A 57,671-nucleotide genomic window follows, 5' to 3' on the forward strand; every position below is an offset into this window, starting at 1 on the left:
ACCACACAGGCGTTGGTAATACTGGCCCGCAAGCTTGCTCGGGTGGTGTTCGCTCTGCTGAAAGGGCAAAGCGAATATCAGCCAAAAGTTGGTTGAGGGTTGCCCCTCAACCATAGAATCTCCCACATTTGGATTTGTGGTGTTTACCAGACCCCGATCTTCACCACTTTCTCTGCCTCTGGCTCACCATAACGAAACCATTGCCCGCGCACCTCAACCTCCGTGTGGCTGATGGTGGTGCGCCGTTTCAACCCGCGCAACCAGTCGAACAGATAACCCAAGTGCGTCTCGCGCACCTCGGCATAGGCAGGATCGCTGCCCAAGTCGTGCAGTTCTTGCGGGTCGTTTTCCAGGTCGAACAGTTGCGGGCGAAAGCCGTCGTACGCCAGGTACTTCCAGCGCTCGCTGCGCACCATGGTCATGCGGCAACGGTCGATGGGTTGCTCCAGGCGCTCGCGAGCGGGGGCCTGGAAGGCGTAGTCGTATTCGGCAATGGCGTAGCGGCGCCAGGCGGGTTGCGCGCCGTGCAGCAATGGAATCAGTGAGCGACCTTCCAGGCGATGGTCGGCGGCGGGCAAGCCCAAGGCGTCGAGGAAGGTGGGCAAGGCGTCGATGGTTTCCACCAGACGCTCATCCACGGTGCCGCGGCTGACATCGGCGCTGGCACGTGGGTCGCGCACGATCAGCGGTACACCCACCGCAGGCTCCAGCAAGAATTCTTTTTCACCGAGGAAATGATCGCCCAGGAAGTCGCCGTGGTCGCTGGTAAACACGATCAGCGTGTCGTCCCAGCGGCCAGCGCTTTGCAGAAAGTCGAACAGCCGCCCGAGTTGATCGTCAATCTGTTTGATCAGGCCCATGTAGGTCGGAATCACCGTGAGGCGCACCTCGTCACGGGAGAAATTCTGGCTCTCCTGGTGTTGGCGAAATGCCTGGTACACCGGGTGATCGCTGGTGTGGTCAGGTTGAATCGGCGCTTGCACATGCTCGGTTCCGTACAGCGCGTGATACGGCGCCGGCGCGATGTAGGGCCAGTGCGGCTTGATATACGACAGGTGCAGGCACCAGGGCTGTTCACCTTGTTCGTCGATAAAGTCGATGGCGCGGTCGGTGGTGTAGACGGTCTCCGAATGTTCTTCGGCCACCCGTGCGGGTTTGCCGGCGTTGCGCATATGCCAGCCGCTGAGCACTTCGCCGTTCTCACCTTCGGCGGCGTTGGCCCATTCGTGCCAAGGGTTGCTGCCGTGGTAGCCGTGATCACGCAAGTATTGGGTGTAGGGCGCGGACTCGCGCTTATCCTCGAACAGCGGGCTGTCGGGGTAGATGCCGTCGTGACGCAGATACGCGTCGAAGCCGACCTCATTGAGTGGCTCGGCCTGGGCACTGTCGGGGTCTATCTGCAGGCGCTGCAAGGCCTCAATATTCGGCGTGGCGTGGGTCTTGCCCACCAGGGCGGTGCGGATGCCGTGGGGGCGCAGGTAGTCGCCGATCGTCAGCTCTTCGAGCGGCAGCGGCACTGCATTCCACGCCACCTGATGGCTGCTGACATAGCGCCCGGTGTAGGCCGACATGCGCGACGGGCCGCAGATGGTGCCTTGTGTATAGGCCCGACTGAAACGCACGCCAGCGGCGGCCAGGCGGTCGATATTCGGCGTGTGCAGATGGGCATGGCCGTAGCAGGACAGGTAGTCGCGGCGCAGTTGGTCGCACATGATGTAGAGCACGTTGCGCAGGGGTTTGGGGTCAGACATAGGAATTTACCGAACGGAGGACAGGTGGGTTTTTTCGCCGTTCGAGGGGCGCTCTGGCAAGTGCATTTGGGGACTGGGTTCTATGCATTGAGTGCATGGGCTTGCCTGCGATGACGGCCTGACAGCAGATACATATCTACCTGCCACCCCGCGATCAAATGGTGGGAGCAGGCTTACCCGGCGAAGGACCTGATGTGAGCGGCCAATCCTGCCAGCGCTTTATCATCTGCCCTGGCAGCGTCATGGGAGGAGACATAGCCTTCATAACGCTCAAAATATTTGTCCTGGGACGAACTGATTTTTTTGAAGGCGCTATCTTCCCCGGTCCCGTGCATCGGGAATAATTTGGCGTGCAGATGATCGACGCCATAACCCTCCAGAATCATGCCCGTTCTAGCCACACCTTTTAGCGCTTTGTCCAAAAGCTTCGCCGTCTTCTTGGCTGCGATGACCAAGTCACATAGCACGGTGTCCGGTTCGGCAAACGCATAGCTGCCGTGATGGGTTTTGGGGATAACCACACTGAACCCCGGCGTATTGGGAAATATGGAGAGAAAGGCCATGTGGGTCTGGTCTTCCCACAGGAGGTGGGAGGGTGCAGTACCGCGGGCAATGCTGCAAAAGATACAGTCCATCAAATGCGCTTCCTCGTGCGGGTCAAAAGGTTATAGACCCTCTTGTAGGTGATCTTTGTTATCTAATGATGACTTCACTGACGTTGCGGGCCGCTGTTCACCGCTTGGTCAGACCGCAATATTTTCCAACGCATAAGCATCCTCGTCTCTCTCATCAATCTCCTTGATTTGCTCAATCATCGCCTGCGCCAGCGGCGACAACCGATACCCTGCACGGCTGACGATCCCGTAGCGGGTGTAGCGCTCCTCCAGGTTTTCGTCCAATCCCTCAATCTGCAAACACACCAGTTCGCCGCGGGCCATGTGCAGCACGTCGCTGTTGGCGCTGACGATGCCGATGGCGTCCGAGCGCAGCACCACGCCCATCAAGCTATAGCCGTTTTCGCATTCCACATTGGGCTGGTAATCCGGCCGGCCGCTGAGGTCGACGATGACTTTGCGCAGGTTCGGCGGGCGGATGGTCACTGCCAGGGGGTAGCTCATCAGCTCGGCGGCGCTGACGCTGTTGCGCACGGTCAGGGGGTGCCCGGCGCGGCAGCAGAAGTGCCAACGGCGCGGGCGCAGACGGTGGGTGTAGTAGTCGGGGTTGGCTTCGAAGTGGCGGGTGTCGGCGACGAAGAATTCGAACTCTTCGCTGAGCAGGCGTTTGCCCAGGCTTTGCCAGTCGTCCACCTGGAACTGCACGCGGGCCTTGGGGTAGCGCCCGATAAAACTACCAATGGCACGCGGGACTAACCCACCGGCCGGCGCGGGGCCGCAACCGAAACGCAGTTCACCGGCTTCCAGGCCATTGAACTGGCTGATTTCGTTGGCCAGTTGTTGTGCGCCACTGACCAGGCGGCGTGCATGTTCGAGCAGCACCTGGCCTTGCTTGGTGGGCGCCAGGTCTTTGCGGCCACGGTCCACCAGTTGGCAGCCGGCGCTGTGTTCCAGGGCCTGGATGCTACGGCTGAACGCCGACTGCGACAGGTTCACCGCTGCGGCTGCCGCGACGAAACTGCGCTGTTCGGCGAGGGCGATGAAGTGGCGAAGCTGGCGCAAGTCGATATGCATTTTTCACATCAAAAATATCCGGGAAATGCATTGGCTATGCATTACGTCGACTCCTTATAAAGGCTATCTCTTATGCAGTAAATGTTCGTAAAAACATAAATAAATAACCTTTAGGAATATGAGGCGACGAGTATTCCGGGGTTTTGGAGCCGCTTATGAGTTTGTTCAAGTCCTTGCCCCTGGCTGTTCTAGTGGCCGGTAGCAGCAGTTGGTCGCCGGCCCAGGCCGCTGAAACACCCGCGCCTGCCGGCAAGGGCGAAAGCGCCAGTGGCCAACTGGAAACTGTCACGGTGACTGCCCGGCGGCGTACCGAAAGTGCCCAGGCCGTGCCGACGCCCATGAGCGTGCTCGGTGGCCAGGCCCTGGAAACCCAGCGGGTGTACCGCATCCAGGATTTGCAGCAACTGGTGCCCAGCGTCAACGTCGCCTATATGCATGCGCGCCAGTCCAGCGTGTCGATCCGCGGCCTGGGCAACAACCCGGCCAGCGATGGCCTGGAAGGCAGCGTGGGGCTGTATATCGACAACGTCTACCTCGGGCGCCCGGGCATGGCGGTGTTCGACCTGATGGACATTGAGCAGCTTGAAGTTTTGCGCGGCCCCCAGGGCACGTTGTTCGGCAAGAACACCACTGCCGGGGTCATCAACATCAGCACCCGCGCACCGAGCTTTACCCCGGAGCGCAGCATCGAAACCTCCCTGGGCGAGGACGGTTATTTCCAGACCAAGGGCACGATTTCCGGCCCCCTGACCGATGACCTGGCAGGGCGTTTCTCGGCCTATCGCACCCGCAGCGACGGCGACATCAAGAATGAACACGACGGCCATGATCTGAACGGCGGTTCACGCCAGGGCTTTCGCGGGCAACTGCTGTACAAGCCCAACGAAGCGTTCAACCTGCGCTGGATCGGCGACTACAACGAAGAAGACTCCAGCGCCGGCACCCGCGTGCTGTACAGCACCGGGCCGACCATCAATGGCACCAACCTGTATCAATCCCGGGCCAACGCGGCAGGCGCCACCCTGGTGGACGGCACCCATCGCAAGGTCAACCTGGACAACGACCAGCACGTCACGGTGTTCCAGGGCGGTACCTCGCTGGAAGCCAATTGGACGCTGCCCAGCGACTTCACCCTGACCTCGGTGAGTGCTTACCGCTGGTGGAATTTCACCCCGCGCAACGATGATGGCCTCAACGTACCGGCGTCGTATAACGCTGGGGTTTCGGTGGAAGATAAGCAGTGGTCCCAGGAATTCCGCTTGGCGTCGCCCAGCGGTGGTTTCTTCGATTACGTGCTCGGCGCCTACTACTTCGGCTCCGACCTGGATAACAAATCCTTTGCCTACTACGGGCCCAAGGCCGATATCTGGAACGGCACGCCCGCCGGTGCGTTGAGCAATGTGAGCAGTGTGGGCAACGGGCATATCCGCACCGACAGTTTCGCGCTGTTCGCCCAAGGCACCTGGCACCTGACCGAGCGCCTGGATTTCACCGCCGGTGTACGCGGCACCTACGAAGAAAAAAGCGCCTGGGTCACGCGCAATGCGCCCTTCGGTGGCGCGGCGGTCAGCGGGGCCGCCGCCATGGCGCGGCGTGGGCGTACCGGGGCCTATGACTCGGGCGACCTGTCGCAATACAGCGCCACGCCGTCGGGGCTGCTCAATCTCAGTTATCACTTCAATGAAAACCTGCTGGGCTACGCGACACTGTCCCATGGCGAGAAGTCCGGCGGTGTGAACCTGGCGGTGGGGTCTGCGCCGACAGCCGGAGCCGACTCGTTGTTGATCGGCACCGAGCGCGCCAACAACGCCGAGCTGGGCTTCAAGAGCACGCTGTGGGACCGCCGCCTGCAACTCAATGCCAACCTGTTCTGGACCCAGGTCAACGGCTACCAGACCAACGCCTACGACCAGGACAACCGCGTGCAGTACCTGACCAACGCCGGCTCGGTGCGCTCGCGGGGCGTGGAAGTGGAAAGCACCCTGGTGCCGATCAAGGGCCTGACCCTGAACATCAACGGCTCCTTCAATGACGTGACGTACCTGTCTTACAAGGATGCGCCATGCCCGCCGGAAACCAGCCTGCGTCCCGGTGCGCCGGCGTCCTGCGACTTGAGCGGCCACCAGGTGGTGGGCGCGTCCAAGTGGATCGCCAACGCCAACGGCGAGTACAAGTGGAACCTGGCGAACGGCTTCGAACCCTACGTCACCGCCAGCTACGCGTTTCGTTCCAAGGCGGTGGGCACGGTGGAGGATTCCGACTACGGGCAGATCCCGGCGTATGCGGTGGTCAACCTGTCTACCGGTTTGCGCGGCGACTATGACCAGGGGCAGTGGGATGTGTCGCTGTGGCTGAAAAACGCTTTCGACAAAACCTACTACACCACCCTGTGGACCGGTGGTAACGGCGGTTACGAGGGCCTGCTGGGCACGCCGCGCACCCTAGGCGTGACTGGGCGCTACGACTTCTAGGTCGGTGCGATAGGTGGCCGGGCTGAACACCCGCGTCACCAGCAGCATCGCCACCACCGTCACCGTCAGCACCACCCATGCACTGACAAAGTTGCCGGTAAGCTCGCGCAGCCAGCCGGTCAGCCACGGCGAAATCGCATTGATCAAAAAGCCTACGCCTTGCACGAACGCCGCCAGTTGCCCCGCTTGGCGTGGGTCGCGATGGTGGTCGAGGGTCAGCAGCAGGCTCAGGGCAAAGCACGCCCCTAACCCGAAGCCGCACAAGGCCACCCACAGGTGGGGATATTCCTGCGGCGCAATGATCAGGCCGAGGTAGCCGATGGTTTGGGCCAGCAAGCTGATGCTGAGCAATGGGCGGCGGTCGATACCGCGTTGCGCCAGCACCGGCATCAGCAGGGCGGCCGCCACCTGAAAGATCGTCATGAATGCCAGCAACGACCCGCTGGGCAGCACGCCCCAGCCCAGTTGCTGATAGTAGGCCGGCAGCCACGCGACCATGCTCATGTAGCCGCAATTGACCAGGCCGAAATACAGCGCCAGCAGCCAGGCGCGGCGGTTGCGCAACCCTTTGAACGCAGGCGCCTGCAGTGGATTGCGCGCGGCGCCCAGCGGTAGCCAGGCCCACAGCAACAATGCCCCCAGCGCCGGCAATAACCACACACCCAGGCCTGCCTGCCATTGCTGGAAATGCGTGGCTATCACCGGGCTGAGCAGCGCCGCCAGCCCACCGCCGGCCATCAGCGACGCCGAGTACACCCCCATCGCTACGGGCACACGGTGATGGAATTCACGCTTGATCATCGCCGGCACCAGCGCCTGGATCAGCGCAACACCCGCACCGCCAAGCAGCGCGGTAACCAGCAGTGCCGAGGCTTCGCCTATCAACCAGCGCGCCAGGCACGCCAGCAGAATCATCAACAAGCCCAGGGCGATGCCGCGACGCTCGCCCAAGCGAGCCTCCACGCGCACGCCCACCAGTGCCACCAACCCCATGCAGATCACCGGCAGGCTGGTGAGCAGGGCACTGCTCTGAAAGCTCAGGCCGGTGGCCTGGCGAATCTCGCCGAGCAGTGGGCTGATGGAACTGAGGATCGGGCGCAGATTCAGGCCGAGCACCACCAGCAGGCCCCAGCCGGCGAGGGATTTATTCAGGGTCATGCAGGGTTTTCCACTGGTGATACAGCGCAGTCATTGCGGCATCGGGCAGGTGCTGAATGGGCAGGCGTTGCGCGTCGATGGGCAAGCCAACCTGTTGGCTGATGGCTGCGGTCGACAGGCCGAACGGCTCGGCCATTTCGTTGCTGGCGGCAAACACTACGCGCTCGACGCCGCACAGGTACATGGCGCTCAGGCACATCGGGCAAGGCTGGCCGCTGGCGTAGATCACGCACCCCTCCAGGCGTGCACCCAACTGCCGGCTCGCTGCGCGAATTGCCAGCAGCTCGGCGTGGGCGGTGGGGTCCTGGGTCAGGTGGATCTCATTCACGGCTTCCACCAACATCTCATCGTTGCGCGTCAGCACCGCACCGAAGGGGCGGCCACCTTGGGCGACGTTGGCGCGGGCCAACGCAATAGCGCGTTGCAGGTGTGGTTGATCGTTGGTCATACAAGGCCCCAGGGTGCGATGAAAGGTGAAGTATGGTCAGCCAGCAAGGTATGCTGAAATTAAATATAAACATGCCAATCAGTGGCAAACGAAATGGTGATGACGTTGTTCGATCCTGTGTTGTTGCGCAGCTTTGTCGCCGTGGTGGACTGCGGCAATTTCACCCGGGCGGCCGAGCGCCTGCATTTGACTCAATCCACCGTCAGCCAGCAGATCCGCCGTCTGGAAGACGCGGTGGCCTGTCAGTTATTGGACCGCGATCAGCGCCGGGTAGTGGCCACCGCCGAGGGTGAGCGTCTGCTCGCGTATGCGCGCCGTATTCTCGCGTTGCACGAAGAAGCCGCCGACGTGCTGATCAACCAGCAAAGCGACGGTGTGTTGCGCCTCGGCGTGCCGGAGGATTTCGCCGCCGAGCGCCTGATGCCGCTGCTTTCGGCGTTTGTGGTGGCCTATCCACGGGTGCGTCTGGAGGTCACCAGCGGTCTGGGCCCTGAATTGCAGCGCCAGTACCGGGGCGGCGAGTTCGATGTGTTGCTGGTCAAGCAGATGGGCGACAGCGACGACTGTGTGGCGTCGTGGCCCGAGCCCTTGTATTGGGTCGACAGCCTGAGCACCCCGGCCCTGGGCCGCGACCCGCTGCCGCTGGTGGCTTTCCCCGTGGGCGGCCTGTATCGCAACGACATGCTGCACCATCTGGAACGGGCCGGCTGGCGTTGGCGCATCGGCTATTCCAGCGCCAGCCTGGCCAGTGTGTGCTCGGCGGTGGCGGCAGGCTTGGGCATCAGTTTATTGCCAGAACGGGTGTTGCAACCGGGCCATCGCATACTCGGCCCAGAGAGTGGCTTGCCACCTGTTCATGGCGTGCGGTTGGCCCTGTATGGCCGCAGTGGTTTGGGCGCAGCGGGCCAGAGTTTGCTGGGTGAATTGCTGGCCTTGTGCAGTGGAAACCCGCACTGAGTTCATACCTTTGCCGAATATTTTGTATGCCTTTAAGGCATTGAAAAACAACGGCTTGAAGCCAGGCCACGGACCCCGTGGCTTTGGTGTGATCGGCTGTTTTGTTTATGCGTTTTTGTTCTATCTATAACTTTAAAGATTACTTTAAGAGATAAGTGTCTGGCACCGATGATTCAGCCCTCGACGGGCCTTCACGCTGGCCCGTCGGTTTTTCAAAACCGCAGGGAGTGAATCAATGGGCAAAGTCCAGGCCGCCGCCAGTGCATCTGAGGCGCAGTGGCGTCAGGCACCGAATGGTGAGTTGGTCGACCTTGGCCGGCCGCATCGCGCGCCGTTGGGTCAATTGCGCCTGCAGAAGACCCCGAAGCGTTTTTCCAGCCGCCGCGAAGGGGTTTTGCTCGGGTTGCTGGTGTTGGCGCTGCACGGTGCAGTGATCTATTGGGTGAGCCAGAAACCCACGCCGGTGCTGCCGATTGTGCCGCCGGAAATTCCACCGATGACCATCGAATTTTCCCAGCCGGCGCCGCCGGTGGTTGAGCCGCCACCGCCTGTACCGCCACCACCGCCTCCGCCTGTGGTCGAGCCCCCGCCGCCGCTGGTGGATGAGTTGGCGGCCAAGCCGGCGCCGCCCAAACCCATTGCGAAACCCAAGCCCAAGCCCGTGCCTAAACCTGAGCCCAAGCCGGCCCCCAAGGCCGTCGAGCAACCACCTGCACCACCGACGCCAGCGCTACCTGCACCGCCCGCACCTGCGGCGCCAGCGCCGGTGACGCCTGCTTCGGCCAACGCCGCGTACCTGAAAAACCCGGCGCCGGAATACCCGTCACTGGCTCAGCGTCGCGGTTGGGAAGGCACGGTGTTGCTGCGGGTGCAGGTGCTGGCCAGCGGTAAACCGGGTGAGATCCAGGTGCAAAAAAGCAGTGGTCGCCAGCAGTTGGATGACGCGGCATTGGCGGCGGTGAAGCGCTGGAGTTTCGTGCCTGCCAAGCAGGGCGATGTGGCCCAGAACGGCTGGGTGAGCGTGCCCATCGATTTCAAGATTCATTAATTATTCAGCGGCGCAGAGGGAAAACATCATGGCATTGGCATCTCCACTTGAATCCATCGAAAGCACGGTGATCTGGCTGCTGGTGGCCTTTTCGGTCGCCACTTGGGGCCTGGCCTTGCTCAAGGGCGTGCAGTTCGGTCGCCTCAAGGCCCAGGATCGCAAGTTTCACAAACAGTTCTGGGCGGCATCGAGCCTCGACTCGGCCGCCGAACTCGCCGAAACCCAGCCTGGCGCCGCCGCCCGTGTAGCCCAGGCCGGTTATGCCGCGATCCAGGTGGGCGATACCACCCACGCTGCGGATTTGAGCCAGGCGATCAATCACCAGGATCGCCTCGAACGCGCGCTGCGCCAGCAAATCGTGCGTGAACGTCGCTCCCTGGAAACCGGTCTGGCTGTAGTCGCCAGTATCGGCAGCACCTCGCCGTTTATCGGCCTGTTTGGCACCGTGTGGGGGATCATGGAAGCGCTGAAGGGGATCAGTGCTGCCGGGTCCGCCAGCCTGGAAACCGTGGCCGGGCCCATCGGCGCGGCACTGGTGGCGACCGGCGTGGGGATCGCCGTCGCGGTGCCTGCGGTGCTGGTCTACAACTACTTTTTGCGCCGCCTGAAGCTGACGGCGGCAGACCTGGATGACTTTGCCCACGACTTCTACAGCCTGGCGCAGAAAAACGCGTTCCGCGTGCTGCTGCACCCGGCGCTGACCAAGGCCGGCGCCGGCAGCCCGCAGAAAGTGAAGGAGGCGTCCTGACATGGCCTTCTCCACGCAAGACAGTGATGAGGTGCTGAGCGAGATCAACGTCACGCCGCTGGTGGACGTGATGCTGGTGCTGCTGGTGGTGTTTATCGTCACCGCGCCGCTGTTGACCAACTCGATCCCGATCAACCTGCCCAAGACCCAGGCCGTGGCGCCGGTTGAGCAAAAAGACCCGCTGGTGGTGAGCATCGACGGCGCCGGCAAATTGTTTATCAACAAGGACGAAATCCAGCCGGATCTGCTGGAGTTCAACCTGCAGGCGGCGAAGGCCAAGGACCCCGATGTGCGGGTGCAACTGCAGGCTGACGATGGAGTGAACTACGGCGAAGTGGCACGAGCCATGGCGTCGATTGAGCGTGCGGGCATCACCAAGTTGTCGGTGATCACTGCACGTTAGTTTCAAAAAGTCTCGACAGTTTTTGGGCCGCTTTCCTTGGCAGGGTGCGGCCCTTTTTTTATCTAAGCATTGCATGTTTACAGATGTTGCACAGGAAAAGAATTTACATGTATCCGAGCGTGCAATTTTCGGCTGCATGCTTATTCTGGTCGGCGCATAGAGTGATTTAATTAATGGAGTAATTGCATGTCTATACGCGTTCCTGTCCAAGTCGTGAATACGTTCGTTAATCCCCATTTAACGGTTGAAAAACCTGAAGAAAAGCCTGCGGTAATGGCATCTTCGAACGATCGTATGGCCGGCATGAGACATCCATCAGCCTGTATTTTGCCCACGCTGGCTGACTATAAGAGAAAACAGAGTTTACTGCAGGGTGCTGAAGCAAGCCCTACGCCAAGAGGCGGGAGCAACTCGGCATTCAAAAAAAATGCTCGTTTAGAATCTTATATCAGCAAGCAAACCGCCGACTTTGTAACGCCCGAAAAAGAAATTTCCACTATTTTATCTGCAAAGATAAAGCAGCAATGGGGTGTGGATATTGATCCAGATAAAACCTATCTAGTGACATTTAAAGATGACAGTGAGGATGAAAAAGAGGTGGTAGAAAAAATCACCCTGACACAAGCGGCATTGAAAAACAGGCAAGATGTAACAATTAAGAAAGATGAAAGCTGGTTTGTAAAGATTGGCAAGTACTTTTCGCCAGCGATATATATTTACAACCAGATTGACGGTTGGGTGCAGGAGGCAAACACTCGACAAGGTATTTATCGGGAGCCCAGTGCGCCGGGCGATGCCCCCTATAACGCCGACACCCGCGTTTCCATACCGGTGGATGACTTCAAGGCATTAGTCTGGGATACAGACCGGACCCAACTGTATAAGAAGACCCTTGATGGGTTTTGGGACAAGCACAGCGAATCTTATACGGCATTGAGTAAAATCTCGTTTGTCAAAGCCATCAATCTGCAGCGCCTGGAAGGGAGCCTTGGCCCTGCCGAGGCGGCACTCGCCCAGCGAGCGTTGGGGCCTGTTGCGCAAAAGGATTGGTCCAAGCTGACGGTCCAGGATTTTGAAGGGCCTGCCGTGAAGGACCCGGATCTGGACATCGGCCTGCTGAGCATCAATGGGTTTGAGTCGACCGACTTGATGTGTGTGACCGATCGGAAAACCCAGTTGACGTTGCTTTACATCCCTGGCAACTCCTCGCCAATACATCGCTTCGATAATCCGCAGCAAATGACAACGTGGCTGGCCGGGCAAGCCTCGGACCCCGTAAAGCGCGCGTCCTTGTTGACGCACTTTTCCCTCAAGGATCAAGCTGACAGAACGTTTTCAGACGGCGTACGTCAGACCCTGCAAGGGATGGGAAACTGGTCCGATGCGCAGGCATCAGGCAATGCTTTCCTTGCGAGCCTCAACGGTTGGGTGCCGGATCGTTTCATCGCTGTTGAGCAGTTGCACGGCGATCCTTTCGAAGCGGTCAAGGTTCGGCAAAAAGCACGGTCCTATTCGGACGCCGACAATGCGATTGTCAGTGACGGGGACTACACCAAGAACCAGGTGCTGCATGTCGTGGAAGAGGCTACCAAGGTCGCCATGTTCATGACGCCGCTGGCGCTGGTGATGCCCGAAGTCGCTATAGGGCTGGATGTTTTCTTCCTGGCCGCCGGGGCTGCCCAGACAGGTATCGGTATTGATGATGCCGTCCAGGGAAAAGCAACGGCTGCCGACCGCATTGTGTTTGGCGTGTTGAACGCCGTACCGCCGTTGGCCACTCACGCGGGGGCACCACTGGCGAAAGCGCTGACAGAGAGGGTGTCCGGCGGTGGCGTTGCAGCAGGGATTGATGCTGCAACCCGCACACCCACCCAAGTGACTGAACAAGCGCGCCCATTCTTCAGGCCACCACAACGTGTCAATGGGCATATCGGATACCCGATGGGGCCCGTCTCACCTCCAGTGATCCTTGAGGAGGTCAGGGTTCCCATGGATGACGTGAGGCGCATGATCGGGAAAGACTATATGGTTTATGTCGGTCAATACGGTACCAAAGTTACGTATGACGTCGAAGCGGGTCTTTGGCGCGGGCTCCAGGCCAATGGTCAGGTGAACGACATCTTTTATTGGCGTAAAGGTCAAGGACGGTGGCTGGGTGGCACTCAAGCCGAAGCGATTGAGGCCAGTAAAAATGCGCCTGCTTCGATGACAACCAAAGTACTGAAACTACCGAGAATGCCGGTACTGCCGTCCGGTGCTACAGACGTGCCGAAAGTGATCCACTATTTTTGGGCCGGCAATGAAATGCCGGAAAATCTACTCAATAATATTATGGAAAATTCCCGGAAAAGCCCCGGGTATAAGTCGATTGTTCACGTCGATGCCAATGACGCGGATACTTTTCAGAAAATACATTCAGCATTGGATCATAAAGTGGGTGGGCTTGAAGTTCATGATTTAAAGGCCGATGAAAGTTTTCAGGCTCTGAATGCAGGTCAATACGGCGAGATGTATCAGTTTTTCCGTTCAGGGCGTGGGCAGAATTTAGCGGCGTCATCGGACGTCATGCGCGCTGTGCTAATGAAAAAGTACGGTGGCATCTATCTGGATACGGATGATGCGCTGACCTTTAATGTGGGCGAGGTCACATTGAAAGCCACGCCTAATGATATCTTGATGAACGTGCCGGTTACTTACGAACCTACGGACTTCAATGGCTTCAACACCAGTAATTTTGCCAGTCATCCAGACAACCCTGTATTTGACGAGATTTTGGAGACGGCGTATGAGCGATACAAGGCAAACGAAGAATGGCTAAACGCTAATCGTCCCTTTCTGAAGGAAAACTCGACAGCCGCAGAGCGGCAAATTTATAACGAGTATGAAAAGAAAATTTTCGAAATCACTGGGCCGAGAATGTTTGGTGATGTATTGGCGCAAAAAGAATATGGGTTTTTTTCAGAAGTTGAGGAGCTGACGGAACTGTTGGAAGCGCGTATTTTACTTCCGCAAGCGTATGCGGAAAAACTTACACAAGTGCGTGATTATTATATGGCGATGAACCATAAGCTCGGAGTTGCGATCGGCTCGGAACACTCTATGCATCATTCTCGCTGAGTTTGGCTCGGTCATCGCGCCGCGGTTGCCGGGGCGCAATGGCCGGTTTTAATGAAGGGGCGGGGACAAGCAAGTTCTGAAAAGATGTAAATTCCTTTTGGTTATTAATAAATTCTTTTTTATTCCTTATTGGTGCGTGAGCCTCACCCTATACTGACCAGCAACGTTAAACGCTGCAGGAGGGCACACCCATGCACAGCGAGTCGATTCGTTATCTGATCGTGCCGGGCTGGCAAGGATCGCCAGAAGATCATTGGCAAACCCATTGGCAAAACAGCTTGCCCAACAGCGCACGGGTGGAACAGGCCGATTGGCTGACGCCGCGTCGCGAGGATTGGGTCGCCGCACTGGCCGAGGCCATCGCCGCCGACAGCACGCCGGTCATCCTGATCGCTCATAGCCTGGGTTGCATCACCGTGGCCCACTGGGCCGCCACTGCCCCCGTGCACTTCTTGCGGCAGGTACGCGGCGCATTGCTGGTGGCACCGGCGGATGTCGAGCGTTCTGCGTGTGCCCCTGCACTGCGCAATTTCGCCCCTATTCCAACTGACCTGCTGCCATTTCCCAGCCAGGTGGTCAGCTCCGACAACGACAGTGCCGTAAGCGCCCCCAGGGCTCTGGAACTGGCGCGTCAGTGGGGCGCCGAAGCCGGCATCTTGTCGGGCGCCGGGCATATCAATGTGAAGTCCGGCCACCGGCGCTGGGAGCAAGGGTTTGCTTACCTCTATCGCCTGCAACATCGCCTCGAGCACCACGCTCGGCGCAGCGCCTAATATTTTTTCAACGCCCCGTCCCTGAGTGGATTGGGGCGGGAGCCTGCCATGAGTCTGCATGAAACCTTCGGCCAGCCGCTGCTGACCTTTCCCGATGCTGAAAAAAGCCCGTTGAGCATCCGCGCCAAGGCGCTGGTGTTCGTCGACCCACGCTCACGCCAACTGCGTGAAGAGTTGGAAAGCCTTGCGCCGCGCGCCTTACCCGTATTGATTCGAGGAGAAACCGGCAGCGGTAAAGAGTTGCTGGCGCGGCACATCCACCGTGGTAGTGACCGTACTGGCCTGTTTGTCTCGGTCAACTGTGGCGCCATCAGCCCCACCTATGCGGATGCCGAGTTGTTCGGCTATGCCGCCGGCAGTCACAGTGGCGCGGCGAGCAGCCGGGCGGGTTGGTTCGGCTCGGCCAATGGCGGCACCTTGTACCTGGATGAGATCGGCGACTTGCCGCTGCCGATCCAGGTGAAATTGCTCGCGGCTTTGGAAAACCACGAAGTCACCCGCGTTGGTGCCCACCAGCCCAGCCCGGTGGATGTGCGCCTGGTGGCCGCCACCAGTATCGACCTGGCCCAGGCCGTGGCCGTGGGCAAGTTTCACGAGCGTCTGTTCCATTATTTGAGTGAGGGCCGGTTGGACCTGCCGGCGTTGCGCGAGCGGGTGGGGGATATCTTGTCCCTGGCCGAATATTTCCTCGGCATCTACAGCCAGCGCCTGGACCTGCCGGTGCCACTGATCAGCGACGCCGCCCAGCAGGTGCTGGAACACCACACTTGGCCGGGTAATACCCGCGAACTGGAAAACGTCATTCACTTTGCCTTGCTGGTGAGCAGCGGCGATGAAATCTTGCCCGAGCATTTGAACTTGCCAGCGGCGGGTTCGCCGCTGGAGCAAGTGCGACGAATTTTGGCCAGCGCCAGCCCGGCCGAGCAGGAATCGGTGCGTAAATTTCTGTATGAGCAAAATGGAATATCAACGTGAATAAAAGATATTGTTCGGGAATAAAAAATCTAGGTATTGTCCTTTCCACGCCGCGATAGCACTTCGCTGGCACCTCACATAAAAACGGTCGTTAGAAGGACATTGCATGAAAAAGGTTCTGTTGTTTACCGCTCTGGCGGCTGCCCTGACTGCTGGCTTTGCCCAGGCCAGCGAGAAACTGGTGGTGGCTGCTACGCCGATTCCCCACGCCGAAATCCTCGAGCTGATCAAGCCGACCCTGGCCAAGGAAGGTGTGGACCTGCAGATCAAAGTCTTTACCGACTACGTACAGCCAAACGTGCAAGTCGCTGAGAAACGCCTGGATGCCAACTATTTCCAGACCCTGCCGTACCTGGAAAACTTCAACAAGGGTAAAGGTACCAATCTGATTACCGTGGTGGGCGTGCACGTTGAACCCTTCGGCGGCTACTCGAAAAAGATCAAGAAAATCGAAGATCTGAAAGATGGCGCCACCGTGGCGATTCCGAACGAAGGCTCCAACAGCGGCCGCGCCCTGTTGCTGCTGCAAAAGGCCGGTGTGATCACCCTCAAAGACCCGACCAACGCCCTGGCCACGCCGAAAGACATCGCCAGCAACCCGAAGAACCTGAAGTTCAAAGAGCTGGAATCGGCCCTGCTGCCACGGGTGCTGGACCAGGTTGACCTCGACCTGATCAACACCAACTACGCCCTGGAAGCTGGCCTGAACCCGGCCAAGGACGCGTTGATCATCGAAGACGCCAAATCACCTTACGTAAACTTCCTGGTGGCCCGCCCGGACAACAAGGACAGCGATGCTATCCAGAAGTTGGCCAAGGCCCTGACCAGCCCGGAAGTCAAAGCTTTCATCGAGAAGAAGTACAACGGCGCGGTGGTGCCAGCGTTCTGATGTAAGCCAAAACCCCCTTCAAGGTTTCAACGCCAACGGCTACTACAGCGTCGGCGTTTTTTTATCTGAAATACAGTCAAAACTGTGCGATTGCTCGTTCCCACGCTCCGCGTGGGAACGTCTCCTGTGACGCTCTGCGTCACGACTTTAGAGCGGACGCAGAGCGTCCTGGGCTGCATTCCCACGCAGAGCGTGGGAATGATCGACAGGCAAGCCACCTCCCACAGAGGTAAGTTTTTTGGTGATATGAATATGCTATCTAGGTATTTAAACTTTGATTTTTATACCTTTAAAGTTCGCGCTAGCTGACGTTATCCACGTCAGCACGGACTGCGCTCGCGGCATTACCCATGCGGCGATATGGACTGCACATGACCTTCGATTTCGCTTTTATCCTCAGCACGCTGCCGGCGTTTCTCAAGGCTGTGGGTGTGACGCTGCAAGTCGGCCTGATCGCCATTGCCACGTCCTTGCTGGTGGCGCTGATCAACGCTGCGCTGCTGGTGTTTCGCACGCCTTACCTGTCGCGCCTGGTGGCGCTCTATGTGGAGCTGGCGCGTAACACGCCGCTGTTGATCCAACTGTTCTTCGTCTACTTCGCGCTGCCTGCCCTGGGTTTCAATATTTCCGGGTTCTGGGCGGCGATCATCACCATGACCTTTCTGGGCGGCGCCTATCTCACCGAGGTGCTGCGCGCTGGTGTGGAAGCGGTGCCGCTGGCGCAAATCGAGTCGGGCAAGTCCATTGGCCTGTCCGATTGGCAGCTGTTGCGCCATGTGATCCTGCCCCAGGCCGGCATCCTCAGCCTGCCGGCGCTGTTCGCCAATTTCATCTTTCTGCTCAAGGAAACCACGGTGGTTTCCGCCGTGGCGGTGCCGGAAATTCTCTACACCACCAAGAGCTACATCGCCCTCTACTACAAAACCTACGAAATGCTCGCTGTGCTGACGCTGATTTGCGTGCTGTTGTTCTTGCCGTTGTCGCTGTTGCTCAGCCGCCTGGAAAGGAGGCTCCAACATGGCCAGTTCGGGTCTTGAGTTGCTCTGGGTGTCGTTGCCGCAACTGGGCAAGGGCGCTGCGCAAACCCTGTCGATTTCGTTTTTGAGCATCGCCTTCAGTACGGTTGGCGGCGTGCTCTACGGCGTGCTGCGCACTTTGAATAACAAAGCGATCAACGGCGTGCTGCGGGTCTACCTGGAACTGTTCCGCGCCATTCCGGTACTGGTGTGGTTGTACCTGCTGTTTTTTGGCGTGCCGATCTTCTTCGGCCTGAGCATCCCCAGTTTCTGGTGCGCGGTGCTGGTGCTGTCGTTGTGGGGCGCCAGCGAGGTGGGCGAAGTGGTGCGTGGCGCGTTGCATTCGCTGCCCCGTGGCCAGCGCGAAGCAGGCTTGTCGATTGGCCTGTCCGGCCCACAGTTGTACGGCTATGTACTGCTGCCCCAGGCCCTCAAGCGCATGACGCCGCCGACCATCAATGTGTACACGCGCATCATCAAGACTAGCTCCCTGGCGGTGCTGATCGGCGTGGTGGATGTGATCAAGGTCGGCCAGCAAATCATCGAGCGCACCTATGAGTCGGTATTGATCTACGGTGCGCTGTTCCTGTTTTTCTTCTTTATCTGCTACCCGTTGTCAGCCGCCTCCAAGGTGCTGGAACGGCGCTGGGCCCAAGCATGAGCGCATTGATCGAGTTCCAGGGTTTCAACAAATTCTTCGGCGAGGCGCAGGTGCTCAAGGGTATCGACCTGAGCGTGCAACGCGGCGAAGTGGTGGTGATCCTCGGCCCCAGCGGCTGTGGCAAAAGCACCTTGCTGCGTTGTTTGAACGGGTTGGAAGTGGCACACAGCGGCAGTCTGCGGTTCGCCGGCAAAGAGCTGCTGGATAAAACCACCGACTGGCGCCAGGTACGCCAGGACATCGGCATGGTGTTCCAGAGCTACCACCTGTTCCCGCACATGAGCGTGCTCGACAACATCCTGCTCGGCCCGCTCAAAGTGCAAAAGCGCGACCCCTGGGAGGCCCGTGAGCAGGCGGAAAAATTGCTGGAGCGCGTGGGCCTTGCCGACAAGCGCGACGCCTTCCCACGCCAGCTTTCCGGCGGCCAGCAGCAACGCATCGCCATCGTCCGCTCGTTGTGCATGAACCCCCAGGTCATGCTGTTTGACGAAGTCACCGCGGCCCTCGACCCGGAGATGGTCAAGGAAGTGCTGGAAGTGATCCAGGACCTGGCCCGCGATGGCATGACCCTGCTGATCGTTACCCACGAAATGGCCTTCGCCCGCGCCGTCGCCGACCGCGTGGTGTTCATGGAGGCCGGTCGCATCCTCGAACACAACACCCCCGAGGCATTCTTTACGAACCCGCAGACCGCGCGCGCGCAGCAGTTCCTGGAGAAGTTCTCCTTTGTTTCAACACTGCCCAAAAAGATCAAGGAACTGGAGCTGATATGAAAAAGTTACTGCTGCCACTGTTTGCCGTCGCCTTGCTGGCCGGCTGCGATAAAAAGGCCGAAGAGCCGGTAAAACCCGCGGCTGTGAGCTACATCGACAAAATCAAAGCGCGGGACAAGCTGATTGTCGGCGTGTTTACCGACAAGCCGCCATTCGGTTTTGTGGACGAAGCGGGTCGTTATGTCGGCTTCGATACCGACATCGGCCGTCAATTCGCCAAGGACCTGTTGGGCGACGAAAACAAGGTGGAATTTGTCGCCGTGGAACCGGCCAGCCGCATTCCGTTCCTGCAAAGCGACAAGGTCGACCTGATTCTCGCCAACATGACCGTGACGCCTGAACGCAAGGACGCGGTGGACTTCACCAACCCCAACCTGAAAGTCGCGGTGCAGGCTCTGGTGCCGAATGACAGCGCCGTCAAAAGCCTGGATGACCTGGCAACCCGCACGACCATCGTCACCACCGGCACCACGGCGGATATCTGGCTGACCAAGAACCATCCGGACTGGAAGCTGCTCAAGTTCGAGAAGAACTCCGAGTCGCTGCAAGCTCTGTCGGCCGGACGTGGTGATGCCTATGCCCAGGACAACCTGGTGCTGTTCAGCTGGGCCAAGCAGAACCCGGGTTACCGCGTGCTGGAAGAGAAGCTGGGTGATGAAGCGCCGATTGCCCCGGCGGTGAAGAAGGGCAATACCGAGCTGCGTGACTGGGTGAATGCCGAGCTGGCGAAGTTGGGCGAGGAGAAGTTTCTGCTCAAGCTTTATGACCAATATGTGCGAAAAGAACTGAGCGATGACACCAAGCCTGAGAGTGTGATTGTTGAAGGCGGTAAGTGGCAGGGCTGAAATAGCTATCGCAGGCAAGCCAGCTCCCACCTTTGAATGTATTCACACATCAACATGTGGGAGGGGGCTTGCCCCCGATGAGGCCGGTGCAGGCAACGCCTACTCCGGCCAGTGCCAGGCCGGCGCATCCAGCATCCCTTGCCCCACAATCCGTGTCTCCCCCAACACCTTCTCCAACACAATCGAGTTACACCCCTCATCCTGCTGCAACGCTGCAGTCAAGCGGCTGGCATGGCTCACCACCCACACCTGGCACTGCTTCGACGCCTGGATAATCAAGCGCGCCAGTGCCGGCAACAGGTCGGGATGCAGGCTGGTCTCCGGTTCGTTCAGCACCATCATGGTCGGCGGGCGTGGGGTCAGCAGTGCTGCGATCAGCAGCAGGTAGCGCAGGGTGCCGTCCGACAGCTCCGCCGCCGACAACGGGCGCAGTAAGCCTTCCTGATAGAACTCAATGGCAAAGCGTCCGCCCTGCAACGGTTCGATATGCAACCGTGCGCCGGGGAAGGCATCACTGACCGCGTGCTGCAACGCCTCGACATCGCCCACTTCGCGAATCGTCTGTAACGCGGCCGCCAAATCCCGACCGTCGTGATGCAGCACCGGCGTGCGCGTGCCTAATTGCGGCTGGCGTACCGGCGCATCCACATCGCTGCGAAAGTGATCATAAAAGCGCCAGCCACGGATGCTTTCGCGCAGCAGCAACACTTCCGGCGAACCGCGCAGGCTGCCGACCTGATCGAACAGGCTGTGATAGTTGGGCGTGTGTTGGGCCAGCACGTCCCAGGCGCGGCCATCACGGGCGCGTACCATCGGTCCCGAGCGCTGAACCAGCAGGCTGGCCGGACGGTAGAGAGGGCCGGCCCAGATACATTCCTTTTTAATCTCCGGGTCCAGTTTGAACTCGCTGCCGGGAACCGGGATGGGCATGCCCAGGGAGATGGCGTAGCTGAAGTCCTCCCCGGCAAAGCCCAGGCGCAAGCGTTTGACGCCTTGGGCGACCACGGCCTCCACCGGTACTTCGCCATTGCGCATGCGCCGGCTGATGTTTTCCGGCCCGGCCCAGAATGTGGAATCCAGCCCGCCTTCGCGGGCCAGCGCATTGATCACCCCACCCTGGGCAGTTTCGGCCAGCAGGCGCAGGGCGCGATACAGGTTGGACTTGCCGCTGCCATTGGGCCCTGTCACCAGGTTCAGCCGGTCCAGGGGCACCACCAATTTGTTGATCGAGCGGTAATTGGCCACCGCGAGGGTTTTAAGCATGTGTATTTAGTCAGCATGGGAACCATTGGAGTATGGGATCCTCCATGCAGATAAGGAACCCTGATCTAAGCTCACAGTCGCATACACACTTGAACGTCGGCATCACGCAAAAGGAGCCTGCATGGGCGGTCGCACCTCGACATTTATTTTCAGCCTTGGCCTCCTGGCGCTGCTCAGCGGCTGTGGCCAGGACAAAGCCGAGCCCAAGCAGCATTCACGGGTGTTCGTGCAAACCGTGCAGTCGGCGGATTTCGCCGCGGCGGTGACGCTGACCGGTGATATCCAGGCGCGGGTGCAAACCGATCTGTCCTTTCGCGTGGGCGGCAAGATCATCCAGCGCATGGTCGACGTGGGCGACCGCGTCACAGCCAGGCAAGTCCTGGCCAAGCTCGACCCCAAGGACCTGCAAACCAACGTCGATTCGGCCCAGGCCCAGGTCGTGGCCGAACAGGCGCGGGTCAAGCAGACCGCCGCCGCCTTTGTGCGCCAGGAAAAACTCCTGCCCAAAGGCTATACCAGCCGCAGCGAATATGACGCCGCCCAGGCCGCGCTGCGCAGCAGCCAAAGTGCCCTGGCCGCCGCCCAGGCGCAGTTGGCCAATGCCCGCGAACAATTGGGCTACACCTCGCTGATTGCCGATGCCCCGGGGATCATCACGGCGCGCCAGGCCGAAGTCGGCCAAGTGGTACAGGCCACCGTGCCGATCTTCAGCCTCGCCCGCGATGGCGAACGTGACGCCGTGTTCAACGTGTATGAGTCCTTGCTGGTGGAGCCGCCGCCCGACGCGCCGATTACGGTGAGCCTGCTGGACAACCCGAGCATCAAGGCCGTGGGCAAAGTCCGCGAAGTCACGCCCGCCGTGGCCGCCAATACCGGCACCGTGCAAGTGAAGATCGCCCTGCAAAGCCTGCCCAAGGGCATGGAACTGGGGTCGGTGGTCAGCGCCACCGCCAATGGCCCGGCCAAGGCGAGCATCGAGCTGCCTTGGTCAGCGCTGACCAAAGACCTCAACGAGCCAGCCGTGTGGCTGGTGGACGGCGAAGGCAAGGCGCAGTTGCACAAGGTCACCGTGGCGCGCTACCTCACCGGCAAAGTGATCATCGGCGAGGGCCTCAAAGGCGGTGAAAAAGTCGTGATAGCCGGTGGGCAATTGCTGCACCCCGGCATGGTCGTCGAGATCGCCCAACCCGGAGCGCAGCCATGAAGCAATTGACGCTCATTGTCGCCGCCAGCCTGTTGCTGATGGCCTGCTCCAAGGAAGAGGCGCCGCCCGAACCCATACGCCCGGTGCTGTCCATGGAAGTGAAGGCTGAAGACCAGGAAAACCTCGGTCGTTTCGCCGGCACCATCCAGGCCCGCTATGAAAGCAACCTGGGTTTCCGTGTGCCGGGCCGCATCGCCCGTCGCGCTGTGGATGTCGGCGCCGAAGTGGAGAAGGGCGCCCTGCTCGCCGTGCTTGACCCCACCGACCAGCAGAACCAATTGCGCGCTGCCCAGGGCGACCTGGCGCGCGTACAGGCGCAGTTCATCAACGCCCAGGCCAACGCTCGGCGGCAACAGGAGCTGTTCAACCGTGGCGTCGGCGCCCAGGCCCAGCTGGATGTGGCCCAGACCGACCTGAAAACCACCCAGGCGACCCTCGACCAGGCCCGTGCTTCGGTCAACCAGGCCAAGGATCAGCTCAACTACGCCGAACTGCGTACCGACCATGCCGGCATCGTCACCGCCTGGAATGCCGAAGCCGGCCAGGTGGTCAGCGCCGGCCAGCAGGTAGTGACCCTGGCCCGTCCGGACATCAAGGAAGCGGTGATCGACCTGCCCGCCGGCCTGGCTGAACGCTTGCCTGCCGATGTGGTGTTCCTGGTCGCTGGCCAACTGGACCCCAGCGTGCACACCACTGCCGTGGTGCGTGAGATCGAGCCTCAGGCCCAAAGCGCCACGCGCACCCGTCGCGCACGCCTGAGCCTGGCCGAAACCCCGCCGGCGTTCCGCCTGGGCACGGCAATCAGCGTGACTTTGAGCACCGCCATCGCCCCGCGTATCGAACTGCCCCTGAGCGCCTTGCAGGAAGTCGACGGCAAGACCCGTATCTGGCTGCTCGACACCCAGAGCCAGACCGTGCAATTCCGCGAGGTCACGGTTATCAGCCGTGATGCTCACAGCGCCTTGCTCAATGGCAGCGTCAAACCCGGCGAGCGCATTGTCACCGCCGGCGTGAACAGCCTGAAACCTGGGCAAAAAGTCAAAATCGACGAGGACAGCCCGCGATGAAAGGGAGCTTCAACTTATCCGACTGGGCCCTCAAGCATCAGTCCTTCGTCTGGTACCTGATGTTCGTCGCGCTGCTGATGGGCGTGTTCTCGTACATGAACCTGGGCCGTGAAGAAGACCCGTCGTTCACCATCAAGACCATGGTGATCCAGACCCGCTGGCCGGGCGCGACCCAGGAAGAAACCCTCAAGCAGGTCACCGACCGTATCGAGAAAAAACTCGAGGAACTCGACTCTCTCGACTATGTGAAAAGCTACACCCGGCCCGGCGAGTCCACGGTGTTCGTGTTCCTCAAGGACACCACCAGTGCCAAGGCCATCCCGGAGATCTGGTACCAGGTCCGCAAAAAGATCGATGACATTCGTGGGACCTTCCCCCAGGGCTTGCAGGGGCCATCGTTCAACGATGAGTTCGGTGACGTGTTCGGCTCGGTGTATGCCTTTACCGGCGATGGCCTGTCGATGCGCCAGTTGCGTGACTACGTGGAACAGGTGCGCGCCGAAATCCGTTCGGTACCGGGGCTGGGCAAGGTCGAAATGATCGGCCAGCAGGACGAAGTGATCTACCTGAATTTCTCCACGCGCAAACTCGCGGCCCTGGGGATTGATCAGCGCCAGGTCGTGCAAAGCCTGCAATCGCAGAATGCGGTAACGCCGGCCGGGGTGATCGAGGCTGGGCCGGAGCGGATTTCGGTGCGCACCTCCGGGCAGTTCGCCTCGGAGAAAGACCTGGCCAACGTCAACCTGCGCCTCAATGACCGTTTCTACCGGCTGGCGGATATTGCCGACATCAGCCGTGGCTATGTGGACCCGGCGCGGCCGATGTTCCGCTTCAACGGCAAACCGGCGATTGGCTTGGCCATCGCCATGCAGAAGGGCGGCAATATCCAGTCGTTCGGCAAGGCCCTGCACGGGCGCATGGACGAGCTGACCGCCGACCTGCCGGTGGGCGTCGGCGTGCACAAGGTGTCCGACCAGGCCGAAGTGGTGGAAGAAGCCGTCGGCGGGTTTACCAGCGCGTTGTTCGAGGCGGTGATCATCGTGCTGGTGGTGAGCTTTATCAGCCTCGGCATGCGCGCCGGGTTGGTGGTGGCGTGCTCGATTCCGTTGGTGCTGGCGCTGGTGTTCGTGTTCATGGAATACAGCGGCATCACCATGCAGCGCGTGTCGCTGGGCGCATTGATCATCGCCCTCGGCCTTCTGGTGGATGACGCGATGATCACCGTGGAGATGATGATCACGCGCCTGGAAAAAGGCGAAACCAAGGAACAGGCGGCGACATACGCCTATACCTCCACGGCCTTCCCGATGCTCACCGGCACGCTGGTGACCGTGGCCGGCTTCGTGCCGATTGGCCTCAACGCCAGTTCGGCGGGCGAGTACACCTTTACCTTGTTCGCGGTGATTGCCGTGGCGATGCTGGTGTCGTGGGTGGTGGCGGTGCTGTTTGCGCCGGTGATCGGCGTGCATATCCTCAGCGCCAATGTGAAACCGCACAACGCCGAGCCAGGGCGCATTGGCCGGGCCTTCAATGGCGGCATGCTGTGGGCCATGCGCAACCGTTGGTGGGCGATTGGTATCACCGTGGCGCTGTTCGTGGCCTCGGTGTTTTCCATGCAATTTGTGCAGAACCAGTTCTTCCCGTCGTCGGACCGTCCGGAAATCCTCGTCGACCTGAACCTGCCGCAAAACGCCTCGATCAACGAGACGCGCAAGGCGGTAGACCGCCTCGAAGCGATCATCAAGGACGACCCCGATATCGCCCGTTGGAGCACCTACATCGGCCAGGGCGCGATCCGTTTCTACCTGCCGCTGGACCAGCAGTTGGAAAACCCCTACTACGCGCAACTGGTGATTGTGAGCAAGGGCCTGGAAGAGCGTGGCGCCCTGATCGCCCGCCTGCAACAACGCTTGCGCGATGATTTTGTCGGTATCGGCAGCTACGTGCAGCCGCTGGAAATGGGCCCGCCGGTAGGGCGGCCGATCCAGTACCGCGTGTCCGGCAAAGACATCGACCAGGTGCGCAAACACGCCATTGAACTGGCGACCTTGCTGGATCAGAACACCCACCTGGGCGAGATCATCTACGACTGGAACGAGCCGGGCAAAGTGCTGCGCGTCGACATCGCCCAAGACAAGGCGCGGCAACTGGGGCTTTCGTCGGAAGACGTGGCGCAGTTGATGAACAGCGTGGTCAGCGGCGCGGCGGTGACCCAGGTGCACGACGATATCTACCTGATCAACGTGGTCGGCCGCGCCGAGGATGCCGAGCGCGGTACGCCGGAAACCTTGCAGAACCTGCAGATCGTTACGCCCAACGGCACCTCGATTCCATTGCTGGCCTTTGCTACGGTGCGTTACGAACTGGAGCAGCCGCTGGTCTGGCGTCGTGACCGCAAGCCGACGATTACCATCAAGGCCGCGGTGCGCGATGAGATGCAGCCGACCGACCTGGTCAAGCAGTTGGCGCCGACCATCGAGAAATTCAGCGAAGGCTTGCCGGTGGGCTATAAAGTCGCCACCGGTGGCACTGTGGAAGAAAGTGGCAAGGCTCAGGGACCTATCGCCAAGGTGGTGCCGTTGATGCTGTTCCTGATGGCCACCTTCCTGATGATCCAGTTGCACAGCGTGCAGAAGATGTTCCTGGTAGCCAGCGTCGCGCCACTGGGGCTGATCGGCGTGGTGCTGGCGTTGATCCCCACGGGAACGCCCATGGGCTTTGTGGCGATCCTGGGGATCCTGGCGCTGATCGGCATCATCATCCGCAACTCGGTGATTCTGGTCACACAGATCCACGAGTACGAAGAGGCCGGCTACACGCCGTGGGATGCGGTGGTGGAAGCCACAGAGCACAGGCGCCGGCCGATTCTGCTGACGGCTGCGGCGGCGAGCCTGGGCATGATCCCGATTGCACGAGAGGTGTTCTGGGGGCCGATGGCCTACGCGATGATTGGCGGGATCATCATTGCGACGTTGCTGACGTTGCTGTTTCTGCCGGCGCTGTATGTGGCCTGGTACAAGATCCGCGAGCCGAAACAGGAACATCAGCCACAACAGGATTAATTCTGTAGGAGCGAGCTTGCTCGCGAAAAACGTCAACGATAACGCGTGCTTCCTGAGTAAACGCGGCGCCTGTGAGTTTTTCGCGAGCAAGCTCGCTCCTACAAAAGAGCCTTAACTGACTGAGGCTGTGTGAAGCTTCTGAAAAATCCCGACGTCGTCCTGGCTGACCCTTGCATGTTGTACCCTCTGGTCCTCATTCCAAACCCAGGTCGGTCCTCATGCAGTGCCTGCGTTTCACCTTGCTGTTTTGCGCGTTGCTCCTTGCACCGCCTGCCTTCGCCGCCACCGTACTGGAAAACGCCTTTTGGCGCGTCGAACTCGACCCCGCCACCCTGGCGCTGCGCGTGACACCCGCAGGCCAGGCTTCGGTGCAGGCATCCAGCGGTGTGGCCGCGCATGCCGTCAGCCAATTGCAAAACACGCCTGACCAAGCCACTTGGCAATGGGACAACGGCGCCTATCGCCTGAGCGCCCGCCTGCAACAGCGTGACCTGGCCCTGACCATCAACGCCCGCGCGGCCGGTGAACTGGCCCTGCTGCGCCAGCCTGCCGAGGCCGTGGGGCGAGGGTTGATCTGGCCCTTGGCCGAGGGGCATTACGTGCCTGCCGGCAATGCGATCTGGAAGGCGTTTCTGCTGGAGCGGGGTGAGCTCAATACCACCCAGGACCTGAGCCTGCCGCTGTGGGGCGTGGATCACGGTGCCTTCACGTTGAACTGGCTGTTGACCAACCCCTACAACAACCGCCTGCAATGGCAAGCCGACGGCAACGGCCTGGCCCTCTCCGCGGCCCATGAATTCACCTCGCTGGCGCCTGATGCGCCGATGACGCTGCGGCTGTACCTGGGCGATGCCGACCCATTGGCTGGCGCCAAGCGCTACCGCCAGTGGCTGGTGGAGCAGGGCCGCTATGAACCGTTGGCGGACAAGCTGCGGCAAACACCCGAAGCCCAGAAGCTGCTGGGCGCCAGCCATGTGTACCTCTGGGACAACGGCCTGCTGGCTCTGGGCGATGTGCGTGATTGGCCAACATTGATCAAACGGCTGCGCAGCCATGAACTCAAGACGCTGATAGACAAAGAGAGCGCACAGCTGCTGGCGCAGTCCACTCCCTTGAATCGCTATGAGCAAACCGTGCTGCTGCGCGGTCTCAACGCGGCGATCAACACCAAGGCCCGGCAGGCCTGGCAGGTGGAAGAGCCCGACATGACCCGCCTTGCCGCCCGCTATGGTGAGCTGCGCAGTGAACTGGCCGTGGACTTTGCGGGGGCCTTGAGTGACAGCCCGCAAACCTGGGGCAGTAGCACGATTCAAACCCTGCGCGACGCCGGGCTGCAGCGTCTTCTGCTGACCTTGGGCGAAGGTTGGGAGGGTGGCCTCTGGCATCCCGAAGCGATTCGCGCGGGGGTGGAAGCCGGTTTTCTGATGGCGCCTTACGACTCCTATGAAACGGCCCTGTCCGCCACCGAAAACCCCGATTGGACCACTGCCCACTTGGGCGCCAAGGCCTATCGCGACTGCGCGATCGTGTTGAAAGACGGCAAGCTGAAAACCGGTTTCCAGAAGTCCGGCCATTACACCGACCCGCGGTGTGTCCGGCCGCTGCTGGAGGCGCGGGTGAAGGCGGTACACGCCAAGGCTGGCTTCAATGCCTGGTTTCTCGATGCTTACGCCACCAGCATGCTGTTCGACAGCTATCGCAGCAACGCCAGCATGACCCAGGCACAAAACGCCGAAGGCAATATCGACGCCTCCCGCTGGATCAACACCGTGCCGAAGCTGGTCACAGGCTCCGAAGACGGCAACGCGATCACCGCCCAAGGCATCCTGTTTGCCCACGGCATGCAGACCCCGGTGATCGGCTGGGGTGACCGCGAGATGACCCATGACCCGCAGTCGCCGTACTTCGTAGGCAACTGGTACCCCACGGAGCAACCGGCGGTGTTCTTCAAATCGGTGCCGTTGAAGGAGCCGTTTCGCACGCTGTATTTCGAACCGACGATGCGCCTGCCGTTGTATCAGGCGGTGTTCCACGGCTCGGTGATCACCACCCATCATTGGCTGTTCGACAGCCTCAAACTGAGCAATGTGCAGGGCGACAATGAACTGACCCAACTGCTCTACAACGTGCCGCCGCTGTACCACCTCAGTGCTGCGACGCTCAAGGCGCGGCTGCCGATTATTCAGCGCCAGGACCGCTTCTTCCGGCCGTTGCACCAGCGCTTGGCGACCCAGGAAATGACTGGTTTCCGTTGGCTGACGGTGGACAAACAGCTGCAGCAAACCACCTTCGCCGATGGGACGCGGCTGGTGGCGAATTTCTCGGCGGTGGAAAAACAGGGGTATGCCGGGCGCAGTGTGACGGTGCTTGTGGAGGGGGAGGAGCCGGTGGTGTATCAGGTGAAATAACGCTGCCCGTTACGGCGCCATCGCGGGCAAGCCCGCTCCCACAGGGGAATGCATTCCAAAGGTGGGAGCTGGCTTGCCTGCGATGAGGCAGGTACAGGCGATGCAGTACTAAAGTTTACGCCACACACTCGCCAACCAAGGCTGCTGTTCCCGCGGCAACCCGGCCGGCCGGTAGTAATGCTCCAACTCTTCAAACCCTGCCGCGGTCAGCAAGGCCTGCCACGCCTGCAGGTCGTGATAAGAGCCATACCGCGGCCCATTCCAGCCCTCTTGGTTCTCACCCCGAGGGTTGGAGCTGAACAGCACGCCCCCAGGCTTCAACGCGCCGTGCAGCTCTTTGAGCACTCGGGGCAACTCCTGCTTGGGAATATGAAACAGCACAGCATTGGCAAACACCCCATCGAAGCGTTCGGCGGGCAGGTCCAGCTTGAGAAAGTCCTGCTGCAGCACCTCACAGCCGCTGTCTTCGCGGGCCATCTGCGCAAAACGCTCGGAGCCATCCAGGCCAACGGCGATATGCCCCATGCGCGTAAACGTCTGCAAATCCCGCCCTGGCCCACAGCCGAAATCCAGCACAGTGAATGGCGGCGTGCCCTGGATATGCCGCAGCAGCGCGTCGATGTTCTGGCTCACATCGTGATCGCGGGTGCCTTCACGGAAGTCTTCGGCCACCTTGTTGTAGTGGCCCAGGGTGGTGGAGGTGATCTGGTTGAGGTCGTCGGGAGCAAGTTTCATGGCATGGCGCACGGCTGCGGCTGAGGTAGGGGGACTATACCCCGGCCCATTCATCAGTTGAAAACCGTGTATCCGCTGTAGGGCACTTCACGGCGGTCGCAGTGCGCGCATCCGACAGACCGCCACGGGAAATTGTGGGTAAGATTCGGCCCTCATTTGCAGAGGGCTACACATCCATGGAAGAGGAAAAACGTTCACCCGTTGGCAGCGACACCGCAGCGAACAAGGTCGACCAATACGCCACAAGATTGAGCAATGGGCTGTTCTGGCTCAATGAGCGTGCCTGGCCGCTGACGGTGGGGATTCTCTCGGTGGCTGGCTTGTACCTGTACCAGTACATCCAGGTCGAACAGGTACCGCTGAGTATCTTGTCGGCGTCGGCGTTCACTGCCTTGCCGGCGATGTTCGCCATGTTGGTATTTGTGATCGGCATGATGGGCGCGTCGATCCTGATCCCTACCTTCATCTTGTTCACGCGCCTGAACTGCGCGGGTGTGCGCCTGAGTGATCAACTCAATCTCCGCCCGCAGTCGCCCCAAGAGACGGCCCAGCATAGGCGCTTATTGGGGCATTGGACTGTCAGTCTGGTCGTAATGGGTGTTTTCTGGATGTCCGCTGTATACCTGTCTGTGAACGCCGAAAGTGGGTTTTGGCTGACCTTCAGCTGGATCGTCGCATTCATGGCGGCGATAGTGGCCTATGTCGGCATCATCATTCGTGCCCGGCCCGCCGATGTTGCCCTGCGTGAGCTGACCGGCGAGTTCTGGCTGGCCAGTGCTGGCGCCGGGGTCGTTCAAATGATGGTCATTTTGATGGTGACGGTGCCGGTCTCCCGCGCCTTCAGCGAGTACTCCGATAGCGCCGTGTTCTTTGCGCCGTTCATGGCCGCCGAACTGGGCGTGCTGGTCTTGATCCAGGGGAGCGCCGCCTGTCTGGTGGCGCGCATGCGCGATCAAAAAAACCCGGTTGCGTTCGCCTCGATGGCGGCCTTTGCGCTCATCGTTTTACTCGGGCTGATCCCGGCGAGCGGGGCCAAGTTGGGTGGCCTGCCGCTGCAAGGCTCCGCCTCGGGAGGGCGCGTTTGTACGTTGATGACCTGGGCGGCAGAGGCCAAGGTCCCCGGCGCGCTGGTAGACACCGACAACCCCAAGCGCAGCGTAAAACTGCGAGTGATGGCCGACTCGGATGGCAGCTACATCGTGCGGCCCTGGCAGGCCAAGGAAAAAACCATCACCTTCGTGCCCCGTGCCAGCGTTGCCCAACTGGATGAGTGCCCGTGACGTCAGCGCTTGTTCAATACCCGCGCCAATCGGTCCCCGCTCAGCTGGATCACCGCTACCAGCACCACCAGCAGCACAATCACCGTGAGCATGATCTGCGTATCGAAGCGCTGGTAGCCATAGCGGTAGGCAATATCGCCCAGGCCACCGGCGCCGATCGCCCCGGCCATGGCCGATGAGTTGATCATGGTCACCAGGGTGATGGTGAAGCCGCCGACGATGCCGGGTAACGCCTCTGGCAACAGCACATGCCAGATGATGTGCCAGCGACGGCAACCCATGGCCTGCGCTGCTTCGATCAGGCCATGGTCGACCTCGCGCAAGCTCACTTCAGCGATGCGTGCAAAGAACGGCGTGGCGGCGATGGTCAGCGGTACCACTGCCGCCCAGACGCCATAGGTGGTGCCGACGATCAGGCGCGTGAACGGGATGAGCGCCACCATCAGGATCAGAAACGGAATGGAGCGGAACAGATTCACGAACGCTCCCAGCACGCGGTTAAGGGCCGGTGCCTGGTAGATGCCGCCCTTGTCGCTGGTGACCAGGAAGACCGCCAGCGGAATGCCCACCAGCAGCGCGATCAGCGACGACACCCCCACCATCAACAAGGTGTCGATGGCGCCCTGCACTAAACGATCAAACCACATAGCCCAGCACCTCCACCTGTTGTGCCCAATTGGCCGCGCGTTTGCGCAGTTCTTCGGCGTTGTGCGGCGATCCATTCACCGCCAGCAGCAGTTGCCCCAAGGCATGCCCCTGGATGCGTTCCACGCCGCCTTGCAGTAAACGCACACGGCCGCCGAGGGCACTGAACAGTGCCGCGAGGTCTGGCTCCAGAGTGTCGCTGCCGGTGAACTGCAGGCGCAGTACCAGTGCGGCGTCGGCCGAGGCTGGCGTGGGTTGCAGGCGGCTTTGCAACTCTGGCGGCAAGCCGTGTTGCAGCGGTGCGAGCAGGGTCTTGCTGACCTCATGTTGCGGATCGCCAAACACCTGCCACACCGGGCCCTGCTCGACGATACGCCCGTGCTCCAGCACCACCACGCGGTCGCAGATGTCGCGGATCACCGCCATCTCATGGGTGATCAGCACGATGGTCAGGCCCAGGCGCTGGTTGATCTCGCGCAGCAGGCCGAGGATCGACTGGGTGGTTTCCGGGTCGAGGGCCGAGGTGGCTTCGTCGCACAGCAGAATCTCGGGGTCGTGCACCAGCGCGCGGGCGATGCCGACGCGCTGTTTCTGCCCGCCGGACAGCTGCGCCGGGTACGCCTTGTGTTTGTCTTGCAGGCCTACCAGCTCCAGCAGTTCATGCACCTTTCGTGCGCGTTGTGCCTGGGGTACACCGGCGACCTTGAGCGGCAACTCGACGTTCTGCCACACGGTCTTGGCTGACATCAGGTTGAAGTGCTGGAAGATCATGCCGATGCGTCGCCGCAGCGCCACCAGATGGTCTTCATCGAAGCTGCCGATGTCCACCTGGTCGATCAGCACACGCCCGCTGCTGGGTTGTTCCAGGCGGTTTATGGTGCGGATCAGCGATGACTTGCCGGCCCCGCTGCGGCCGATGATGCCGAACACTTCGCCACGCTGGATCGCCAGGTCAATGCCCTGCAGCGCGTGCACCGTGCCGTCATAGGTTTTGCCCAGGTTGATGAACCGCACATGGGCGCGGTTCAAGTCCGGGTGCAGTTCAGTCTGTTCGGCGTGGCTGGGTGCAGGGACCAGATCGTGCAATCGGGCGTTGGCGGCACTCATGGTTTAGCTTCCCAGCCGACCTGGTAGAGCTTGCCGAGGGACTTGTCCAAAGCCGCACGCACCACTGGCGAGTGCTGGTAGATATCGACGAACTTGATCACCCGTGGGTCGGTTTTGCTCTTGGGCTGGATGACGAACTGAATCACGTATTCCGGATGATCGAGGCCGTCGAACAACAGTGCCGACTCGGCATCGAAGGTCTTGGACAGGCGGATGTACGCCGGGTAGCCCTGCACCAGATCAGCGTCGTCATAGGCGCGCACCAGTTGCACCGCTTCCACTTGCAGGATCTTGATGTTTTTCGGGTTGGCGACGATGTCTTCTTCGGTGGCTTTGTAGCCCACGCCCGGCTTGAGGGTGATCAGCCCGGCCTTGGCCAGCAGTTGCAGGCCGCGACCGCTGTTGATCGGGTCGTTGGCAATCGCCACGCTGGCGCCTGCGGGCAGTTCGTTGAAGTTTTTGTACTTTTTCGAATACAGCCCGACGTTATTGATGATGCCTGGCGCATACGGCACCAGGTCAAACCCGGCGGCGGCCTTGGCGTTTTCAAGGAAGGGGATGTGCTGAAAGTAGTTCACGTCGATATCGCCGGCGGCGAGGCTGACGTTGGGCGCGATCCAGTCGGTGAACTCCACCAGTTCGACCTTCAGGCCCTGCTTGCCGGCCTCTTCTACGGCGGCTTCCAGCGGAATGGCGAAGGCAGCGGTGGTGCCGATTTTCAGCGGGGCGTCGGCGGCAAATACCGCCGAGCTGAATAAGCCGAAGGCCAGGGCCAGTGCTTTGACTGGGTGGTTTAGGAATGTCTTTTTCATAGTGGTTTTCCAGTCATAAGGTCTTAGGTAGCGAGATCGTTCCCACGCTCCGCGTGGTAATGCCGCCAGGGACGCTCCGCGTCCCACAAGCGAACGCAGAGCGTCCAAGAGGCATTCCCACGCGGAGCGTGGGAACGATCAAACAATGTGGCGGTAGGTAGAGCCGGTGTGTTGGTTGGGTAAGCGAGCCGTGTCGTGGAAGACTTTTTCCCGCAGCGTTCCCTGCGCATATTCCGTCTTGTACGAGCCCCGTCGTTGTAGCTCCGGTATCACCAGCTCAATGAAATCCACATAGCTCTCCGGCGTCACAATGCGCGTCAGGTTGAAACCATCCAGCCCGGTTTCACTGATCCAGGATTCCAGCTCATCGGCCACCTGTTCAGGCGAGCCCACCAGGGTGATATAGCGCCCGCCCAAGGCGTGCTGTTCAAGCAATTTGCGCCGGGTCCAGTCGTTGTTCTGCAGGTTCTGGGTGGCCGACTGGATCGCGTTGCTTTTGACATACTGGATCGGTTCGTCCAACGCGTACTGGGCAAAATCAATCCCGGTCGAGGCCGAGAAGTGCGCCACGCCGGCTTCCGCGCTGGCGTAGCTGAGGTACTCGGCGTGCTTGTTCCAGGCCAACGCTTCAGTGGCGCCAACGATGACGTTCAGGCCCATGAACACCTTGATGTCGTCCGGGTTGCGCCCAGCCTCCACTGCGCTGGCGCGCACCTTGTCCACCTGGCGCTTGGTCGCGGCCTTGTTCTGCCCGCTGATAAACACGCACTCGGCATGCCGCCCGGCGAACAGCAAGCCGCGCTCGGAACTGCCGGCCTGGAACAGCACCGGCGTGCGCTGCGGCGAGGGCTCGCACAGGTGGTAACCCTCCACCTGATAGAACTCGCCGTGGTGCTCTACCTTGTGCACCTTGCCCGGTTGCGCATACACCCGCGCTTGGCGATCGTTGCGCACCGAGTCGTCTTCCCAGCTGCCTTCCCAGAGCTTGTACAACACCTGCAGGTATTCATCGGCCTGGTCGTAGCGCCGGTCATGCTCGACCTGTTCGGTAAGGCCCATGGCCTTGGCGGCGCTGTCGAGGTAGCCGGTGACAATGTTCCAACCCACCCGGCCACGGCTCAGGTGATCCAGCGTCGACATGCGCCGGGCGAACAGGTACGGCGGTTCGTAGGTGAGGTTGGCGGTGAGGCCGAAGCCAAGGTGCTGGGTGACGGCGGCCATGGCCGACACCAGCAGCAGCGGGTCGTTGACCGGTAGCTGGATCGACTCCTTGAGGGGCACGTCAATGGAGTTTTGATACACGTCATACACGCCGACGATATCAGCGATGAACAAACCGTCGAACAACCCGCGCTCCAGGATCTTCGCCAGTTCAGTCCAGTATTCGAGGGTCTTGTACTCGGTCGAGTTGTCCCGTGGATGAGCCCACAAACCGTGATTGATGTGCCCGATGCAGTTCATGTTGAAGGCATTGAGCAGGATTTTCTTTTTGCTCATCAGATGGTCCCCCGCAGCGGCGGGTTTTCATCGTTGAGGTAGTAGTTGCCGACCGCATGGTATTTCCAACGCACCGGGTCGTGCAGGGTGTGCACCCGGGCGTTGCGCCAGTGGCGGTCCAGGCCGTGTTCGGCCAGGGTCGCCTGGCTGCCAGCCAGTTCGAACAGGGTGCTGCCGGCCGCCAGGGAGATTTCGGTACTCAGGGCGCGTATTTCGGCAACGGCGATGGAGGCTGCGGCGACGGTCTGGGCATTGCTGTCGGCCTGGGCGCGGTCGAGGAATTCACCCGAGCGTTCCAGCAAGGCTTCGGCGGCGTGCAGCCGGCTGCTCAGGTGGCCGAAGCTCTTGAGTGTCAGCGGGTCTTCGGTGGCCTTGTCGTTGCCGGCGTCGATCCATGGGCGGGTCTTGGTGCGCACAAAATGCAAGGCGTCCTCAAAGGCCGCGCGGGCGATGCCGGTGTCGATGGCTGCGTGGAGGATCTGCGCCAGCGGGCCGACGGTGGTCGGGCGTTCGAAAGCGCTCTGGAACGGCACCACGTCTTGCGCCGCGACCCACACGTTGTCGAACACTACCGAGCCGCTGCCGGTAGTGCGCTGGCCGAAGCCGCTCCAGTCGTCGATCACCGTCAGTCCCTCGCTGTCACGCGGTACGAAGGCCAGTTGCTGCACGCCATTTGCATCCACCACCGAAGTGGGGATGCGCTGGGCGTAGATCGCGCCGGTGGCGTAGAACTTGCGCCCGTTGATGCGAAAACCGTCGCCGTCGCGGGTGAGGCTGGTAATGCGGTCGTGGGCGGTCTTGGTGCCCAGCTCCGCCAAGGCGTTGCCAAAGCGTTGGCCGGCCAACACCTCGGCGTACAGGCGTTGCTGCTGTTCGGGGCTGCCGTTCACGCGCAGTACTTCGAGGGCATAGAAATGGTTTTGCGGAATCTGGCCCAACGAGCCATCGGCCTGGGCGATCAGTGCGATGACCTTGGCCAGGGTGACGTTGGACACGCCCGCGCCACCGTAGGCCTTGGGCACGCTGATGCCCCACAGGCCAGAGCGGGAAAACACGTCCAGTTCGGGCAATGGCAGGCGGCGTTCGCGGTCGCGCTGGGCGCTGTCGCGGCGCAAGTCTTCAGCAAGATCGCTGGCGACAATAAGCGCTTGTTCGTCGCTGGTGATGACCGCGACGGGGTGAGAAAGGGTCATGAGTTTCTCCAGAAGCTCGTGGAAAAGTGTTCTGGTTGGTTAAATCCAGGAATGACGAGCCGGCAAGGTGCCGTTGAGCCGATAGGCGCCGATGGCGTGGTACTTCCAGCGCACCGGGTCGTGCAGGGTGTGCACCCGGGCGTTGCGCCAGTGACGGTCAAGGTTGAATTCGGCCAGGGTGGCGCGGCTGCCGGCCAGTTCAAAGAGCTTCTCGGTGACTTGTAACGCCACTTCGGTGGTCAGCACCTTGGCCTCGGCCACGGCAATCGAGGCGTGGGCGGCGGACTGCGCGGTGATCGGCGCGGCGCTGACCTGGTCAAGCACCTGGCCGGCCTTGCGCAGCAGGGCTTCGGCGGCGTGCAGTTCGATCTTCAGCTTGCCGATATCAGCGATCACATACAGGTCGTCGCTGGCCCGTTCGACCTTGGCGTCGATCCACGGGCGTGAGCGTTCACGCACGAAGGCAATGGCATCGTCGAGGGCGCCTCGGGCGATGCCAGCGTCGATGGCGGCCTGGATCAGTTGCGACACGGCCCCCTGAATATTCGGGCTTTCGCCCAGGCGCCAGTTGTCGATGACCAGGCCCGGCTCCACGGCCACGCGATCAAGCAAGACGGTACCGCTGGCGGTGGTGCGTTGGCCAAAGCCCGACCAGTCATCGACGATGCGCAGCCCCTCGCTGCCGCGCCGCACGAAGGCCATGACTTGCTTGCCGTCATCGTTCAACGCTTTTATGGCGACCCAGTGAGCAAACAGTGCGCCGGTGGAGTAGAACTTCTGGCCGCTGACCACGTACCCATCACCTTCGGCCGTAATGCGTGCCTTGAGCTCCAGGGTATTTTTGGTGCCGCGTTCCGGGCCGCCGTTGCCGATGCGCCAGCCGTCGAGCACGCTCTGGAACAGCTGCTTTTTCTGACGCTCGGTCGCGGTGCCCTGCAATACGTACAAGATGCCGAAATGGTTCTGCGGGATCTGCCCGAGTGCCGGGTCGGCTGCGCTGATGATCGCGAAGACTTCGGCCAGGGTCACAAACGACACCTGTGGGCCGCCGTATTCCCGGGGAATGGAAATACTGCCCAAGCCGCTGCGGGTGAACTGTTCGATCTGCGCCCAGGGCAGTTTGCGTTGCTGGTCGCGCTGGGCGGCGTGCAGGCGTGCAGCCTGGGCCAGTTCGTGGGCTGCACTCAGTGCTTGGGCGTCGTTGCGCAACACCGTGGCGGGCAACAGCAGGGGGGCTACGTCCAGATCACTCTGGGGGGGTGTTAGAGCCAAGTTAGACATCAGCGCCGCTCCTTGGCTGCACGCAATGCCCTGGCGTTGCGCACCGGGGTAATTCTGACCATACCGACCTCGCATTCAATGAAATAAACAGAAAAATCAGGAATGTCCGGTGGTCCGGTGCATATACCCTAAGCGTGTTAATTGTTTAAATAAACTAACTTTTAGGAATATGCATAGAAGGGCTGTCACCCCGGTTCACAGGGTGAACCGAAGCGACGCGGTTGATAGCCCGGTGCGGGCGAGGCAGGGCGGGGCGGTGTGCAGGCGGCGATGCGCAGCGTGCGGGCGGGCGCCCAGCGGGAGTTGTTACCCACGCGGTCGAGAATGCAGTAGGTGACTTCCAACCGGCAGTCGTCGCCGGCTTCGACAATCACGTGGGGCGGCACCCACACCCGCACCGCCAGGCCGACGCTGTTGGCTTGGATGCGGGGCAGGTCCAAGCGTACATCGCCCCAGCGCAACGTAATGGCATCGCCCGTGCTCATGTTCAGGTAAGGCTCGATGGTCAGCGGAATGCCGCGCCTTACCTGGCTGCTGTTGACGCCGTGGCGGCGAATCGTCTCGGGCAAGTTCACCGGCGCCAGATTCTGGTTTTCAGTGTCGCCTTCAGGGTTCAGGCGCGGCGAAGGCTGACCGCCCGGATAGCTGGTTTTGACCCGCACCAGCGTCACCGCCGAGCGCATCGGGCCATGGCCGATCTGCAAGACCTGGTAATGGACGCGTGCCGGTCCGTCCTGCACAAAGCTCTGCGGTACGCATAAGTGGGTACACGTGCCGATCCTGCAGGCCGTCACCTTGCGCGAGGCGGCGAAGCAGTTGTTCCAGAACAGTTCGATCAGGTCGCCTTCTTCCATGCTCGGGTAGGGTGAAATATCGACCTGCAAGTGGGCGGAGGCCAGGGCGCTGATGCCGTTTCCAATAGCCTGGGGAAGCCTTGGGGCACTGAGCGTGGCCGGGGTTTGAGTGTGTGTCATAAGTAATCTCCTTGATGCAGCCAGCAGCAATCGTTCCGAAACCTGGACGCACAGGCGCAAGGGGGTTCGAAAGGCACGATTCAGTCAGTAGCCGGGATAGGATCCAATCCTCAAGGCGCTAGATAAGAGGGTTGGCCAAGGAGCGTCAATGGAGGCAAAGGGCTAAACGGCGGGTTTGGCGAGATTCAGACGGGTCTGACGGGGAGGGGGATTTTAAGGCGCTTGCGACGGGGGCTTTTACACGCTCAACCTGCAACCCGTTGTAGGAGCGAGCTTGCTCGCGAAGAACGCCCAGGCAACTCGGTCAATCTGATTCACCGCGTTATCGTTAACGTTCTTCGCGAGCAAGCTCGCTCCTACACTGGGAGGCGTCAGTGGGCGAGGAATTTGCTCAGGAACTGCTTGGTACGTTCTTCCCTGGGGTTGGCAAACAGCGCCTTGGCTTCGCCCTGTTCGACGATCACGCCCTTGTCGAAAAAGATCACCCGGTTGGCCACATCACGGGCAAAGCTCATCTCGTGGGTGACGATGACCATGGTGCGGTTTTCTTCGGCCAGGCTGCGAATGGTCGCCAGGACTTCGCCCACCAGTTCCGGGTCGAGGGCCGAGGTGGGTTCGTCGAACAGGATCACCTCCGGCTCCATGGCCAATGCGCGGGCAATCGCCACACGCTGTTGCTGGCCGCCGGACAGGCGCCGCGGGTACGACGCTTCCTTGCCCGCCAGGCCGACCCTTGCCAACAGCTTGCGCCCCAGTTCGGCCGCCGCTTCCCGTGGCATCTTCTTGACCACAATCGGGCCTTCGATGACGTTTTCCAGCGCGGTGCGGTGGGGGAACAGGTTGAAGTTCTGGAACACAAAGCCCACATGCTGGCGCAGGCGCCGCACCAGGCCCTGTTGCTGGTTGAGCGGCCTGCTGCTGTCGATCTCGATGTCACCCACCTTGATACGGCCGCTGGTGGGTTCTTCGAGGAAGTTCAGGCAGCGCAGGAAGGTGGTCTTGCCCGAACCGCTGGGGCCGATGATGGCGACCACTTCGCCTTCCTTGACCTCAAGGTCGATGCCGTTGAGTACCACCTGGCCGTTGAATTGCTTGGTCAGTTTTTCAACCACGATCATGCTTCAAGACTCCAGGTCATGCCGGTTGACCCGGTCTTCCAGACGATTTTGCAGATGCGCCAGGATGCTCGCCAGGATCCAGTAGATCAGGGCCGCGGACAGATACATGGTGAAAATTTCGAAGGTACGTGCCGACACCAGTTGGGCCTGGCGGAACAGCTCGGGCACCTGGATGGTGGCGGCCAGCGCCGTGTCCTTGACCAGTGAAATAAAGCTGTTACCCAAAGGCGGCAACGCCGTGCGCATCGCCTGGGGCAGGATGGCCCTGCGCAACGTCTGCGCACGGGTCATACCGATACTGGCAGCAGCTTCCCACTGGCCACGCTCGATGGAGGCGATGGCGGCCCGCAGGATTTCACACGCATAGGCAGCCATGTTCAGCGAAAAGCCGATCATGGCGGCCGGGATCGGGTCCAGCTCGATGCCCACTTGCGGCAAGCCGTAGTAGATCAGGAACAGCTGCACCAGCAACGGCGTGCCGCGAAAGAACGACACGTAGACCCGGGCGGTCCAGCTCAAGAGCTTGAAGCGCGAGAGGCGCATCAAGGCCAGGCCGAAGCCCAGCAGCAGGCCGAAAAACATCCCGCCCAGGCTGAGGATTACCGTGTAGTACGCGCCCTTGAGCAGAAAGGGCGCGGATTCCAGCGCGAGTTGGAAACCTGCTTCCATTATTGCGTGACGTCAGCGTTGAAGTACTTCTCGGACAGCGTCTTCAACGTGCCGTCGGCGCGCAGTTTGTCCAGAGCCTTGTTCACCGCATCGAGCAGCTCGGGCTCACCTTTGCGCAGGGCGATACCGGATTCCTGACGGGAGAAGGCGTCGCCGGCAGCGGCGGTGTCGGGGGCTTTCTTGGCGTATTCCAGGGCGGCCAGGCGGTCGATCAGGATGGCGTCGATACGACCGATGCGCAGGTCCTGGAACTTGGTCGGGTCGTCGTTGTAGGTCTTGATAATGGCTTTTGGTTGGTTGTCCTTGAGCCATTGTTCGTAGTTGGTGCCCAGGCCCACACCGACTTTCTTGCCGGCCAGGTCGTCGGCTTTCTTGATCGAGTCGACGTTCTTTTTCAGCACCAGCGCCTGGATGCCGGACACGGTGTAAGGCTTGGAGAAATCGTACTTTTTCTTGCGCTCTTCGGAGATGGTCACCTGGTTGACCACGGCGTCCAGGCGCTTGGATTCCAGCGCGGCGAGGATGCCGTCCCAAGGGGTGGCTTGCAGCTTGACCTTGACGCCCAGCTCCTTGGCCAGCGCCTCGGACAGTTCCACTTCGAAACCGCTGAGTTTGCCGCTTTCATCGACAAAGCTGAACGGCGGGTAGGTGCCTTCCAGGCCGATCTTGATCTCGCCGGCCTTCTTGATGGTGTTCAATTGCTCGCCGGCAACCGCCTGGCCCAACCAGCCAGCGCCAAGCGCGAGGCCCAAAGTGCCAACCAACAGCGTGCGACGAAATGCAGAAATAGTCATGGAGAGCCCCTGTGTTTTTTATGGTGAGCGAAGCAGGTGACGCGGTAGTCGTATCCTGCCCTAAAGCGCGAAGCGCGTCTTCGCCTTCGGCGCGATGATAAGGTGGGTTTTTAAGTCTTGAAAATAATAAAAATACAATTTCATATTCTTTTTAGAAATATGTACAGCTCCCACATCGACAGTATTCAATCAGTTGAATACTGAGTCATAGGCAAACAATGCCGGCGCGCCACCGGTATGCAGGAAAATGATCGGCCCCTCTTCAAAGCGCTGGCGCCCGATGCCGTCGAGCAAACCGGCCATGGCCTTGCCGGTATACACCGGGTCCAGCAACAGACCTTCCTGGCTGGCCAAAAGTTTGATCGCCGAGAGGGTGCCAGCGTTTGGCTCGCCATACCGCGGCCCGAAATACTCGTCCCACAGGGTGACCTTGAAGGCGTCGGGGATAGCCACACCGAGCAACTCGGCAGTGCGTTCGGCCAGGCCCTGCACTTTCGGGAATTGCGCTTGCTCGGAGCGCGACACCGTGATGCCGATCACTGGCAGCTGCGGCAGTGCTTCGCTCAAGGCCAGGGCCAGGCCGCTGTGGGTACCCGCACTGCCAGAGGCGAGCACCACGGCGGCGAATTGAATGCCGCTGTCTTCAATTTGCGCGGCCAACTCCAGCCCGGCGCGCACGTAGCCCAGCGCGCCGAGTGCATTGGAACCGCCAATAGGCACCAGGTACGGCTTCTTGCCGTTACTGCGCAGGCGGTCGGCGAGGGCGTTGAGTTGGTCGTCGGCGTTGTCGAGGTTTTCCACCAGCTCCACTTTGGCGTCGAACAGCTCCAGCAGCAGGCGATTGCCGTTGCCCAGGTAGTTGGGGTCGTCGGTGCCGGTAGGGTTTTCCAGCAGGGCAACACAGCCCAGGCCAAGCCTGGCGGCGAGCGCGGCGGTCTGGCGCACATGGTTGGACTGGATCGCGCCGGCGGTGACCAGGGTGTCGGCGCCCTGGGCGATGGCGTCGGCGGCCAGGTATTCGAGTTTGCGCAGCTTGTTGCCGCCCATGGCCAGCGGCGTGGTGTCATCACGTTTGACGTAGATGTCCCTGCCCAGCCAAGCCGACAGCCGCTCGAGTTTTTCCAGGGCCGTGGCACTGCCCAGTAGTTCCAGACGGTTAAAACGGTCGAGCTGTTGTTTGATCATGGTTACGCACGGTGGCTGAGTGATTGGGGGACTATAGGCAGGCACTTTTCATCGGGCAACCGCCAATCGCTTATGACTAAAGGTTCTTAGCTCCACACCATTGGTTCTTAAGAGCTGCCTGGGTGCATACCGTAAAGTGATGGCCATTTCGTCAGGAGTGAATACCGTGAGTGAGCGTTCCAGTCATTGGCAATTGCAGACCATCGTCAGCCAGCTGCGCGGCGCCCGCGACCAGTGGCGAACGCGCAATGGGCGCTTGAGTGGCGAGCATGGTGGCCGCGAGTTGCCGTCCCGCGAGGCGGTGGCACAGATTCTTGAGGCCTTGTGCGGCGCCCTGTTTCCGATGCGCCTGGGCCCGGCGGACCTGCGCGAAGAAAGCGAAGACTTCTACGTGGGCCATACCCTCGACGTCGCGCTCAACGCCTTGCTCGCCCAGGCGCGCCTGGAGTTGCGCTATGCCGCGCGCCAGAGCGGTGAGGACGACAGCGAAGTCAACGCCCACGCCATTCGCCTGATCCAGGATTTCGCCCTGGCGTTGCCATCCTTGCGCAGCCTGCTGGACACCGACGTACTGGCCGCCTACCACGGCGACCCGGCCGCACGCAGTGTGGATGAGGTGCTGTTGTGCTACCCGGGCATCCTGGCGGTGATCCACCACCGCCTGGCCCACCACCTGTACCGCGCCGGCCTGCCGTTGCTGGCGCGGATCAGTGCGGAAATCGCCCACTCGGCCACCGGCATTGATATCCACCCCGGCGCACAGATCGGCCCGAGTTTCTTTATCGACCACGGCACAGGCGTGGTGATTGGCGAGACCGCGATCATCGGCGAGCGGGTGCGCATCTACCAGGCCGTGACACTGGGCGCCAAACGCTTTCCGGCGGATGAAGATGGGCAATTGCAGAAAGGCCACCCGCGTCACCCTATTGTTGAAGATGATGTGGTGATTTACGCCGGGGCGACGATCCTGGGGCGGATCACCATTGGCCAGGGTTCGACCATCGGCGGCAATGTGTGGCTGACCCGCAGCGTGCCGGCCGGGGCGAATATCACCCAGGCGAACTTGCAGCATGATGATGGGGCGCAGAAGTAATACCTGAGCCAAACGCCGGTCAGTGTGGGAGCTGGCTTGCCTGCGATAGCGGTGTATCAGTCAACAGATGGGTGGCTGACCCAGCGCTATCGCAGGCAAGCCAGCTCCCACATTTCGTATGTATTTCACCGTCGGGTTGCTGAACGATTCGTCTCCTCCACGCGTCATACCAATCCCTGAGCTAGTGTAGGAAACACCTACCACTCAGCCCTGCGATTAGTCCAAGACCGCCTATTCATGTTTAACTTGAACGTTCGTTCAAGTTAAACCGGTGGTTCGCTGCCCGCTCACAACAGGAGGCTTACCTTTGCTGAGTCCGTTTTTTACAGCCATATCCCGCAACCTTGAGGTGCATCGTTCATGAGTGCATCGTCCACCCCTTCCAGCGGCATGGTGCGCATGAATGCGCCCGTTTTCTACTTTGCCGCCACCGTCATCCTGCTGTTCGGCATCACGGTCATCGCTATCCCGCAACAGGCCGGTGCCTGGCTGCTGGCGGCGCAAAACTGGGCGGCCAACACGGTCGGCTGGTACTACATGCTGGCGATGACGCTGTATCTGGTCTTCGTGGTGGTCACCGCGCTATCGGGCTACGGCAAGATAAAACTCGGTGCCGACCACGACGAGCCCGAATTCAGTTACCTGTCCTGGGCCGGCATGTTGTTCGCCGCCGGGATCAGCATCACGCTGTTTTTCTTTTGCGTCTCGGAGCCGTTGACGCACTTGGTGCAGCCGCCCCAGGGCGAAGCAATGAACGCCGATGCGGCGCGCCAGGCCATGCAGGTGTTGTTCCTGCACTGGGGCCTGCACGGCTGGGGCGTGTTCGCGTTTGTCGGCATGGCCCTGGCGTATTTCGCCTACCGGCATAACCTGCCGCTGGCGTTGCGCTCGGCGCTGTACCCGCTGATCGGCAAGCGCATCAATGGCCCTATCGGTTACGCGGTGGATGGCTTTGGCATCATTGCCACGGTGTTCGGCCTGGGCGCCGACATGGGCTTTGGCGTACTGCACCTCAACTCTGGCCTGGACTACCTGTTTGGCATTGCCCATACCCAGTGGATCCAGGTGGGCCTGATCACCCTGATGATGGGCGCGGCGATCATCGTGGCCGTGGCCGGCGTCGACAAGGGCGTGCGGGTGATGTCCGACATCAACATGCTGCTGGCCTGTGCGCTGCTGCTGTTCGTGTTGTTCGCCGGGCCTACCCAGCACCTGCTCAACACCTTGATCCAGAACATCGGTGATTATCTGGGGGCGCTGCCCACCAAGAGTTTTGATGTGTACGCCTACAACAAGCCGAGCGACTGGCTGGGCGGCTGGACGGTGTTCTACTGGGCCTGGTGGATCGCATGGTCGCCGTTCGTGGGCCTGTTTATCGCGCGCATTTCCCGTGGCCGCACCATTCGCGAATTCGTGTTTGGCGTGCTGCTGATTCCACTGGGCTTTACCCTGGCGTGGATGTCGATCTTCGGTAACAGCGCCATCGATCAGGTGCTCAACCATGGCATGGCTGCACTGGGCCAGTCGGCGATCGATGACCCATCGATGAGCCTCTACCTGCTGCTGGAAACCTACCCGTGGAGCAAGACGGTGATCGCGGTCACGGTGTTCATCAGCTTTGTGTTCTTCGTGACCTCGGCTGACTCCGGCACTGTGGTGCTGTCCACCCTCTCGTCCAAAGGCGGCAACGCGGATGAAGACGGGCCGAAGTGGCTGCGTGTGTTCTGGGGCGCGATGACCGCCCTGGTCACCAGTGCCTTGCTGTTCGCCGGCAGTATCGACTCGCTCAAGTCTGCGGTGGTACTGACCTCGCTGCCGTTCTCGCTGATCCTGCTGCTGATGATGTGGGGGCTGCACAAGGCGTTCTACCTGGAGTCGCAAAAGCAGATCGCGCAGTTGCATTCCCTGGCACCGATCTCCGCTTCGCGCAAAGGCCGAGGCGGCTGGCGCCAGCGTTTGAGCCAGGCGGTGCATTTCCCATCCCGCGATGAGGTATACCGTTTCCTCGACACCACGGTGCGCCCGGCGATTGAGGAAGTGACCGCAGTGTTTGTCGAGAAGGGCCTTACGGTGGTGACCCAGCCCGACCCGTCCAACGACAGCGTCAGCCTCGAAATCGGCCATGGCGAAGAACGTCCGTTCATCTACCAGGTGCAGATGCGTGGCTATTTCACACCGTCGTTCGCCTTGGGCGGCATTGGCAAGAAAGAGATCAACAACCGCCGCTACTATCGGGCCGAAGTGCACTTGAGTGAGGGCAGCCAGGACTATGACCTGGTGGGCTACACCAAGGAGCAGATCATCAATGACATCCTCGACCAGTACGAGCGCCATCTGCAGTTCTTGCACATGGTGCGCTGATAGCGTTCCTCTCAAGTAGGTCTTTGCTGTAAAAGGAAGAGGCAGACTTAAGCGATTCAGCTGCTTAAAAGGCCCGGGAATATGCCTATTCCCGGGCCTTATTTGCCCTAGATCAAGAGAGGATTCGATGACGTACATTGCTGCCGAAAACCGCTATGAATCTATTCCGTATCGCCGCGTAGGCCGCAGTGGATTGGTGCTGCCGGCACTGTCCCTGGGGTTGTGGCACAACTTTGGCGACAGCACCCCGATCGACACCCAGCGCGCATTGCTGCGCACGGCGTTCGACCTGGGTATCAACCACTTCGACCTGGCCAACAACTACGGCCCACCCTACGGCAGCGCCGAGATCAATTTCGGTCGGTTGCTGCGCGAAGACTTCAAGCACTATCGCGACGAATTGATCATCTCCAGCAAAGCCGGGTGGGACATGTGGCCCGGCCCTTACGGCCAGGGTGGCGGCTCGCGTAAATACGTATTGGCGAGCCTGGACCAGAGCCTGCAACGCCTGGGCGTCGATTATGTGGATATCTTCTACTCGCACCGCTTCGACCCCGAGACGCCCCTGGAAGAGACCGCCAGCGCCCTGGCCACCGCCGTGCAACAAGGCAAGGCGTTGTACATCGGTATCTCGTCTTACTCCGGGGTAAAAACCCGCGAAATCGCAGCGTTGCTCAATGAGTGGAAAGTGCCGTTGTTGATCCACCAGCCGGCCTACAACCTGCTCAACCGTTGGGTGGAAAAAGACCTGCTGGACACCACTGAAGAACTCGGCGCCGGGGTGATCGCCTTCACGCCGCTGGCCCAGGGTTTGTTGACCGATAAATACCTCAACGGGGTACCGGCCGATGCGCGGGTCAATCGTCCGGGTGGTGGCTCGTTGCAGGCCCAGCACCTGTCCGAAGCCAACATCGCCCATGTACGCGGCCTGAATGAAATCGCCAAACGCCGTGGCCAGAGCCTGGCCCAGTTGGCGCTGGCGTGGACGTTACGTGATCCACGGGTAACCAGTGCGCTGATCGGCGCAAGCCGGCCGGAGCAGATTATCGAGAACGTCGGGGCGTTGAAGAACTTGAGCTTCAGTGCAGAAGAACTGGCGGAAATTGATAGGTTTGCGCAGGAAGGTGGGATCAACCTGTGGGAAAAACCGTCCACCGCTGAATAACCTTACACCACTGGGTGATCGTTCCCACGCTCTGCGTGGGAATGCAGCCCCGGACGCTCGGCGTCCGCTTTAAAGTCGTGACGCAGAGCGTCACAGGAGGCGTTCCCACGCAGAGCGTGGGAACGATCTGTCGCCAAGCGTTAGAACGGCACATCCCCAAGAATCGTCGCCCGGTGCATCACCCGCCGCTGCGGCCGGTAGTCATCCACGGCGTAATGCTGGGTGACGCGGTTATCCCAGAACGCCACATCATTCTCGTGCCAGCGCCAGCGAATGGTGAATTCCGGGCGGGTGGCGTGGGCGAACAGCAGCTTGAGAATGGCCTCGCTTTCGGCCGGTTCCAGTTCATTTATTCGGGTGGTGAAGCCGTCGCTGACGAATAGCGATTTACGTCCACTCACCGGATGCGTGCGCACGACTGGGTGCGATAGCGGCGGGTTTTTCTTGCGTGTTGCCTCCCAGCGCACCAGGTCCTCGGCGGTGTTGCCAAAGCGCTCCAGCGGGAACGACTTGGTGAAGTCGTGTGTGGCGGTGAGGCCATCGAGCAAGCGCTTTAGCGGTTCAGACAGTGCTTCATACGCCGCAATCCCACTGGCCCACAAGGTATCGCCGCCGAACGCGGGCAACAGCTTGGCGCTGAGCACTGCGCCCAGAGCAGGCGTGGGCAGGAACGTCACGTCGGTATGCCACACCGCGTTATCACGCACATCCGTGACGGCGGTGTCGAGGATCAGCACTTCGGGCTGTTCCGGCACGTTGGGGTAGATCGGGTGGATGTGCAGGTCGCCAAAGTTTGCCGCGAACCGTGCCTGTTGCGCAGGGGTGATCGGCTGGTCACGGAAGAACAGCACCGAATAGTCGAGCAACGCCTGTTCAATGGCGTCGCGCTGTTCGGGATTCAGCGGCTGGGTGATGTCGACGCCGCCGATCTGGGCGCCCAGGGCGGAGCTTAATGGGGTAACGGTCAGGCTGCTCATTGTGGGTTCTTCACTCAGCGTGCCTGGCCATGCCAGGGCACTAATTTACGCTGCAGGGCGCGCAGGCCCATTTCCATGGCGAAGGCGATCAGGGCGATGACCAGGATGCCCAGCACCACCACATCAGTGACCAGAAACTGCGCCGCCGACTGCACCATAAAGCCCAGGCCGCTGGTGGCGGCAATCAACTCGGCCGCCACCAAGGTCGACCAGCCCACGCCCAGGCCGATGCGCACACCGGTGAGGATATCGGGCAGGGCGCTGGGCAGGATCACATGGCGAATCAGTTGCGCGCGGCTGGCGCCCAACGACTGCGCAGCGCGCAATTTGGCCGGGTCGACGGTGCGCACCCCAGTGGCGGTGGCGATGGCAATCGGGGCGAAGATAGCGAGGTAGATCAGCAGCACCTTGGACAGCTCGCCAATGCCGCACCAGATCACGATCAACGGCAGGTAGGCCAGGGGCGGAATCGGCCGGTAGAACTCGATCAGCGGATCGAGAATGCCACGGGCGATACGGTTGGCACCGATGGCGATCCCCACCGGCACGGCGGTCAGTACTGCAAAGCCCAGGCCCAGGCCGATGCGACTGAGGCTCGCGCCCAGGTGCTGCCACAAAGTGGAATCCATGTAGCCGGTGGTTGCCAGCAGCCAGCCTTTTTGCAACACGGCGGACGGTGGCGGCAGGAACAAAGGTTCGATCAAACCGGTGGCGGTCACCGCCCACCACAGGGCCAGCAAGGCCGCCAGGGTCAGCAGGCTGATCCAGCGCGTGCTCAGGCGACGGCGCAGCGGGATCACGGGATGTGTCGCAGGCTCGGTGGCCGTGGCGGGAAGTTCGTAGCTGCTCATGCGTACACCTGCCGTTGGGAGAACACTTTGCCCAGCACATGCTCACGGGTTTCGATAAAGCGCGGGTCGGATTTGATTGCGCGGGCTGATTCACCGGCGGCGTAACGTTGGCCGAAATCCAGCTGCAGGCGTTCGACGATCTGGCCGGGGTTGGGCGCCAGCAAGATCAAGTCGGTGGCGAGAAACACCGCTTCTTCAATGTCGTGGGTAATCAGGAATACCGGCTTGGCCGTGCGCCGCCACACTTGCAGCAGCAACTCCTGCATCTGTTCACGGGTGAAGGCATCCAGGGCGCCGAAGGGTTCGTCCATCAGCAGTACGCGCGGGTCGGCCGCCAGCGCACGCGCCAGGCCGACGCGTTGCTTCTGGCCACCGGAGAGTTGCCAGATGCGGCGGTTGTCGAAACCGGCCAGGTCCACCAGCGCGAGCATTTCACGCGCCCGCACGTCGCGCTGCGCCTTGGGCACGCCGGCAAGTTCCAGGCCGAAAGCCACATTGGCCAGCACGTCCTGCCAGGGCAGCAGGGCATCGTCCTGGAACACCACGCCGCGCTCGGCGCTGGGGCCTTTGACCGGCACGCCATCGAGGGTGATACGCCCGGCAGACGGTTCGACGAAGCCGGCAATCAGGTTCAACAACGAGGTCTTGCCGCTGCCGGACGGGCCCAGGGCGACCAGCAATTGCTGGGGCCCAAGCTCCAGTGAAATATCGGACAGTACCGGTTCCGGGGCGCCTGGGTACTGTGCGCTGATGCGCTCCAGTTGTAGCAAGGCCATCGAAGTGAACTCCTGGGTCAGTTGGTAATGAACTTGGCGCTGACATAAGGGGCGTAGTCGGGCAGCACGGCCTCGACCTTGCCTTGCTCCTTGAGGAACGCAGCGGTGTCGGTGACGGCCTTGGTGGTCGGTGCGCCCAGCAGCGTTACCTGGTCGGCGGCCAACGGGTAGACGTTGCCTTGCAGCAGCAACGGGATATCGCTGGCCTTGGCGCCGGAGAGTTTCACCAGTTTGTCGACGTTGCCGGAATCGGCGAGCCAGGCTTGTGGGTCTTTGCGGTAGGCGGCGTAGGCATCCAGAGTGACCTTGGCGAAGGCGGTGACGATCTCTGGGTGCTTCTCGGCGAAGTCCTTGCGCACGATCCAGGCATCGAACGTCGGCGCGCCGAACTTGGCCAGCTCCCCGGAGGTGATCAGCACCTTGCCGGTTTCCTTGGCCACGCCCAAGGCTGGGTCCCAGACATAGGTGGCGTCGATATCACCGCGCTTCCAGGCGGCAATGATGGCCGGCGGGGCGAGGTTGAGAATGGTGACTTTGGCCGGGTCGATGTTCCAGTGTTTAAGGGCGGCGAGCAGGCTGTAGTGGCCGGTGGAAACGAAGGGCACGGCGATTTTTTTGCCGACCAGGTCCTGAGGGCTGTTGATCCCCGAACCGTTACGCGCCACCAGGGCTTCGGCGCCGCCGATCTGGGTGGCGACGAGGAAGGTTTGCACCGGGACTTTACGGGTTATCGCGGCGGTGAGCGGGCTGGAACCGAGGTAGCCGATCTGCACGTCGCCGGACGCGATGGCGGCGATGATGTCGGCGCCATTGTCGAATTTGCGCCAGTCGATCTTGGCGTTAGTGGCTTTTTCATAGGCGCCGTCGGCTTGGGCGACTTTGGCCGGGTCCACGGTGGTCTGATACGCAATGGTCACGTCCGCCGCCTGGGCAAACAGGCTGGCACCGGCCAGGGACAATGCGGCCAACAGGCGCAGAGGGGTCAGCAGTTTCAAAGGAAGCTCCTCAATCAGGCGGCCGAGGGTCGGCGTGAGAGGAGACTAAATGATCTAAGAATTCGAAAATAAATAACTTTTTCGAATTAGCTTATGAGAGTAAATGGCGAAGCCTGTTTTCAGGCTGGCAGAATAATGTGGGAGCTGGCTTGCCTGCGATAGCGGTGTATCAGTCAACAGGTGGGTTGCTGACCCACCGCTATCGCAGGCAAGCCAGCTCCCACAGGGGGAGCGAGCCTTAGGTTAGTTGCTGATGGCGAGGATGCTTGCCTGGTACGAACCGACAAACACATCGAAATCGCCTACTTCGTTCTGCTCCAGCTCTGCCTGTTGCGCCAGCGACGCACGGGCCAGTTCTTCAAAGTGCGCTTGTTCCTCAGGCGCCAAAGGTTCTTTGCGGAAGTATTCGGCATGGACTTCGCTTTGATGCAGGGAGAACTGCGCAAAGCTTTCCTTGCGCTCAGCCATGGCTGCCAATACCTGAGCCGACGGCGTCAGGGATGGGTCCTTGACCTTGGCCAACTGGGCGTCCAATGCCTCGCTGTGCTCGGTGATGCCATGGCTCTGATCGAGCAGGGCGGCCAGGGGGGCAATCTTCTCCAGCAACTCGGCCGCCCACTCCTTCATGTCCACCGGCTGGCCGTCACGCTGCAATTGCAGGCCCGGACGGCGGCCTTCCTTGACCACGCTGAGGAAGTTGGAGGTGGCGTTGCCGCACTCGTTGTTGGCGAACAATGGGCTGTCGTTCAGCGCGCAGTACAGCAGGAATGCGTCGAGGAACCGCGACTCTGGCAGGTCGATTCCCATCGGCAGGAACGGGTTGATGTCCAGGCAGCGTACTTCGATGTACTGGATGCCGCGGGCCATCAACGCCTGGATCGGCCGCTCGCCGGTGTAGGTCACGCGCTTGGGACGGATGTTGGAGTAGTACTCGTTTTCGATCTGCAGGATGTTGGTATTGAGCTGCACCCACTCGCCATCCTTGTGCGTGCCGACTTCGACATAGGGCGCGTAGGGTGTTGCCACCGCTTCGCGCAGGCTGTCGGTGTAGCTGGCCAAATCGTTGTAGCACGGCGTCAGGCCGGCCTGGGCGTTGCTCTGGTAACCCAGGTCGCTCATGCGCAGACTGGTGGCGTAGGGCAGGTACAGCGTGTCGGCGTCGAGGACTTCAAGCTGATGCGAGCGTCCGCGCAGGAAGCCGGCATCCAGGGCTGGCGAGGCACCGAACAGGTACATCAACAGCCAGCTGTAACGACGGAAATTACGGATCAGCGCGATGTAGGCCGTGGACTGATAGTCACGGTCGGTGCCGACAAACCCTTCTGTTTCCTTGAGCAACGGCCACAACGCTTCCGGCAGGGAAAAGTTGTAGTGGATGCCGGCGATGCACTGCATGGTCTTGCCGTAACGCAGGGCCAGGCCCTTGCGGTACACGTACTTGAGCTGGCCGATGTTGGAGGTGCCGTAGTAGGCAATCGGAATATCTTCCTCGGCCGGCAACGGGCACGGCATCGAGGGGCTCCACAGGTATTCGCTGCCCAGCTTGGTGTAGGCAAAGCGATGGATCTTGTCCAGGCTGCTCAGGGTATCGGCCGGGTTCGGCAGGGCAGGGGTGATGAACTCCAGCAGCGATTCCGAGTAGTCGGTGGTGATCTGTTCATTGGTCAGCGCGGCGCCCAGGGCTTCGGGGTGCGGCGTTTGCGCCAGTCGACCTTCGTTGGTGACGCGCAGGCATTCGCGCTCGATGCCGTGCAAGCATTGCTCTAGCAGGGAGAGGTGTTCGCGCTTGCCGAGCAGGGCCAGGCGGCGGTTGAGAAGTTCGCTCAAGTTGGATTCCTTCACGCGTCAGTCGCCCCAATATGGGGGTGGGCAGGACGGTCTACAAGGGTGAAGTTGAAACTGGCGTGATCGCCTGGTTTTGAGTCGATTTGACCCGCTCTGAATCTGCCGACTTCACTCCATGAATTGGGCTACAGCGCAGCGAGAAAATTCCGACGCTGTTATCGCAGCGCCGAAATTAACTCAAATCGGGGGTGGGGAGCTATAGGACAGCGAACGTGCCCTGTGCTTTTGCGACAAGCCTTTCGCTCTGATACACGTCGGCCTCGACCACCAGGGTGCGGCGACCGGCGTGGATCACCCGGCTGGTGCACAGCACCTCACCGTCTTCCACAGCGCGAATATAGTTGATCTTGCATTCGATGGTGGCGCTCTGCTGGTCGAAACCATGGGCGCTGGAACAGGCCAGGCCCATGGTTATATCCACCAGGCTGAAAATCGCCCCGCCATGGAGCTTGCCCGCGCGGTTGCGCAGGTGCGGCTCCAGGGTCAGGGCCACCTCGGCAACGCCCTCTTCCAGGCGTTGCAGGCGGCAGCCGATCAGTTCGCTGAATGCGCTCTGGGTCAAACCGGCCGGAATTTCCATCAGCGCTTCTTCAACTGTTTAGCGTTGGCAAACAGCGACGCCATGGCGTTGTTGCTTGGCGCGGCGGTGGTGGTTTCCTTGCGCGGGGCGTTGTTCTGCGACTGGCGCGGCGCCGAACCGGGGCGAGCGCCACGGGCACCGTCGATTTTCTCGCCGGGGGTATCGCTCATGCGCATCGACAGGCCGACGCGTTTGCGTGGGATGTCGACTTCCATGACCTTGACCTTGACCACGTCACCGGCTTTCACCGCCTCACGTGGGTCCTTGATGAACTTCTCCGAAAGAGCGGAGATATGCACCAAACCGTCCTGATGCACGCCGATGTCCACGAACGCGCCGAAGTTGGTCACGTTGGTCACCACGCCTTCGAGGATCATGCCCGGTTGCAGGTCCTTGAGGTCTTCGACACCGTCCTGGAACTCGGCGGTCTTGAACTCTGGGCGCGGGTCGCGACCCGGTTTCTCCAGTTCTTGCAGGATATCGGTGATGGTCGGCACACCGAAGGTTTCGTCGGTGTACTTCTTCGGGTCCAGGCGCTTGAGAAACGCGGCATCACCAATCAACGAACGGATATCGCGGTCGGTTTCGGCGGCAATGCGTTGCACCAGCGGGTAGGCTTCCGGGTGAACTGCCGAGGCGTCCAGGGGGTTATCGCCGTTCATGACGCGCAGGAAGCCGGCCGCTTGTTCAAAGGTTTTTTCACCCAGGCGTGCGACTTTTTTCAGCGCAGCACGGGTTTTGAACGCGCCATTTTCGTCGCGATGGCTGACAATGTTCTGCGCCAGGGTCGCGTTGAGGCCCGAGATTCGCGCCAGCAGTGCCACCGAAGCGGTGTTCACGTCTACGCCCACGGCGTTTACGCAGTCTTCCACCACCGCATCCAGGCCGCGTGCCAGTTTCAGCTGCGATACGTCGTGCTGGTACTGGCCGACGCCGATGGATTTAGGGTCGATTTTCACCAGTTCGGCCAACGGGTCTTGCAGGCGACGAGCGATGGACACCGCGCCACGGATCGACACGTCGAGGTCCGGGAATTCCTTGGAGGCCAGCTCCGACGCCGAGTACACCGAAGCGCCTGCTTCGGAGACCATGACCTTGGTCATCTTCATGGCTGGGTATTTTTTGATCAGCTCGGCGGCCAGCTTGTCGGTTTCGCGGCTGGCGGTGCCGTTGCCGATGGCGATCAGGTCCACCGCGTGCTTGGCGCACAAGGCGGCCAGGATCGCCAGGGTCTGGTCCCACTTGTTGTGCGGTACGTGTGGGTACACGGTAGCGTGGTCCAGCAACTTGCCGGTGGCGTCGACCACCGCGACCTTGCAACCGGTGCGCAGGCCCGGGTCGAGGCCCAGGGTGGCACGCGGGCCAGCCGGTGCGGCCAACAGCAGGTCGTGCAGGTTATGGGCGAACACGTTGATCGCTTCGGTTTCGGCGCCGTCGCGCAACTCGCCCAGCAGGTCGGTTTCCAGGTGAGTGTAGAGCTTGACCTTCCAGGTCCAGCGCACCACTTCGCCGAGCCACTTGTCTGCCGGGCGGTTCTGGTTCTGGATGCCGAATTGTTGACCGATCATGCCTTCGCACGGGTGCATGGTGCCCGGCAGCTCGTCACCGACTTTCAGCGCGGAGCTGAGAATGCCTTCGTTACGGCCGCGGAAAATCGCCAGGGCGCGGTGGGACGGCATGCTTTTGAGCGGCTCGTCGTGTTCGAAGTAGTCGCGGAACTTGGCGCCTTCTTCCTCTTTGCCGGCGATGACGCGGGCGCTGAGGATGGCTTCCTGCTTGAGGTAGGTACGCAGTTTTTCCAGGAGGCTGGCGTTTTCGGCGAAGCGCTCCATCAGGATGTACTTGGCGCCTTCGAGGGCGGCCTTGACGTCGGCGACGCCTTTTTCCGCGTCGATGAAGCGCGCGGCTTCGGTTTCCGGGGTCAACGATGGGTCGTTGAACAAGCCATCGGCCAAATCACCCAGGCCGGCTTCCAGGGCGATCTGGCCCTTTGTACGACGTTTCTGTTTGTACGGCAGGTAAAGGTCTTCGAGGCGGGTCTTGGTGTCCGCGAGTTTGATGTCGCGTTCCAGTTGAGGGGTCAACTTGCCCTGTTCCTCGATGCTGGCGAGGATGCTGATACGCCGTTCGTCGAGTTCTCGCAGGTAGCGCAGGCGCTCTTCCAGGTGCCGCAGCTGGGTGTCGTCGAGGCTGCCGGTTACTTCTTTTCGGTAACGGGCGATGAAGGGCACCGTGGAGCCTTCATCCAGTAGAGCGACGGCCGCTTCGACCTGTTGTGGGCGTACGCCGAGTTCCTCGGCGATGCGGCTGTTGATGCTGTCCATAAAACCACCTGAAATTCTTAAAATCAGCGCGCCGGCCCGTAAAAACAAGGCTCGGCGAGGCTGGTTGAGCGGCCCGACTGGCGCCGCTGCCTGGGTCAAGAGGCTGGCTATTGACCCTCGAAATCGAAAAAGTCACGACAAGCGGGTAAAAAAAGCCCGGCAGCAAACGGTAACGATCTGACGTTGCCCTGCACGGAGGCGCCGCATTATAACCAGCGTTCCGCCCTTGGGGGCTACTGCGCCGCAGCTTGTAGGGCGCGGGTTCGCTGGCAGTAGATGAAAAATCTGCTAACAATGCACACGGTGCGTATAACGGCAGCTACGCCATAATGCGCGCCGAGATAAGAGGAGCATCCAATGAGCAGCACCGCACAAACTGCTGAAGGCGAAAAAATTCTCATCGTTGATGACGATCCGGGGCTGAGCAGCCTGCTGGAGCGTTTTTTCAACTCCAAGGGCTATCGTGCCCGCGCGGTGCCGAACACCGAACAGATGGATCGTCTGTTAGGGCGTGAAGTTTTCAACCTGGTCGTACTCGACCTGATGTTGCCCGGTGAAGACGGCCTCACCGCCTGCAAGCGCCTGCGCGGTGCGAACAATCAGATCCCGATCATCATGCTCACCGCCAAGGGCGATGAACTGAGCCGCATCAAGGGGCTGGAGCTGGGCGCTGATGACTACCTGGCCAAGCCGTTCAACCCCGATGAGCTGATGGCGCGGGTCAAGGCCGTGTTGCGTCGCCAGGCACCGGCGGTACCGGGTGCACCGGGCAGCGAAGACGAAAGCGTCACCTTTGGCGATTACGAATTGTCGCTGGCCACCCGTGAGCTCAAGCGCGGTGAAGAAGTGCACATGCTCACCACCGGCGAATTCGCAGTGCTCAAGGCCCTGGTGATGAACGCTCGCCAGCCGCTGACCCGTGACAAGCTGATGAACCTGGCCCGTGGCCGGGAATGGGACGCCCTCGAGCGCTCCATCGACGTGCAGATTTCCCGATTGCGCCGGATGATCGAGCCAGACCCGTCCAAGCCGCGGTATATCCAGACGGTGTGGGGTGTGGGTTATGTGTTTGTGCCGGATGGCACCGCAACCAAGTGACCGATGATTTGCAGGGGCGGGTATCCTGGCGTTTGACTCCATGAGGGGCGACGGGATGCCCGGCGTCTGCAATTCTGCGAGCGCCGCTCGTTCCTGCAAGGTGTGCAGCTTTCATCTATGAAAACCCCGCTGTGGTTCCCACAAAGTTTCTTTTCCCGCACCCTCTGGCTGGTGCTTATTGTCGTTCTGTTTTCCAAGGCGCTCACGCTGGTTTATCTGTTGATGAACGAAGACGTGCTGGTGGACCGGCAGTACAGCCATGGTGTCGCCCTGACGTTGCGTGGTTATTGGGCGGTAGACCCTGAGAACCGCGAAAAAGTAGCCAAGGCGTCGACGCTGACGCGGGTTGACGGCGCTGGTGTGCCTGAAGGCGAGCAGCATTGGCCTTACAGCGAGATCTACCAGCGCCAGATGCAGGCCGAGTTGGGTGCCGACACCGAGGTGCGGCTGCGTATGCATGTTTCGCCTGCGCTGTGGGTGCGAGCGCCAAGCCTGGGGGATGCCTGGATCAAGGTTCCGCTTTATCCGCACCCGCTGAGGGGGCAAAAAATCTGGAACGTGTTGGGCTGGTTCCTGGCCATTGGCTTGCTTTCAACGGCGTCCGCGTGGATTTTCGTCCGCCAGCTCAACCAACCCCTCAAGCGCCTGGTGTTTGCCGCTCGCCAACTGGGCCAGGGGCGCAGTGTGCGCTTGCCGGTCAGCGACACGCCCAGTGAGATGACCGAGGTGTACGGCGCCTTCAACCAGATGGCAGAAGATGTCGAACAGGCCGGGCGCGAACGCGAGTTGATGCTGGCGGGGGTGTCCCATGACTTGCGCACGCCACTGACGCGATTACGGTTGTCCCTGGAGTTGATGGGAGACCATACCGACCTCACCGATGACATGGTGCGCGACATCGAGGACATGGACGCTATTCTGGACCAGTTCCTGGCGTTCATCCGTGACGGGCGGGATGAAGTGGTCGAGGAGGTCGACCTCACCGACCTCGTGCGTGAGGTGGTTGCGCCCTATAACCAGAATGGTGAGCAGGTGCGCACGCGCCTGGAGCCGATCCAGCCGTTCGCATTACGCCGGGTGTCGATGAAGCGCCTGCTGAACAACTTGATTGGCAACGCCTTGCACCATGCCGGTTCCGATGTGGAAGTGGCGGCGTACGTTTCTGGCGACAGTGCCGCGCCTTACGTGGTGCTGAGCGTGATGGACCGTGGCACAGGAATCGACCCGGCTGAGCTGGAGGGTATCTTCAACCCCTTCACCCGTGGCGACCGCGCCCGAGGAGGCAAGGGCACCGGGTTGGGGTTGGCGATTGTGCGGCGGATTGCGTCGATGCATGGCGGCAATGTCGAGTTGCGCAACCGTGAAGGCGGCGGGTTGGAAGCGCGGGTGCGGCTGCCGCTGGGGTTGATGCTGCCTCGAGACGCTGTCTAACAAGCAATATGAATGCAAATGTGGGAGTTGGCTTGCCTGCGATAGCGGTAGTTCATTCAACGACGATGTTGAATGTACCGGTGTCATCGCAGGCAAGCCAGCTCCCACAGTGGTTCGCGGCGTGTGGCAGATGTGGGTATTCAGCCCTTTCCCTTGGTCC

Annotated in this window: 49 protein-coding genes (1 of these 49 running past the window's edge); 23 read left to right on the forward strand and 26 right to left on the reverse strand. The window is 60.9% G+C overall.

Annotated elements, in window-relative coordinates; all coding sequences use genetic code 11:
- Positions 1–143: 143 nt before the first annotated feature.
- From GIW79_RS14980 to GIW79_RS14990, 3 genes are all read right to left on the reverse strand, one after another.
- Positions 144–1,751 (reverse strand): alkaline phosphatase family protein, encoded by a 1,608-nt coding sequence (locus tag GIW79_RS14980; RefSeq protein WP_072445745.1) that lies wholly within the window; start codon positions 1,749–1,751, stop codon positions 144–146.
- 173 nt (positions 1,752–1,924) lie between these two features.
- Positions 1,925–2,386, reverse strand: a complete 462-nt coding sequence (locus GIW79_RS14985) for an HIT family protein (RefSeq protein ID WP_054920331.1) — start codon at positions 2,384–2,386, stop codon at positions 1,925–1,927.
- A 108-nt stretch (positions 2,387–2,494) separates the two neighbouring features.
- On the reverse strand, positions 2,495–3,439 hold the full coding sequence (locus tag GIW79_RS14990; protein WP_236456276.1) for a LysR family transcriptional regulator: 945 nt from the start codon (positions 3,437–3,439) through the stop codon (positions 2,495–2,497).
- A 155-nt stretch (positions 3,440–3,594) separates the two neighbouring features.
- Here GIW79_RS14990 and GIW79_RS14995 point away from each other — a divergent pair, with 155 nt between their 5' ends.
- Positions 3,595–5,910 (forward strand): TonB-dependent receptor, encoded by a 2,316-nt coding sequence (locus GIW79_RS14995; RefSeq protein ID WP_236456274.1) that lies wholly within the window; start codon positions 3,595–3,597, stop codon positions 5,908–5,910.
- Here GIW79_RS14995 and GIW79_RS15000 read toward each other — a convergent pair.
- Both GIW79_RS15000 and GIW79_RS15005 read right to left on the reverse strand, forming a co-directional pair.
- Positions 5,881–7,068, reverse strand: a complete 1,188-nt coding sequence (locus tag GIW79_RS15000; protein ID WP_054920326.1) for a CynX/NimT family MFS transporter — start codon at positions 7,066–7,068, stop codon at positions 5,881–5,883. The two genes, GIW79_RS14995 and GIW79_RS15000, sit on opposite strands and share 30 nt — an antisense overlap.
- Positions 7,055–7,516 (reverse strand): nucleoside deaminase, encoded by a 462-nt coding sequence (locus GIW79_RS15005; RefSeq protein WP_057975344.1) that lies wholly within the window; start codon positions 7,514–7,516, stop codon positions 7,055–7,057. Before GIW79_RS15005 ends, GIW79_RS15000 begins: the two co-directional genes overlap by 14 nt.
- A gap of 105 nt (positions 7,517–7,621) precedes the next feature.
- On the opposite strand from GIW79_RS15005, the gene GIW79_RS15010 reads away from it, so the two are divergent.
- The 12 genes from GIW79_RS15010 (at position 7,622) to GIW79_RS15065 (ending at position 19,721) form a co-directional block, all read left to right on the forward strand.
- Positions 7,622–8,473 carry a LysR family transcriptional regulator gene (locus GIW79_RS15010; RefSeq protein ID WP_005783745.1) on the forward strand — a complete coding sequence of 284 codons (852 nt, stop codon included), beginning with the start codon at positions 7,622–7,624 and terminating at the stop codon, positions 8,471–8,473.
- A gap of 235 nt (positions 8,474–8,708) precedes the next feature.
- The gene (locus GIW79_RS15015) at positions 8,709–9,521 is read left to right on the forward strand and encodes an energy transducer TonB (protein ID WP_089042049.1); all 813 of its coding nucleotides are present in this window, start codon (positions 8,709–8,711) and stop codon (positions 9,519–9,521) included.
- Positions 9,522–9,546: 25 nt separating this feature from the next.
- Positions 9,547–10,269, forward strand: coding sequence for a MotA/TolQ/ExbB proton channel family protein (locus GIW79_RS15020; protein ID WP_087149534.1), 723 nt, complete (start codon positions 9,547–9,549; stop codon positions 10,267–10,269).
- A 1-nt stretch (position 10,270) separates the two neighbouring features.
- Entirely contained in the window at positions 10,271–10,672 is a 402-nt protein-coding gene (locus GIW79_RS15025) for an ExbD/TolR family protein (RefSeq protein ID WP_034125467.1), read from the forward strand.
- A gap of 186 nt (positions 10,673–10,858) precedes the next feature.
- Positions 10,859–13,789 carry a glycosyltransferase family 32 protein gene (locus GIW79_RS15030; RefSeq protein WP_200584327.1) on the forward strand — a complete coding sequence of 977 codons (2,931 nt, stop codon included), beginning with the start codon at positions 10,859–10,861 and terminating at the stop codon, positions 13,787–13,789.
- Positions 13,790–13,980: 191 nt separating this feature from the next.
- Positions 13,981–14,562 carry an alpha/beta hydrolase gene (locus tag GIW79_RS15035; RefSeq protein ID WP_236455046.1) on the forward strand — a complete coding sequence of 194 codons (582 nt, stop codon included), beginning with the start codon at positions 13,981–13,983 and terminating at the stop codon, positions 14,560–14,562.
- 48 nt (positions 14,563–14,610) lie between these two features.
- A complete protein-coding gene (locus tag GIW79_RS15040) occupies positions 14,611–15,537 on the forward strand; it encodes a sigma 54-interacting transcriptional regulator (protein WP_054920316.1) in 927 nt (308 codons plus the stop codon).
- A gap of 106 nt (positions 15,538–15,643) precedes the next feature.
- Positions 15,644–16,426, forward strand: coding sequence for a MetQ/NlpA family ABC transporter substrate-binding protein (locus GIW79_RS15045; RefSeq protein ID WP_034125470.1), 783 nt, complete (start codon positions 15,644–15,646; stop codon positions 16,424–16,426).
- A gap of 371 nt (positions 16,427–16,797) precedes the next feature.
- Positions 16,798–17,463 carry an amino acid ABC transporter permease gene (locus GIW79_RS15050; RefSeq protein WP_003187615.1) on the forward strand — a complete coding sequence of 222 codons (666 nt, stop codon included), beginning with the start codon at positions 16,798–16,800 and terminating at the stop codon, positions 17,461–17,463.
- On the forward strand, positions 17,444–18,103 hold the full coding sequence (locus tag GIW79_RS15055) for an amino acid ABC transporter permease (RefSeq protein ID WP_034125471.1): 660 nt from the start codon (positions 17,444–17,446) through the stop codon (positions 18,101–18,103). Before GIW79_RS15050 ends, GIW79_RS15055 begins: the two co-directional genes overlap by 20 nt.
- Complete coding sequence (locus GIW79_RS15060; protein WP_236455048.1) at positions 18,100–18,876, forward strand: amino acid ABC transporter ATP-binding protein; 777 nt, start codon at positions 18,100–18,102, stop codon at positions 18,874–18,876. Before GIW79_RS15055 ends, GIW79_RS15060 begins: the two co-directional genes overlap by 4 nt.
- Positions 18,873–19,721 carry a transporter substrate-binding domain-containing protein gene (locus GIW79_RS15065; RefSeq protein ID WP_034125473.1) on the forward strand — a complete coding sequence of 283 codons (849 nt, stop codon included), beginning with the start codon at positions 18,873–18,875 and terminating at the stop codon, positions 19,719–19,721. The genes GIW79_RS15060 and GIW79_RS15065 overlap by 4 nt, the downstream gene beginning before the upstream one ends.
- 99 nt (positions 19,722–19,820) lie before the next feature.
- Here the strand turns inward: GIW79_RS15065 and GIW79_RS15070 are convergent, their stop codons facing one another.
- On the reverse strand, positions 19,821–20,984 hold the full coding sequence (locus GIW79_RS15070) for an AAA family ATPase (RefSeq protein ID WP_236455050.1): 1,164 nt from the start codon (positions 20,982–20,984) through the stop codon (positions 19,821–19,823).
- A 121-nt stretch (positions 20,985–21,105) separates the two neighbouring features.
- Here GIW79_RS15070 and GIW79_RS15075 point away from each other — a divergent pair, with 121 nt between their 5' ends.
- The 4 genes from GIW79_RS15075 to GIW79_RS15090 all read left to right on the forward strand — a co-directional run bounded on the left by GIW79_RS15075 (position 21,106) and on the right by GIW79_RS15090 (position 28,725).
- Positions 21,106–22,188, forward strand: a complete 1,083-nt coding sequence (locus tag GIW79_RS15075; protein ID WP_034125475.1) for an efflux RND transporter periplasmic adaptor subunit — start codon at positions 21,106–21,108, stop codon at positions 22,186–22,188.
- Positions 22,185–23,255 (forward strand): efflux RND transporter periplasmic adaptor subunit, encoded by a 1,071-nt coding sequence (locus tag GIW79_RS15080; protein ID WP_197900302.1) that lies wholly within the window; start codon positions 22,185–22,187, stop codon positions 23,253–23,255. The genes GIW79_RS15075 and GIW79_RS15080 overlap by 4 nt, the downstream gene beginning before the upstream one ends.
- The gene (locus GIW79_RS15085; RefSeq protein ID WP_032894148.1) at positions 23,252–26,317 is read left to right on the forward strand and encodes an efflux RND transporter permease subunit; all 3,066 of its coding nucleotides are present in this window, start codon (positions 23,252–23,254) and stop codon (positions 26,315–26,317) included. The genes GIW79_RS15080 and GIW79_RS15085 overlap by 4 nt, the downstream gene beginning before the upstream one ends.
- A gap of 218 nt (positions 26,318–26,535) precedes the next feature.
- A complete protein-coding gene (locus GIW79_RS15090; RefSeq protein ID WP_236455058.1) occupies positions 26,536–28,725 on the forward strand; it encodes a glycoside hydrolase in 2,190 nt (729 codons plus the stop codon).
- 108 nt (positions 28,726–28,833) lie between these two features.
- Here GIW79_RS15090 and GIW79_RS15095 read toward each other — a convergent pair whose 3' ends face one another.
- Positions 28,834–29,460 (reverse strand): class I SAM-dependent methyltransferase, encoded by a 627-nt coding sequence (locus GIW79_RS15095; protein WP_060772801.1) that lies wholly within the window; start codon positions 29,458–29,460, stop codon positions 28,834–28,836.
- 176 nt (positions 29,461–29,636) lie between these two features.
- Between GIW79_RS15095 and GIW79_RS15100 the strand changes: the two genes are divergently transcribed.
- Positions 29,637–30,740: a hypothetical protein gene (locus GIW79_RS15100; protein WP_200584337.1), complete on the forward strand. Its 1,104-nt coding sequence runs from the start codon at positions 29,637–29,639 to the stop codon at positions 30,738–30,740.
- 2 nt (positions 30,741–30,742) lie between these two features.
- Here the strand turns inward: GIW79_RS15100 and GIW79_RS15105 are convergent, their stop codons facing one another.
- The 11 genes from GIW79_RS15105 to GIW79_RS15155 form a co-directional block, all read right to left on the reverse strand.
- Positions 30,743–31,387 (reverse strand): methionine ABC transporter permease, encoded by a 645-nt coding sequence (locus GIW79_RS15105; protein WP_003187635.1) that lies wholly within the window; start codon positions 31,385–31,387, stop codon positions 30,743–30,745.
- Positions 31,377–32,492: a methionine ABC transporter ATP-binding protein gene (locus GIW79_RS15110; RefSeq protein WP_236455061.1), complete on the reverse strand. Its 1,116-nt coding sequence runs from the start codon at positions 32,490–32,492 to the stop codon at positions 31,377–31,379. The genes GIW79_RS15105 and GIW79_RS15110 overlap by 11 nt, the downstream gene beginning before the upstream one ends.
- Positions 32,489–33,304: a MetQ/NlpA family ABC transporter substrate-binding protein gene (locus GIW79_RS15115; RefSeq protein ID WP_054896665.1), complete on the reverse strand. Its 816-nt coding sequence runs from the start codon at positions 33,302–33,304 to the stop codon at positions 32,489–32,491. Before GIW79_RS15115 ends, GIW79_RS15110 begins: the two co-directional genes overlap by 4 nt.
- Before the next feature lie 138 nt (positions 33,305–33,442).
- Positions 33,443–34,801 (reverse strand): LLM class flavin-dependent oxidoreductase, encoded by a 1,359-nt coding sequence (locus tag GIW79_RS15120; protein WP_236455063.1) that lies wholly within the window; start codon positions 34,799–34,801, stop codon positions 33,443–33,445.
- Positions 34,801–35,994, reverse strand: a complete 1,194-nt coding sequence (locus tag GIW79_RS15125) for an SfnB family sulfur acquisition oxidoreductase (RefSeq protein ID WP_236455064.1) — start codon at positions 35,992–35,994, stop codon at positions 34,801–34,803. Before GIW79_RS15125 ends, GIW79_RS15120 begins: the two co-directional genes overlap by 1 nt.
- Before the next feature lie 39 nt (positions 35,995–36,033).
- Positions 36,034–37,275, reverse strand: coding sequence for an SfnB family sulfur acquisition oxidoreductase (locus GIW79_RS15130; RefSeq protein WP_181124517.1), 1,242 nt, complete (start codon positions 37,273–37,275; stop codon positions 36,034–36,036).
- 185 nt (positions 37,276–37,460) lie between these two features.
- Complete coding sequence (locus tag GIW79_RS15135) at positions 37,461–38,249, reverse strand: hypothetical protein (RefSeq protein WP_034125486.1); 789 nt, start codon at positions 38,247–38,249, stop codon at positions 37,461–37,463.
- Between the two features lie 371 nt (positions 38,250–38,620).
- Entirely contained in the window at positions 38,621–39,367 is a 747-nt protein-coding gene (gene tcyN / locus GIW79_RS15140; RefSeq protein WP_014716461.1) for an L-cystine ABC transporter ATP-binding protein TcyN, read from the reverse strand.
- A gap of 3 nt (positions 39,368–39,370) precedes the next feature.
- Positions 39,371–40,036, reverse strand: a complete 666-nt coding sequence (tcyL, locus tag GIW79_RS15145; RefSeq protein ID WP_054896659.1) for a cystine ABC transporter permease — start codon at positions 40,034–40,036, stop codon at positions 39,371–39,373.
- Positions 40,036–40,830, reverse strand: a complete 795-nt coding sequence (gene tcyJ, locus GIW79_RS15150) for a cystine ABC transporter substrate-binding protein (RefSeq protein WP_014716462.1) — start codon at positions 40,828–40,830, stop codon at positions 40,036–40,038. The genes tcyL and tcyJ overlap by 1 nt, the downstream gene beginning before the upstream one ends.
- 189 nt (positions 40,831–41,019) lie before the next feature.
- On the reverse strand, positions 41,020–42,015 hold the full coding sequence (locus GIW79_RS15155; RefSeq protein WP_034125487.1) for a D-cysteine desulfhydrase: 996 nt from the start codon (positions 42,013–42,015) through the stop codon (positions 41,020–41,022).
- A gap of 166 nt (positions 42,016–42,181) precedes the next feature.
- Here GIW79_RS15155 and epsC point away from each other — a divergent pair, with 166 nt between their 5' ends.
- The 3 genes from epsC (at position 42,182) to mgrA (ending at position 46,634) form a co-directional block, all read left to right on the forward strand.
- Entirely contained in the window at positions 42,182–43,108 is a 927-nt protein-coding gene (epsC, locus tag GIW79_RS15160; protein ID WP_014716464.1) for a serine O-acetyltransferase EpsC, read from the forward strand.
- 399 nt (positions 43,109–43,507) lie between these two features.
- Positions 43,508–45,469 carry a choline transporter BetT gene (betT, locus tag GIW79_RS15165; RefSeq protein WP_167514232.1) on the forward strand — a complete coding sequence of 654 codons (1,962 nt, stop codon included), beginning with the start codon at positions 43,508–43,510 and terminating at the stop codon, positions 45,467–45,469.
- A gap of 127 nt (positions 45,470–45,596) precedes the next feature.
- Positions 45,597–46,634 carry an L-glyceraldehyde 3-phosphate reductase gene (gene mgrA, locus GIW79_RS15170; RefSeq protein ID WP_089042055.1) on the forward strand — a complete coding sequence of 346 codons (1,038 nt, stop codon included), beginning with the start codon at positions 45,597–45,599 and terminating at the stop codon, positions 46,632–46,634.
- A gap of 140 nt (positions 46,635–46,774) precedes the next feature.
- Here mgrA and tauD read toward each other — a convergent pair whose 3' ends face one another.
- The 7 genes from tauD to GIW79_RS15205 all read right to left on the reverse strand — a co-directional run bounded on the left by tauD (position 46,775) and on the right by GIW79_RS15205 (position 54,982).
- Complete coding sequence (gene tauD / locus GIW79_RS15175; RefSeq protein WP_236477384.1) at positions 46,775–47,611, reverse strand: taurine dioxygenase; 837 nt, start codon at positions 47,609–47,611, stop codon at positions 46,775–46,777.
- Between the two features lie 14 nt (positions 47,612–47,625).
- Positions 47,626–48,462 carry a taurine ABC transporter permease TauC gene (gene tauC / locus GIW79_RS15180; protein WP_236454696.1) on the reverse strand — a complete coding sequence of 279 codons (837 nt, stop codon included), beginning with the start codon at positions 48,460–48,462 and terminating at the stop codon, positions 47,626–47,628.
- Positions 48,459–49,238, reverse strand: a complete 780-nt coding sequence (gene tauB, locus GIW79_RS15185) for a taurine ABC transporter ATP-binding subunit (RefSeq protein ID WP_054896655.1) — start codon at positions 49,236–49,238, stop codon at positions 48,459–48,461. The genes tauC and tauB overlap by 4 nt, the downstream gene beginning before the upstream one ends.
- 17 nt (positions 49,239–49,255) lie before the next feature.
- The gene (gene tauA / locus GIW79_RS15190) at positions 49,256–50,233 is read right to left on the reverse strand and encodes a taurine ABC transporter substrate-binding protein (RefSeq protein WP_034125493.1); all 978 of its coding nucleotides are present in this window, start codon (positions 50,231–50,233) and stop codon (positions 49,256–49,258) included.
- A 243-nt stretch (positions 50,234–50,476) separates the two neighbouring features.
- Positions 50,477–52,060 (reverse strand): glutamate--cysteine ligase, encoded by a 1,584-nt coding sequence (gshA, locus tag GIW79_RS15195; protein ID WP_054920278.1) that lies wholly within the window; start codon positions 52,058–52,060, stop codon positions 50,477–50,479.
- 214 nt (positions 52,061–52,274) lie between these two features.
- The gene (locus GIW79_RS15200) at positions 52,275–52,658 is read right to left on the reverse strand and encodes a PaaI family thioesterase (protein WP_052199927.1); all 384 of its coding nucleotides are present in this window, start codon (positions 52,656–52,658) and stop codon (positions 52,275–52,277) included.
- Positions 52,658–54,982, reverse strand: coding sequence for a Tex family protein (locus tag GIW79_RS15205; protein ID WP_054896653.1), 2,325 nt, complete (start codon positions 54,980–54,982; stop codon positions 52,658–52,660). Before GIW79_RS15205 ends, GIW79_RS15200 begins: the two co-directional genes overlap by 1 nt.
- 357 nt (positions 54,983–55,339) lie before the next feature.
- Between GIW79_RS15205 and ompR the strand changes: the two genes are divergently transcribed.
- Positions 55,340–56,080 carry an osmolarity response regulator transcription factor OmpR gene (gene ompR, locus GIW79_RS15210; RefSeq protein WP_003187669.1) on the forward strand — a complete coding sequence of 247 codons (741 nt, stop codon included), beginning with the start codon at positions 55,340–55,342 and terminating at the stop codon, positions 56,078–56,080.
- A gap of 117 nt (positions 56,081–56,197) precedes the next feature.
- Positions 56,198–57,511 (forward strand): ATP-binding protein, encoded by a 1,314-nt coding sequence (locus tag GIW79_RS15215; RefSeq protein ID WP_003187671.1) that lies wholly within the window; start codon positions 56,198–56,200, stop codon positions 57,509–57,511.
- Positions 57,512–57,651: 140 nt separating this feature from the next.
- Here GIW79_RS15215 and rimK read toward each other — a convergent pair whose 3' ends face one another.
- Positions 57,652–57,671 carry the end of a 30S ribosomal protein S6--L-glutamate ligase gene (gene rimK / locus GIW79_RS15220; RefSeq protein ID WP_003187674.1) on the reverse strand. It continues 886 nt past the right edge of the window, so only the last 20 of its 906 coding nucleotides appear in the window; the start codon falls outside the window, past its right edge — the gene reads right to left on this strand; the stop codon is at positions 57,652–57,654.

This window comes from Pseudomonas sp. PA-7-1E (assembly GCF_021605325.1).
GTDB lineage: Bacteria > Pseudomonadota > Gammaproteobacteria > Pseudomonadales > Pseudomonadaceae > Aquipseudomonas > Aquipseudomonas fluorescens_BV.

Coding starts and splice junctions, on each gene's coding strand:
- GIW79_RS15065 (WP_034125473.1), top strand. CDS start 18,873: ATGAAAAAGTTACTGCTGCCACTGTTTGCCGTCGCCTTGCTGGCCGGC.
- tauC (WP_236454696.1), bottom strand. CDS start 48,462: ATGAGCAGCTACGAACTTCCCGCCACGGCCACCGAGCCTGCGACACAT.
- GIW79_RS14985 (WP_054920331.1), bottom strand. CDS start 2,386: ATGGACTGTATCTTTTGCAGCATTGCCCGCGGTACTGCACCCTCCCAC.
- GIW79_RS15205 (WP_054896653.1), bottom strand. CDS start 54,982: ATGGACAGCATCAACAGCCGCATCGCCGAGGAACTCGGCGTACGCCCA.
- GIW79_RS15045 (WP_034125470.1), top strand. CDS start 15,644: ATGAAAAAGGTTCTGTTGTTTACCGCTCTGGCGGCTGCCCTGACTGCT.
- tcyJ (WP_014716462.1), bottom strand. CDS start 40,830: ATGACTATTTCTGCATTTCGTCGCACGCTGTTGGTTGGCACTTTGGGC.
- GIW79_RS15060 (WP_236455048.1), top strand. CDS start 18,100: ATGAGCGCATTGATCGAGTTCCAGGGTTTCAACAAATTCTTCGGCGAG.
- GIW79_RS15215 (WP_003187671.1), top strand. CDS start 56,198: ATGAAAACCCCGCTGTGGTTCCCACAAAGTTTCTTTTCCCGCACCCTC.
- mgrA (WP_089042055.1), top strand. CDS start 45,597: ATGACGTACATTGCTGCCGAAAACCGCTATGAATCTATTCCGTATCGC.
- GIW79_RS15130 (WP_181124517.1), bottom strand. CDS start 37,275: ATGTCTAACTTGGCTCTAACACCCCCCCAGAGTGATCTGGACGTAGCC.
- GIW79_RS15125 (WP_236455064.1), bottom strand. CDS start 35,994: ATGACCCTTTCTCACCCCGTCGCGGTCATCACCAGCGACGAACAAGCG.
- GIW79_RS15025 (WP_034125467.1), top strand. CDS start 10,271: ATGGCCTTCTCCACGCAAGACAGTGATGAGGTGCTGAGCGAGATCAAC.
- GIW79_RS15100 (WP_200584337.1), top strand. CDS start 29,637: ATGGAAGAGGAAAAACGTTCACCCGTTGGCAGCGACACCGCAGCGAAC.
- GIW79_RS15005 (WP_057975344.1), bottom strand. CDS start 7,516: ATGACCAACGATCAACCACACCTGCAACGCGCTATTGCGTTGGCCCGC.
- GIW79_RS15075 (WP_034125475.1), top strand. CDS start 21,106: ATGGGCGGTCGCACCTCGACATTTATTTTCAGCCTTGGCCTCCTGGCG.
- GIW79_RS15085 (WP_032894148.1), top strand. CDS start 23,252: ATGAAAGGGAGCTTCAACTTATCCGACTGGGCCCTCAAGCATCAGTCC.
- GIW79_RS15105 (WP_003187635.1), bottom strand. CDS start 31,387: ATGTGGTTTGATCGTTTAGTGCAGGGCGCCATCGACACCTTGTTGATG.
- tauB (WP_054896655.1), bottom strand. CDS start 49,238: ATGGCCTTGCTACAACTGGAGCGCATCAGCGCACAGTACCCAGGCGCC.
- GIW79_RS15080 (WP_197900302.1), top strand. CDS start 22,185: ATGAAGCAATTGACGCTCATTGTCGCCGCCAGCCTGTTGCTGATGGCC.
- GIW79_RS15015 (WP_089042049.1), top strand. CDS start 8,709: ATGGGCAAAGTCCAGGCCGCCGCCAGTGCATCTGAGGCGCAGTGGCGT.
- tauD (WP_236477384.1), bottom strand. CDS start 47,611: ATGAGCAGCCTGACCGTTACCCCATTAAGCTCCGCCCTGGGCGCCCAG.
- GIW79_RS15135 (WP_034125486.1), bottom strand. CDS start 38,249: ATGACACACACTCAAACCCCGGCCACGCTCAGTGCCCCAAGGCTTCCC.
- GIW79_RS15035 (WP_236455046.1), top strand. CDS start 13,981: ATGCACAGCGAGTCGATTCGTTATCTGATCGTGCCGGGCTGGCAAGGA.
- GIW79_RS14995 (WP_236456274.1), top strand. CDS start 3,595: ATGAGTTTGTTCAAGTCCTTGCCCCTGGCTGTTCTAGTGGCCGGTAGC.
- GIW79_RS14990 (WP_236456276.1), bottom strand. CDS start 3,439: ATGCATATCGACTTGCGCCAGCTTCGCCACTTCATCGCCCTCGCCGAA.
- GIW79_RS15110 (WP_236455061.1), bottom strand. CDS start 32,492: ATGAGTGCCGCCAACGCCCGATTGCACGATCTGGTCCCTGCACCCAGC.
- GIW79_RS15070 (WP_236455050.1), bottom strand. CDS start 20,984: ATGCTTAAAACCCTCGCGGTGGCCAATTACCGCTCGATCAACAAATTG.
- GIW79_RS15090 (WP_236455058.1), top strand. CDS start 26,536: ATGCAGTGCCTGCGTTTCACCTTGCTGTTTTGCGCGTTGCTCCTTGCA.
- GIW79_RS15200 (WP_052199927.1), bottom strand. CDS start 52,658: ATGGAAATTCCGGCCGGTTTGACCCAGAGCGCATTCAGCGAACTGATC.
- betT (WP_167514232.1), top strand. CDS start 43,508: ATGAATGCGCCCGTTTTCTACTTTGCCGCCACCGTCATCCTGCTGTTC.
- ompR (WP_003187669.1), top strand. CDS start 55,340: ATGAGCAGCACCGCACAAACTGCTGAAGGCGAAAAAATTCTCATCGTT.
- tcyN (WP_014716461.1), bottom strand. CDS start 39,367: ATGATCGTGGTTGAAAAACTGACCAAGCAATTCAACGGCCAGGTGGTA.
- tcyL (WP_054896659.1), bottom strand. CDS start 40,036: ATGGAAGCAGGTTTCCAACTCGCGCTGGAATCCGCGCCCTTTCTGCTC.
- GIW79_RS15030 (WP_200584327.1), top strand. CDS start 10,859: ATGTCTATACGCGTTCCTGTCCAAGTCGTGAATACGTTCGTTAATCCC.
- GIW79_RS15095 (WP_060772801.1), bottom strand. CDS start 29,460: ATGAAACTTGCTCCCGACGACCTCAACCAGATCACCTCCACCACCCTG.
- GIW79_RS15120 (WP_236455063.1), bottom strand. CDS start 34,801: ATGAGCAAAAAGAAAATCCTGCTCAATGCCTTCAACATGAACTGCATC.
- GIW79_RS15155 (WP_034125487.1), bottom strand. CDS start 42,015: ATGATCAAACAACAGCTCGACCGTTTTAACCGTCTGGAACTACTGGGC.
- GIW79_RS14980 (WP_072445745.1), bottom strand. CDS start 1,751: ATGTCTGACCCCAAACCCCTGCGCAACGTGCTCTACATCATGTGCGAC.
- GIW79_RS15000 (WP_054920326.1), bottom strand. CDS start 7,068: ATGACCCTGAATAAATCCCTCGCCGGCTGGGGCCTGCTGGTGGTGCTC.
- GIW79_RS15055 (WP_034125471.1), top strand. CDS start 17,444: ATGGCCAGTTCGGGTCTTGAGTTGCTCTGGGTGTCGTTGCCGCAACTG.
- GIW79_RS15040 (WP_054920316.1), top strand. CDS start 14,611: ATGAGTCTGCATGAAACCTTCGGCCAGCCGCTGCTGACCTTTCCCGAT.
- GIW79_RS15115 (WP_054896665.1), bottom strand. CDS start 33,304: ATGAAAAAGACATTCCTAAACCACCCAGTCAAAGCACTGGCCCTGGCC.
- GIW79_RS15050 (WP_003187615.1), top strand. CDS start 16,798: ATGACCTTCGATTTCGCTTTTATCCTCAGCACGCTGCCGGCGTTTCTC.